Source organism: Achromobacter sp. 10T422 (genome assembly GCF_056394065.1).
In genome coordinates, this window is record NZ_JBFTHD010000016.1 from 1 (window position 1) to 56,447 (window position 56,447).

General features: G+C 65.5%; 43 protein-coding genes and 1 pseudogene. 23 read left to right on the plus strand and 21 right to left on the minus strand.

Annotated features, from left to right (window positions below; all coding sequences use genetic code 11):
- On the minus strand, positions 1-1,229 hold a 1,229-nt coding region (locus AC1DB0_RS29320), incomplete at its 3' end, for a type VI secretion system Vgr family protein (RefSeq protein WP_476758811.1).
- 199 nt (positions 1,230-1,428) lie between these two features.
- Between AC1DB0_RS29320 and AC1DB0_RS29325 the strand changes: the two genes are divergently transcribed.
- Both AC1DB0_RS29325 and AC1DB0_RS29330 read left to right on the plus strand, forming a co-directional pair.
- Entirely contained in the window at positions 1,429-3,636 is a 2,208-nt protein-coding gene (locus AC1DB0_RS29325) for a rhodanese-like domain-containing protein (RefSeq protein ID WP_476758487.1), read from the plus strand.
- A 140-nt stretch (positions 3,637-3,776) separates the two neighbouring features.
- Complete coding sequence (locus tag AC1DB0_RS29330; RefSeq protein ID WP_175168618.1) at positions 3,777-4,652, plus strand: aldo/keto reductase family oxidoreductase; 876 nt, start codon at positions 3,777-3,779, stop codon at positions 4,650-4,652.
- 172 nt (positions 4,653-4,824) lie between these two features.
- On the opposite strand, the gene AC1DB0_RS29335 is transcribed toward AC1DB0_RS29330, so the two are convergent.
- Together AC1DB0_RS29335 and AC1DB0_RS29340 are read right to left on the minus strand one after the other, a co-directional pair.
- Positions 4,825-5,973: a GGDEF domain-containing protein gene (locus AC1DB0_RS29335; protein WP_476758488.1), complete on the minus strand. Its 1,149-nt coding sequence runs from the start codon at positions 5,971-5,973 to the stop codon at positions 4,825-4,827.
- A gap of 75 nt (positions 5,974-6,048) precedes the next feature.
- Entirely contained in the window at positions 6,049-7,593 is a 1,545-nt protein-coding gene (locus tag AC1DB0_RS29340) for a 3-deoxy-D-arabino-heptulosonate 7-phosphate synthase (RefSeq protein WP_476758489.1), read from the minus strand.
- Positions 7,594-7,785: 192 nt separating this feature from the next.
- Between AC1DB0_RS29340 and AC1DB0_RS29345 the strand changes: the two genes are divergently transcribed.
- Both AC1DB0_RS29345 and AC1DB0_RS29350 read left to right on the plus strand, forming a co-directional pair.
- On the plus strand, positions 7,786-8,712 hold the full coding sequence (locus tag AC1DB0_RS29345) for a sulfurtransferase (RefSeq protein ID WP_342065618.1): 927 nt from the start codon (positions 7,786-7,788) through the stop codon (positions 8,710-8,712).
- A gap of 1 nt (position 8,713) precedes the next feature.
- Positions 8,714-9,901 carry a YeeE/YedE family protein gene (locus AC1DB0_RS29350; protein WP_476758490.1) on the plus strand — a complete coding sequence of 396 codons (1,188 nt, stop codon included), beginning with the start codon at positions 8,714-8,716 and terminating at the stop codon, positions 9,899-9,901.
- Here the strand turns inward: AC1DB0_RS29350 and AC1DB0_RS29355 are convergent.
- The 6 genes from AC1DB0_RS29355 to AC1DB0_RS29380 all read right to left on the minus strand — a co-directional run bounded on the left by AC1DB0_RS29355 (position 9,894) and on the right by AC1DB0_RS29380 (position 15,406).
- Positions 9,894-10,382 (minus strand): GlcG/HbpS family heme-binding protein, encoded by a 489-nt coding sequence (locus tag AC1DB0_RS29355; RefSeq protein WP_476758491.1) that lies wholly within the window; start codon positions 10,380-10,382, stop codon positions 9,894-9,896. The two genes, AC1DB0_RS29350 and AC1DB0_RS29355, sit on opposite strands and share 8 nt — an antisense overlap.
- Before the next feature lie 179 nt (positions 10,383-10,561).
- Positions 10,562-11,191, minus strand: coding sequence for a response regulator transcription factor (locus tag AC1DB0_RS29360; RefSeq protein WP_054422938.1), 630 nt, complete (start codon positions 11,189-11,191; stop codon positions 10,562-10,564).
- Positions 11,188-12,624, minus strand: coding sequence for a sensor histidine kinase (locus AC1DB0_RS29365; RefSeq protein WP_476758492.1), 1,437 nt, complete (start codon positions 12,622-12,624; stop codon positions 11,188-11,190). The genes AC1DB0_RS29360 and AC1DB0_RS29365 overlap by 4 nt, the downstream gene beginning before the upstream one ends.
- 57 nt (positions 12,625-12,681) lie before the next feature.
- Complete coding sequence (locus tag AC1DB0_RS29370; protein ID WP_346551874.1) at positions 12,682-13,869, minus strand: HPP family protein; 1,188 nt, start codon at positions 13,867-13,869, stop codon at positions 12,682-12,684.
- A 103-nt stretch (positions 13,870-13,972) separates the two neighbouring features.
- Positions 13,973-14,419: a MarR family winged helix-turn-helix transcriptional regulator gene (locus AC1DB0_RS29375; RefSeq protein ID WP_175168626.1), complete on the minus strand. Its 447-nt coding sequence runs from the start codon at positions 14,417-14,419 to the stop codon at positions 13,973-13,975.
- Between the two features lie 81 nt (positions 14,420-14,500).
- Entirely contained in the window at positions 14,501-15,406 is a 906-nt protein-coding gene (locus AC1DB0_RS29380; RefSeq protein ID WP_054422944.1) for a LysR family transcriptional regulator, read from the minus strand.
- Positions 15,407-15,562: 156 nt separating this feature from the next.
- On the opposite strand from AC1DB0_RS29380, the gene argC reads away from it, so the two are divergent.
- Complete coding sequence (gene argC / locus AC1DB0_RS29385; RefSeq protein WP_054422948.1) at positions 15,563-16,495, plus strand: N-acetyl-gamma-glutamyl-phosphate reductase; 933 nt, start codon at positions 15,563-15,565, stop codon at positions 16,493-16,495.
- Between the two features lie 76 nt (positions 16,496-16,571).
- Here the strand turns inward: argC and AC1DB0_RS29390 are convergent, their stop codons facing one another.
- The gene (locus AC1DB0_RS29390; protein ID WP_476758494.1) at positions 16,572-18,674 is read right to left on the minus strand and encodes a TerD family protein; all 2,103 of its coding nucleotides are present in this window, start codon (positions 18,672-18,674) and stop codon (positions 16,572-16,574) included.
- Positions 18,675-18,792: 118 nt separating this feature from the next.
- Entirely contained in the window at positions 18,793-19,677 is an 885-nt protein-coding gene (locus tag AC1DB0_RS29395; protein WP_175168629.1) for a LysR family transcriptional regulator, read from the minus strand.
- Positions 19,678-19,834: 157 nt separating this feature from the next.
- Here AC1DB0_RS29395 and AC1DB0_RS29400 point away from each other — a divergent pair, with 157 nt between their 5' ends.
- Genes AC1DB0_RS29400 through AC1DB0_RS29415 form a run of 4 tightly spaced genes read left to right on the plus strand, consistent with a single transcriptional unit; the run spans position 19,835 to position 24,423 of the window.
- The gene (locus AC1DB0_RS29400) at positions 19,835-21,469 is read left to right on the plus strand and encodes an ATP-dependent acyl-CoA ligase (RefSeq protein WP_476758496.1); all 1,635 of its coding nucleotides are present in this window, start codon (positions 19,835-19,837) and stop codon (positions 21,467-21,469) included.
- Between the two features lie 37 nt (positions 21,470-21,506).
- On the plus strand, positions 21,507-22,820 hold the full coding sequence (locus AC1DB0_RS29405; RefSeq protein WP_054422957.1) for an MFS transporter: 1,314 nt from the start codon (positions 21,507-21,509) through the stop codon (positions 22,818-22,820).
- A complete protein-coding gene (locus AC1DB0_RS29410; protein ID WP_476758497.1) occupies positions 22,817-23,977 on the plus strand; it encodes a thiolase family protein in 1,161 nt (386 codons plus the stop codon). The genes AC1DB0_RS29405 and AC1DB0_RS29410 overlap by 4 nt, the downstream gene beginning before the upstream one ends.
- A complete protein-coding gene (locus AC1DB0_RS29415) occupies positions 23,974-24,423 on the plus strand; it encodes a zinc ribbon domain-containing protein (RefSeq protein ID WP_476758498.1) in 450 nt (149 codons plus the stop codon). The genes AC1DB0_RS29410 and AC1DB0_RS29415 overlap by 4 nt, the downstream gene beginning before the upstream one ends.
- A gap of 82 nt (positions 24,424-24,505) precedes the next feature.
- Here AC1DB0_RS29415 and AC1DB0_RS29420 read toward each other — a convergent pair whose 3' ends face one another.
- Positions 24,506-25,336, minus strand: coding sequence for a TlpA disulfide reductase family protein (locus tag AC1DB0_RS29420; protein WP_054422963.1), 831 nt, complete (start codon positions 25,334-25,336; stop codon positions 24,506-24,508).
- Positions 25,333-25,770 carry a hypothetical protein gene (locus AC1DB0_RS29425; protein ID WP_476758499.1) on the minus strand — a complete coding sequence of 146 codons (438 nt, stop codon included), beginning with the start codon at positions 25,768-25,770 and terminating at the stop codon, positions 25,333-25,335. Before AC1DB0_RS29425 ends, AC1DB0_RS29420 begins: the two co-directional genes overlap by 4 nt.
- 168 nt (positions 25,771-25,938) lie before the next feature.
- On the opposite strand from AC1DB0_RS29425, the gene AC1DB0_RS29430 reads away from it, so the two are divergent.
- From AC1DB0_RS29430 to AC1DB0_RS29455, 6 genes are all read left to right on the plus strand, one after another.
- Positions 25,939-26,721 (plus strand): amino acid ABC transporter substrate-binding protein, encoded by a 783-nt coding sequence (locus tag AC1DB0_RS29430; protein ID WP_054422967.1) that lies wholly within the window; start codon positions 25,939-25,941, stop codon positions 26,719-26,721.
- Between the two features lie 20 nt (positions 26,722-26,741).
- Entirely contained in the window at positions 26,742-27,395 is a 654-nt protein-coding gene (locus AC1DB0_RS29435; protein ID WP_476758500.1) for an amino acid ABC transporter permease, read from the plus strand.
- Positions 27,396-27,525: 130 nt separating this feature from the next.
- Entirely contained in the window at positions 27,526-28,278 is a 753-nt protein-coding gene (locus tag AC1DB0_RS29440; RefSeq protein WP_175169471.1) for an amino acid ABC transporter ATP-binding protein, read from the plus strand.
- 93 nt (positions 28,279-28,371) lie between these two features.
- Positions 28,372-28,989 (plus strand): ABC transporter ATP-binding protein, encoded by a 618-nt coding sequence (locus tag AC1DB0_RS29445; RefSeq protein WP_447981623.1) that lies wholly within the window; start codon positions 28,372-28,374, stop codon positions 28,987-28,989.
- Positions 28,980-29,780, plus strand: a complete 801-nt coding sequence (locus AC1DB0_RS29450; protein ID WP_342065607.1) for an ABC transporter permease — start codon at positions 28,980-28,982, stop codon at positions 29,778-29,780. Before AC1DB0_RS29445 ends, AC1DB0_RS29450 begins: the two co-directional genes overlap by 10 nt.
- Positions 29,781-29,992: 212 nt before the next feature.
- Entirely contained in the window at positions 29,993-31,585 is a 1,593-nt protein-coding gene (locus AC1DB0_RS29455; protein WP_476758501.1) for an ArnT family glycosyltransferase, read from the plus strand.
- A gap of 124 nt (positions 31,586-31,709) precedes the next feature.
- Here the strand turns inward: AC1DB0_RS29455 and AC1DB0_RS29460 are convergent, their stop codons facing one another.
- Positions 31,710-33,938 (minus strand): NADP-dependent isocitrate dehydrogenase, encoded by a 2,229-nt coding sequence (locus AC1DB0_RS29460; protein ID WP_476758502.1) that lies wholly within the window; start codon positions 33,936-33,938, stop codon positions 31,710-31,712.
- A gap of 542 nt (positions 33,939-34,480) precedes the next feature.
- Between AC1DB0_RS29460 and ilvA the strand changes: the two genes are divergently transcribed.
- The gene (gene ilvA, locus AC1DB0_RS29465; RefSeq protein WP_342065605.1) at positions 34,481-36,046 is read left to right on the plus strand and encodes a threonine ammonia-lyase, biosynthetic; all 1,566 of its coding nucleotides are present in this window, start codon (positions 34,481-34,483) and stop codon (positions 36,044-36,046) included.
- 52 nt (positions 36,047-36,098) lie between these two features.
- Here the strand turns inward: ilvA and AC1DB0_RS29470 are convergent, their stop codons facing one another.
- The 5 genes from AC1DB0_RS29470 to AC1DB0_RS29490 form a co-directional block, all read right to left on the minus strand.
- The gene (locus AC1DB0_RS29470) at positions 36,099-37,028 is read right to left on the minus strand and encodes a hypothetical protein (RefSeq protein ID WP_476758812.1); all 930 of its coding nucleotides are present in this window, start codon (positions 37,026-37,028) and stop codon (positions 36,099-36,101) included.
- Between the two features lie 94 nt (positions 37,029-37,122).
- Entirely contained in the window at positions 37,123-38,055 is a 933-nt protein-coding gene (locus AC1DB0_RS29475) for an ABC transporter ATP-binding protein (protein WP_476758505.1), read from the minus strand.
- 2 nt (positions 38,056-38,057) lie between these two features.
- Positions 38,058-38,609: an azurin gene (gene azu / locus AC1DB0_RS29480; RefSeq protein WP_476758506.1), complete on the minus strand. Its 552-nt coding sequence runs from the start codon at positions 38,607-38,609 to the stop codon at positions 38,058-38,060.
- 39 nt (positions 38,610-38,648) lie between these two features.
- The gene (locus AC1DB0_RS29485) at positions 38,649-39,731 is read right to left on the minus strand and encodes a FecCD family ABC transporter permease (protein WP_476758507.1); all 1,083 of its coding nucleotides are present in this window, start codon (positions 39,729-39,731) and stop codon (positions 38,649-38,651) included.
- 7 nt (positions 39,732-39,738) lie between these two features.
- Entirely contained in the window at positions 39,739-41,019 is a 1,281-nt protein-coding gene (locus AC1DB0_RS29490) for an ABC transporter substrate-binding protein (protein WP_476758508.1), read from the minus strand.
- A gap of 243 nt (positions 41,020-41,262) precedes the next feature.
- Here AC1DB0_RS29490 and AC1DB0_RS29495 point away from each other — a divergent pair, with 243 nt between their 5' ends.
- Entirely contained in the window at positions 41,263-42,453 is a 1,191-nt protein-coding gene (locus tag AC1DB0_RS29495) for a M24 family metallopeptidase (protein WP_476758509.1), read from the plus strand.
- Here the strand turns inward: AC1DB0_RS29495 and AC1DB0_RS29500 are convergent.
- Entirely contained in the window at positions 42,446-43,414 is a 969-nt protein-coding gene (locus AC1DB0_RS29500; RefSeq protein ID WP_054422987.1) for a LysR substrate-binding domain-containing protein, read from the minus strand. The two genes, AC1DB0_RS29495 and AC1DB0_RS29500, sit on opposite strands and share 8 nt — an antisense overlap.
- Before the next feature lie 92 nt (positions 43,415-43,506).
- Here AC1DB0_RS29500 and AC1DB0_RS29505 point away from each other — a divergent pair, with 92 nt between their 5' ends.
- The 4 genes from AC1DB0_RS29505 to AC1DB0_RS29520 all read left to right on the plus strand — a co-directional run bounded on the left by AC1DB0_RS29505 (position 43,507) and on the right by AC1DB0_RS29520 (position 47,081).
- A complete protein-coding gene (locus tag AC1DB0_RS29505; RefSeq protein WP_476758510.1) occupies positions 43,507-44,022 on the plus strand; it encodes a GAF domain-containing protein in 516 nt (171 codons plus the stop codon).
- A 17-nt stretch (positions 44,023-44,039) separates the two neighbouring features.
- Entirely contained in the window at positions 44,040-45,008 is a 969-nt protein-coding gene (locus tag AC1DB0_RS29510) for a Bug family tripartite tricarboxylate transporter substrate binding protein (protein WP_054422989.1), read from the plus strand.
- 113 nt (positions 45,009-45,121) lie between these two features.
- On the plus strand, positions 45,122-45,805 hold the full coding sequence (locus tag AC1DB0_RS29515; protein WP_175168647.1) for a response regulator transcription factor: 684 nt from the start codon (positions 45,122-45,124) through the stop codon (positions 45,803-45,805).
- Complete coding sequence (locus tag AC1DB0_RS29520; RefSeq protein ID WP_476758813.1) at positions 45,795-47,081, plus strand: ATP-binding protein; 1,287 nt, start codon at positions 45,795-45,797, stop codon at positions 47,079-47,081. The genes AC1DB0_RS29515 and AC1DB0_RS29520 overlap by 11 nt, the downstream gene beginning before the upstream one ends.
- 11 nt (positions 47,082-47,092) lie before the next feature.
- Here AC1DB0_RS29520 and AC1DB0_RS29525 read toward each other — a convergent pair whose 3' ends face one another.
- Positions 47,093-49,396 (minus strand): TonB-dependent receptor, encoded by a 2,304-nt coding sequence (locus AC1DB0_RS29525; protein ID WP_476758512.1) that lies wholly within the window; start codon positions 49,394-49,396, stop codon positions 47,093-47,095.
- 116 nt (positions 49,397-49,512) lie between these two features.
- On the opposite strand from AC1DB0_RS29525, the pseudogene AC1DB0_RS29530 reads away from it, so the two are divergent.
- Both AC1DB0_RS29530 and AC1DB0_RS29535 read left to right on the plus strand, forming a co-directional pair.
- A pseudogene (locus AC1DB0_RS29530) lies at positions 49,513-49,599 on the plus strand (ESPR domain-containing protein); the annotation flags it as partial.
- 84 nt (positions 49,600-49,683) lie between these two features.
- On the plus strand, positions 49,684-56,447 hold a 6,764-nt coding region (locus tag AC1DB0_RS29535), incomplete at its 3' end, for an autotransporter-associated beta strand repeat-containing protein (protein WP_476758814.1).

A 56,447-nucleotide genomic window follows, 5' to 3' on the forward strand; every position in this document is an offset into this window, starting at 1 on the left:
CCCAGCCGGTCCCACGGAAACTGCACCTTGACCCGGCCCCACTCGTCGCAAAAGATCTCTTCGTTTGGCGGGCCGACGACGGTGGCCATTTGCGGGCCGTCAATGCGGGGTTTAGGGCAGGGCTCGGGCTTCCAGTCGACTTTGTCCGGGACGAGTTCGGCGGTGTAGCCATACTGCGTGCCTTGCTCCGCACCAAAACCATCTTCTTCCTGGCTCGCGTGATGCACGCCGTGGTGCCGCATGCGTACGGGGCGCCAGCCTTGGTTCCAGTCTTCGCGCGGGTGGCCGGTCAGGTCGAAAGCCACGCCGGGGATCAGCCGCGCGTCGTCGCCTTCGACGATGGCGATGCGTGCATCGCGGCGGCGGCCAAGCAAACGGGTTTGCGTGAAGGGTTTGCCCGCTTCATCCCGTTTATAGCGGCCAGGATAGTCATAGCGTTCGTAGCGGCGGTCTTGATTTGCCAAGTCCGTGGCGACCGGAGAATGTTCCTGGCTGTAGCGTGGATGCGTGTAGGTGTAGTCGCGCTGCGTTTGGACCGCGGTGCGCACGCGTTCGGCGTAGGTGAAGCGATGCAGCGCGGGCTCGGGTTGATCGCCGCCCGGCATGGGGTTGTACAGAACCGGGCCGCCCGCAATCTCGCCATGAATGTAGATGCGGTCGCCGTGAATCAAGCGATGGCTTTTCTCGGTATGTTCGTAGCGGTAGAAATAGCCTTCTTCGGCGGCAAGCCGGTTCAGAAACTCCAGATCGGTATCACCCGCCTGCACGCAGTATTCGCGTGGCAGATGCTCGTTCGTGGTGACCTGTTCGTAGTCCGTAATGCGCTGGCGTTTGAGGACATCCGCCATGATCTCCGGCACGGACAGCTGCTGGTAGATGCGCCAGTCGGAACAAAGCGCTGCCCTGGAAAGTGAGGGTTCAAGCACTGCCCGATAGCGCGTGCGGCGAAAGCCGGTTCCCGCTTGTTCGAACTCGGTGACGATGCCATGCACATGGCGCACSGCCWSRTCRCCGCGCCAGATYGTGAACAGGGCGGCTTGATCCAACAGCAAACCAAAGTCCACCGCCGAATCGAAGCTGGAAAGGTCGACGCTTAGCCGATAGGTCTCAGACAGCGCCTCGTCCAGCGTGAACTCGATGACATCAAATGCCGCACCGTTGACGGGCGTGAACGTGAAACGATAGCGCTTCGCTTGCGGATACACCGGCGGCCCCCCGACTATGTCCATTTGAGCGACGATCTTCGGCAATCGTCGACAGCGCCGTCTATAGAAGGAGTCTGATATTGCGGCCGCCCTGGCAGAATCCGCCGCTCTGCACCCCAAATCCGCCATTGCGCGCATATCCATAGACGCATTTCTACGTTGTCCGCCGCCCAGCGCGCACGTAGCCTGAAGGTCTCTTCAATCCGGACGTTCAGGTCATCTCATGAGCACTTCTTCCCCCGCGGCCGCGCCGGCCCACAGCACGCATACCGCACGCGCAGAAGCGGTTCGCGCGTTCATCGCGCAGGTGCGCGAACTTGTTCCAAAATCTGCGCACGCTACGCCGGAACAGCTGGCGCGGGTGGCGGCGCTGTTGGAGGCCTTGGGCCAGCGGCGCGACCTCTTTCCCGCAGACGCGTTTGCCGCGGTGCCGGGTCGCCCCACATCCATTTATCGGTTGGCCGAAGATGTCGACGGCGGCTACGCGCTCTACCTGTCGCTCGGTGAACCGGGCAAGGCGCAGCCGCCGCATGATCACACGACCTGGGCCATCATTGCGGGCGTGCGTGGCAACGAGCGCAACGAGGTGTATGCGCGTGCGGGCACCGCAGACCCATTGCGCGATGCGCTGACTCCCGTGCGCCGCGTGGACGTGGGGCCGGGCAACTCCATCGTGTTGGGGTCGGACGACGTGCACACCATTGAATTGGTGGGCGACGAACCCGGCGCGCATCTGCATTTCTACGGCTTGGCGCTGGACCGGCTGCATGGCCGCGTGGTGTTCGAAAGCACCGAGGGCGGCACGTATCGCACGTTCTCGCCGCCTGCCGCCATCTACCATGCGCGCGTGTCTGCCCAGGCCTTGCAAGAGGAACTGCGGGGCGACGCCGAAATCGCCGTGCTGGACGTGCGCGAGGCGGGCCGCTACGCGCGCCGCCATTTGCTGGTGGCGGTGCCTGCGCCGCTGTGGCGTCTGGAAGTACTGGCCGACCGGTTGGTGCCAAGACGCGACACGCGCATCGTGCTGGTGGACGACGACGAATCGCAGGCCCATCAGGCTGCGGCCAAGCTGACGCGGCTGGGGTGGACGGACGTGTCCGTGCTGGAAGGCGGCACGGATGGCTGGGAGCGTGCGGGGCTGGAACTGTTCTCGGGCACCAACGTGCCAAGCAAGGCGTTTGGGGAAGTGATCGAGCACGAGAAGCACACGCCGTGGATTGATGTGGAGGAACTGCACGAACGCGTGGCGCGCGGCGACGACATCGTGGTGGTGGACAGCCGCACGCCGGAGGAATTCCACAATTTCACGTTGCCGTTCTCGCATAGCCTGCCGGGCGCGGAGCTGGTTTATCGCATCCGCGAACTGGCGCCTGACCCGAAGACGTTTGTGGTGGTGAACTGCGCCGGCCGCACGCGCAGCATTGTGGGCGCGCAGACGCTGATTGATGCGGGCATTCCGAACCGCGTGGCGTCCTTGCGCAACGGCACGATGGAATGGTTGCTGTCGGGCCGGGAGCTTGCCTATGGCCGGCACGCCGCGCTGCCGGAACCGGGCGCGCCGGCATTGGCGGCCGCGCGGGAACAAGCGCGCGATGTGGCGCAGCGGGCAGGCATTGGGTATATCGACACCGCGACGCTGCACGCCTTTGAAGCCGAGCACGCGACGCGCACCTTGTTCAAGTTCGACGTGCGTACGCGTGAAGAGTACGAGACCGGTCACCTGGAAGGATGGCGTTGGGCGCCGGGCGGGCAGTTGGTGCAAGCCACTGACGAGTATCTGGCCACGCGCCGCGCGCGCGTGGTGCTGGCGGATTGGGATGGCGTGCGCGCGTTGACGACGGGCGCATGGCTCGCGCAGTTGGGCGCGGTCGAGGTCTATCTGTATCAGCCCCCCGCGTTGGCGCCGTTGCAAAGCGGTGTTGAGCCGCGCCGCGTATTGCGTCATCGTCCGGATGCGGCAGGCGTGCGTGCGCAGGCGCTGCATGCGGCGTTGAACGCGGACGAGGCCATTGTGTTTGATGTGGAATCGCGCGTGGCGTATGAACGCGGGCATGTGCCCGGCACGCGTTTTGCGGCGCCGGATCGGCTGGCGGAATTCCTGTCGCCGGATGATCCGCGCGTGATTGTGCTGACGTCGTCCGATGGCGTATTGGCCAGCGTGGTGGCGGCCGAACTGGCTTGGCGCAGCAAGCGGCCGGTGCAATATCTGCTGGGCGGCACGCGCGCCTGGAAGGCAGAGGGCCTGCCGCTGGCCACGGGCGCAGCGGGGGTCTTGACGGGTGACGACGATCAGAGCATCAGCCCGTATCTGTTTGATGATCTGGCGGCGCGGGATGACGGCTTTCGGGAATACCTGGACTGGGAGCTGGGGCTGGTGGCGCAATTGGAACGCGATGGCAGCCAGGACATCAGCTTGATTCCAGTGAAGTAGGGCGGCTGGGTATGCGCGCCCCGGGCATCGGCATCAGCCGTAGGAAGGCTGGGCGCCGCTGCCCCGGGGCAACGAAATCTGCCTGATTATCCAAGGCGACGAAAAGGTTTACGCTTTCCGTTTCCTTCAGGAGATCCGACATGCAGCCCACATCGAACGAAGCCACCTATGCCCTGGGTACCAAGCGGGTCAAACGCCTGGGTTACGGCGCGATGCAGTTGGCCGGCCCCGGCGTGTTCGGCCCGCCGCGCAACCGCGATGCGGCGCTGACGGTACTGCGTGAGGCCGTGGCCAGTGGTGTGAACCATATCGACACCAGCGATTTCTACGGCCCGCACATCACGAACCAGCTGATCCGCGAAGCGTTGTCGCCGTATCCCGATGACCTGGTGCTGGTCACAAAGATTGGGGCGCGGCGCGGCGAGGATGCGTCATGGATTCGTGCCGACAAGGCCGACGAACTGACGCGCGCGGTGGAAGACAACTTGCGCAATCTGGGGCTGGACGTGCTGGATGTCGTGAACCTGCGCATCATGTTCGGCGTGCACGGGCCGGAAGAAGGCTCGATTGCCGAACCGCTGTCGGCGTTGCGGGCGTTGCAGCAGCGCGGCTTGGTGCGCCACATCGGGTTGAGCAATGTGACGGCCGCCCAGGTGCAGGAAGGCCGAGGCATCTGCGACATCGTTTGCGTGCAGAACCAGTACAACCTGGCGCACCGCGACGATGATGCACTGATCGACGCGCTGGCGCAGGACGGCATCGCCTATGTGCCGTACTTTCCGCTGGGTGGCTTCAGCCCGCTGCAATCGGCCACGCTGACCGTGGTTGCGCAGCGCGTGAACGCCACGCCGATGCAGGTGGCGATTGCATGGCTGCTTCAGCGGTCGCCGAACATCCTGGTCATTCCGGGAACTTCATCGGTTGCGCATCTGCGCGAAAACCTGACGGCGGGGGATCTGGTGCTGCCTGAGGATGAGGTGCGCGCGTTGGACAACATCATCAACGAAGCGGAGTGACTGCATCCTGGCACACTCAGCCGGCATCAGCCAGGTGTGGGCCGGCTGATGCCGGCTGAGTTTGCCGCCTGAGTTTGCCGCCTGAGTGTGCCCGCTCAGTGTGCCCGCTCAGTGTGCCCGCTCAGTGTGCCCGCTACGTGTGGCGGTTAAGTGTGGCGGTCAGGTGTGCCCGCTACGCGAGTTCCAGCCGGTTTCCGCCCAGGGACTTGGCGCGATACAAGGCGCGGTCGGCAGCGGCCAGCGCTTCGCTTAATGGCGGCGCGTCTTGTTCGAATTTTGCCAGACCGATACTGACCGTGGCCTGCACGTCGCCTCGGTGGATGTGTTCGGCAAGCGTGGCGGCAAAGTGTGCCGCCATCGTTTCGCCCAACGCTTGCGCGCGGCGTGCGGGGTCGCCCGTCAGCAGCGCGGCGAACTCTTCGCCGCCCAGCCGGGCCAGCATGACGCCGGGGCCTGCGACCCGTTGGGCGATGTCAGCGAAGGCCCTTAGAACTTTGTCGCCCGTCTCGTGGCCGTGGCGGTCGTTGATGGATTTGAAGTGGTCCAGGTCAAAGGCCAGCACGGCGATGGGCGCGCGGCCGGCGCTGTCGCGGATGAGGCGCGCGCCTTCCTCGAAAAACCAGCGGCGGTTGCCCAAGCGTGTCAGATAATCCGTTTGCGATTCGTGCAGCAGCTGCCCATGCGCTTCTTCACGAACAAGCTTGAGCAGCGCCATGGGCAGTAGCACCGAATACAGCACGCCTTCGTACATGGTGATGTTGCTGGCCATTACCTGTGCGTCCGGGCCGTACGTGGCAACCAGCCAAGGCAGGATGAACGCGCGAAAGGCGTAGAACAGCGCGTGGATGACGGTGACGACGATGACGAAATAGCGCGACGACAACGCCTTCATTGGCGCGCATCGCCACATTTCCCACGCGGTCATCGCCGCGATGGCGGCAATGGGCGCCGCGCTGACATAGGCCCACATCACGCCTCGCCACTGCGCGCCGGCAACCGCCCACAGGACGGCCATCACGATCAGCAATCCGATGGACGCCGCGCGGTACTGCCGCCCATTGAACGACGCCACGCCGTGCAGCACGAGCAGATAACCGCTAAGAATGATGAGGTTGCTAAGACCCGGCCCGATCGACGCGGGCAGGTAGCCGCGCAGCAGCACGACGGTGCAACCGGCGGCAAGCGTGGCGAAGCCTGCGGCGAACATCCCTAACGCCTTGCTGCGTGTGGAGTGGGTCCGGTGTTCCCAGTAGGTCATCCCAGCGCTGGCAAGCAGCGTACCGATGACAAGGAGATAAAGGGTGAAGAGATCGACGTGCATCCCGGCGGGTATAGGCAGTGCGCCGATACAGGCGTCGGCTGCGGGATTTTACGTGGAAAACTTGACAGCGGCGTGTTACAGGTGTGCGGTGTGCGCGGCGTCCAACAGGTCGTCGGTGTGCACCATTAATGCACGAACCTGGTGCAGCTGCGGGTACTGATTGAGCACGCCTGCCCATTGCGGAGAGGTCAGTAACGAATGCCAGACGGGGTGCAGCGTTTCGATGTCCGCGGGCAGCCCTTGGGCGAGCTGGCTGGCGAACGCGATGCTGGCAGGGGCAGACAACAATTGCATGCGGCTGGCGGCATTGAGCAGGCGGGGCGAGGAGTCGGCCGGCGCGTCGCAGCAGTACAGGACCGTGTCCGCCAAGCCAGGCCCGTCTGCCGGCAACGCGCGCAAGGACTCGCCGCGTAGCGGCACGATGCCTTGCTGCGTCTTGAACGGGTACGTGGTGTTGCTGTCCGCATGCGCCAGCAGTTGCAGGCCGCGCAACAATCGGGGCAAGTCCGTGCTGGCGGCGTCAACGGAGGCTTTGGCTTCGACCAGCAGGCAGAGATCCCAAGCGGGCGTGGCAGTCGCGGCATCGATCGCGTCGGACTGGCGCAACAATGCGGCGTCCCATTCGCTTTTCGCGCGATCGGCGCTGGCGGGTAGCGAAGGCGGCACGCGCATCGACGTCACCACGCGATAGGGCGCGGTGACGTTGGCGGCGCGTTCGTCGGCGGCGCGCTCATCAGTGGCATGCTCATCAGTGGCATGCTCATCAGGGGCATGCTCATCAGGGGCACGCTCATCGATGGCACCCTCGTCGATGGCACCCTCGTCGATGGCGCGTGCGTTCGTGGCGTGGGTCTCGCTTGCATTCAGGCGCTGCGCCAAGACTTCCAGCGCTTGCGCCGCCAACGCCTCGACGGCCGCGCCGCGTTGTTGGGCGTCGGTACCCTGCCGTAACGCTGTCGCGCTGCCCGGCCGCGGGCCGTTGCGATCCCACAGTGATTGGTAATGGCGCACCCGCGCGTCCGCCGCCAGCGCGTCCAGCCGTTGCAGGCGGGTCAGGGCAGCGCTATCCAGCAGGCGGGCGCAGCCCCGGGCGAGCGCATCGTCGCCCATCGTTTCGGGCATGTCGCGCAGCTGTTGCACGGCATCCGCCAACACCGTCCATGACCCGGAGGATGCGGCCGCCTGCACGTCGGCCAAGGCGTCCGCCTGCAAGCCGCGTGGCATGCGCGCGAGTTTGGCGGGGTGTGCGATGGCATTGGCGGCGGCCAGGATTTCGCGGCGGTCCGCGTCGGCGCCTGCGCTAAGCGATGCGTACTCGCGCACGGGCGCCACGCGATGGCGCAGTTCCATGGCCTGGATGGCGGGGTCGCCCTGGCCTTCACGCATGGCGCCGCGGATCAGTTGCGCCAAGGCGTCAATGAAGGCGCGTTCAATTTCAGGGTGGGGCGTGTCGCCGTGGGCCAGCGCTTGCCGCGCCTGGTCGATCGCCAACGCCAGCGCGGTGGCGCTATGCCCGTTCTGCGCATCCGGGGTGACGGCGGGTGTGGGCGGCACGCGATAGCGGCGCGCGACGATGCGCAACGTTTCATCCAGCAGAGCGGGGCGCGGGGGCAGGGGCATGTGGGTGGGGGACAGAATAGGACGTGAGCGGCGTAAGCCTAGCGTGCCGCGCGAAAACATGCAGCGTTTTCATTGCTGACAACACTCTGAACGAGTAATCAGAATATGAAAACAATGTCGTTCGTGCCAGGCAGGCAAGCCGATATTGTCCGGTTTGAACGGCGCATCAGCCGCCGCAAACAGGAGAATCCGATGTCCCTACGCAAGATGCTCGCCGGCGCGGTCGCCGTGCTGGCCACCTTTGCCGCCGTGCCGGCGGCGGCGCAACACGCCAAATTTCTGGTCACGACAGAGTGGCTGGAAAAGAACTTGAACGATCCCAAGGTGCGCGTCGTAGAGGTCAGCGTGAACCCGGGCCTGTTCGAACGCGGCCACATCCCGGGCGCGGCCAATGTGAACTGGCACACCGATCTGGTCGATACCGTGAACCGCGATATCGCACCGCCCAAGCAATTCCAGGCGCTGCTGGCGCGCTCCGGCATCAATGCCGACACCACGACCGTGCTGTACGGCGACAACAACAATTGGTTCGCAGCCTGGGGCGCGTGGATTTTTGATATCTACGGCATCGACAACGTGAAGATTCTGGATGGCGGCCGCAAGAAGTGGGAAGCCGAAGGGCGGCCGCTGGCCAATACCGCGAAGATTCAGCCGGCTGGCACGGCGCAGATCAAGACGCCTAACGCGGCGCTGCGCGCGCATCTGCAAGACGTGCTGGCCGTGGCGCGCAAGGAAAAGCAGGGCGTGCTGGTCGATATCCGGTCGGCGGATGAATACAACGGCAAGATCTTCGCGCCCAATGGTGTGCCGGAACTGGCCGTACGCGCGGGCCACGTGCCGGGCGCGGTCAACGTCACGTGGAGCAAGCTGGTGGCGGATGACGGTACCTTCAAGTCGGCAGACGAACTCAAGGCCATCTACCAGGCGGCCGGCGTGGACGGCAGCCAGCCCATCATCACGTATTGCCGCATTGGCGAACGGTCGAGCCATTCGTGGTTTGCGCTGAAGAAACTGCTGGGCTATGACGTGCGCAACTACGACGGCTCGTGGACGGAATACGGCAACAGCGTCGGCTCGCCCATCACGAACCCCGCCGGCACCGTGTGGGGCAAGACCTGACGTGACGACGTTGCGCTATGGGTCGGCCGCCGCCGTGCTGGCGGCCGTTGTTGCGGCGGCGTGGCTGCTGGCGCCCTTGCCGGATGGCGGGCGCAGCCTGGCCTTGTCTGTGCTGCTGGGGGCGGTGTTTGGCATCGTGCTGCAACGCACGCGCTTCTGTTTCTACTGCATTGCCCGCGACTTCATCGACAAGAAGGAAACCGCCGGCATGTTCGCCGTGTTGCTGGCGCTGGGCGTGGGCATGCTGGGGTATCACGCGGTGTTCGGCGCGTTTCTGCCGATTCCGTCGGCAGACCGCCTGCCGCCCGGCGCGCACATCGGGCCGGTCAGCGTGGCGCTGGTGGCGGGCGCGTTCGTCTTCGGGATTGGCATGCGGGTGTCGGGCTCGTGCATCAGCGCGCATTTCTACCGGCTGGGCGAAGGGGCGCTGGCCTCGCCCTTTGCGCTGTTGGGCGCGGGCGTGGGTTTTGTGCTGGGCTTTGCAACGTGGAACGCGCTGTACCTGGCGGTGATTCAGCAGGCGCCTGTCGTCTGGCTGCCGCAGCAATTGGGGTATGGCGGCACGGTGCTGTTGCAGGGCGCGGTGCTGCTGGCGCTGGCGTGGGCGGTGGTTCGTCGTGGCGGCGCGCAGACGGCGTTGCCACAGCGGGCGGTATCGCCCTGGTATGCGGTCTTGCACGAGCGCTGGCCGCCTGCGGTGGGGGGCATTCTGGTCGGGGCAATCGGGGTGATGGCGTACTTGCGGATTGCGCCGCTGGGCGTGACAGCGGAACTTGGCAGCGTGGCGCGCACGCTGGCTCAGCGTGCGGGCGGATTGCCCGATCGGCTCGAAGGCCTGGATACGTTTGCGGGGTGCGCCACGGCGGTCAAGCACGTGCTGCTGTCGAACAACGGTGCGTTCGTGCTGGCGTTGGTGGCGGGCGCGTGGGCGGCGGCCTTGGCGGCGGGCGCATTCCGGCCGCGGCTGCCCTCGCTGAAAGACGTGCTGCGTAACTTCGCGGGCGGCGTCTTGATGGGCTGGGGGGGCATGACGGCGCTGGGGTGCACCGTGGGCACGCTGCTGTCCGGCGTGATGGCCGGCGCGTTGTCGGGCTGGGTGTTTGGCGCCGCCTGCTTTGCGGGGATCTGGGCGGCGCTGCGGGTGGTGAGAGCCCCCGCCGCCGCCAGCCCCCAACCGCGTCTTACTTGAACAGGGCGGCGTTCTCTTCCAGCACCGTGTCGGCGCACTGGGCGTCCAGGTTGCCGCCCGGGGCGCCGGCCACGCCGATCGCGCCGATGACATTGGCGCCGGCCTTGACCGGCACGCCGCCGCCCAGCAGCAGGAAGCCCGGGATGTCGGTCAGGTTGGCCGCGCCCGGATTCTTTTGCGCGTTCTCCATCATGCCAAGCGTCGGGGTCTTGGCGGACACGGCGGTGAAGGCCTTGGCGCGGCTGGCTTCGATGGTGTGCGGGCCGGCGTTGTCGGCGCGGGCAAAGGCCTTGAGCAGACCGGCGCGGTCAACGACGGACGCGCTGACGTTGTAGCCCTTGGCCTGGCAGGCGGCGACGGTGGCGGTGGCGAGCTTTTGCGCGTCAGCCATCGACAGATTGCTTTCGTTCAGCACGGCGGCGTTGGCGGCGCCGGCAAACGCCAGCGTAGACATCAGGGTGGCGAGCGTGATCCGGTTCATGGTCTGCATCCTAGTTTTTGAAGGGGTTCGGTAGGAGCAGTCAGTGTGGCCAAAACGCGCCGCGGGCGGTATACGCCCGATTACGCCCAAACCTCCGTAGGGATACGGAGGCGACCTAATACGGAGGCGACCTAATACGAAGGCGACCTAATACGAAGGCGACCTAATACAGAGGCGACCTAATCCAGCAACGTCGCGTACTGGCGGATCAATTGCGCCAGGGAATCCGCTTCCAGCTTCGCAAAGACATTCGCCCGATACGTTTCCACTGTGCGCGGCGATAAATCAAATTCGCGCGCGATTTCCTTGTTGCTCATGCCTTGCACAATGCGTTCCAGCACCTCGTGTTCACGGCCGGATAAACGCGCCAGCCGCTCGGTGGCGGCCTGCGTCACGGCCAGCCGTTCGCGGCTGGCGATGTGGGTGCGTACGGCCGCTTGCACGGCGTCCAGGAACACATCGTCGTCCACCGGCTTTTGCAGGAATTCCATGGCGCCGCCCTTGAAGGCGCGGCGGCACAGGTCCACGTTGGCATGGCCGGTCAGCATGACGACAGGCAGGTCGGATTGATCGGCCAGACGGGTCAGCACGTCCAGCCCGCTGATGCCGGGCATGCGGATGTCGAGCACGACGCAGCCGATGGCGCTGGGCGTCAGCTGCGCCAGAAAGGCCAGCGGGTCGCCAAAGCCCGCGCTGCGCAACCCCACGCTACGCAGCAGCAGGGCAAGGCCGTCGCGCACGGCGTCGTCGTCATCCACCAGATACACCAGGGGCGAATGTTCCAGCGTTCGGGGATCTTGAGCGGTCATGCGGGGGCTCCCGAGCGCGGCAGGCTCACGGTAAAGCAGGCGCCCGATGGGCTGATGTTGCGGACGGCGATGCGGCCGTCCATGGAGCCGGCCAGCGTCTCGCACAGCGCCAGCCCCAGGCCCATGCCGTGCGGGCGCGTGGTGTAGAACGGCGCGAACAGCTTGGGCAGCGCGTCGGGCGGGATGCCGGGGCCGGTGTCGGTGACGGTGAACAGATAGTCGCCGCCTTGCGCGTGGCCTTCCAGCCGGATGTGACGCGGGCCGTCGCTGGCCGCCAGCGCGTCAGCGGCGTTCTGCACCAGGTTGTGCAAAATCTGCTCCAGCGCCACACGGTCGCCCAGCGGACGCGCGCCGGGGCTGGTGTTGTGCCAGCTCAGGCGGATGCCCTGACGGGCCAGTTCCGGTTCGCGCAGAAAGCGCAGCGATGCCACCAGCGCATCCGGGTCCAGCGCTTCCCGGCGGGCGGGCGAGCTGGGTTGGACGAGTGCGCGCATGCGGCTGATGATGTCGGCGGCGCGCTTGGCCTGTTCGGCGCTGGCCAAGAGGGCATGGCGCACGGCGGGGCGTTCTTCCTCGTCGTCCAGCAGGCGTTCGGCGGCGCGCGTATGCGCCAGGATGGCGGTCAGCGGCTGGTTCAATTCATGTGCGATGCCCGCCGCCATTTCGCCTAGCGTGCTCAGGCGCGCCATGGCGGCCAGGCGCACTTGTTCCTGTTGCCGGCGCGCGTCGGCGTGCGACCGCTGCCAGGCGGCGGCGCCCGCCACCAGCAAGGCGCTGGCCACGGCCCACAGCAGCCACGCGGTCCATGGCCAGAAGCCAGGCGTTAGCGTGCGCGTGCTGCGCATCGGGAAGGGCTGGCTGGCCGCACCCAGCGGCTTTTGCAGCGTCATCGTCAGGCCAAAAGCGTCGGCAGGCTGCTTGTCCAACAGCGTCAACGGGGTTTGATCCACGGTCAGCGTCAGGTTGGCCAGCCCCGGCGGAAAGTCGGCGGCGGGGACCAGTTGGCGGGCGTCCACCAGCAGGCTCCAGCTGGACGGCGCGATCAGCCAGTAGTGCGCGGCGTCCACGGGCAGCGTCACCGGCCGGCCCAGTTGGCGGGCGCGTTCCAGCGCGGCGGACAGGCCCAGCGGCTGGGCCAGGCTGCCTGCCCACGCGCCATCGGCCAGATAGCCCAGCCCCTGCAACTGCGGCATCGCGGGATGCAAGCTGGGGTACAGGCGTTCGGGGGTGGGCGGGTGCGACAGCGCCGCCAGCGTGGCCAGCACGGCTTCATGCTGCACGGTCTTCTGGCTCAGCATGCGTTGGGCCACGCTGGTGCTCTGGAAGAAACGGTCGTACTGGTCGACGTATTCCTGACGGGCGATCCAGGCGGCGCCCAGGCAGAACAGGGCCAGCCAGCAGAGGAGGGCGCGGGGGCGCGATAAGGGATTCACGCGTGAAATTATGCCTTGCGGCCGCCGCGGACCGGAATCCGTAGGGCTACGGAGGAATCAGGCGGCACGCCGGGTGGGGTGCGGCTGGGTGCGTGGGTTGGCATCTTTGTTGGCGTCCGTGTCGGCGCCGGACTGCGAACTTGCCGACACCGCCATCTGGTAAAGCGCCGCCACCAGATCCGACTGCGTGACCAGGCCCTGCAAGCCGCGTGCCGCGTCCAGCACTGGCACGCAGTGCAAGCTGTCCGACATGGGCCGCGCCAGCTCGATCACGGGCAGGCCCGGCGTGGCGAAGGGGACTTCGCTGCGCATGCAGTCGGCCACCAGCAGGTCGGGCGCGGGGGCGCCATCCAGCGTCTTGGCCGCCAGCCGGCCTTTGCGCGCCAGCACATCGCCCTGGGCCACCATGCCGGCGTACCGACCCGCGGCATCCAGCACGGGCAGCGCTTGCAGGCGGTGCTTGTCGAACAGGCGGATGGCGTAATCCAGCGGGTCTTGCTCGTGTACGGTGACGACATCGCGCGACATGATGTCCGCGCAGGTCACGTCACCAAAACGCCGCAGGCTGGCGCGCAGTTCGGCAGCCAGCACGATGTCTTCCAGGTCTTCCTTGCTGATGTCCAATAGTTCGCCGCGTTGGGCCAGGGCCTCGTCCAGGTCGGCGCGGCTGAAGCCCAGGCGGGCGCTGGGGGCGGCGTCGCGCGTGTGGTGGCCGGGCGCGGGGTCGGCGTGGCGGCGCGGATAGTTGCGGCGCAGCGCGCCGTTGAACGCCACGGCAATGCACAGCAGGATCAGGGAGTTCAGCCCCACGGGCCACAGCGCGAAGCCGTAACCCAGGCTGGCCACGGATGGGCCGCCTAGCACCGCCGTCAACGCCACCGCGCCGCCAGGCGGGTGCAGGCAGCGCAGGCTGAACATGGCGCCGATGGCCAGGGCCGCCGCCGCAGCAGCCGCCACACCCGGTTCGGGAATCATCTGTGCGCAGAACACGCCAACCAGCGCTGACACCAGATTGCCCGCCATGATGGACCAGGGCTGGGCCAAGGGACTGGCGGGGGCGGCGAACAGCAGCACGGCAGACGCGCCCATCGGCGCGATAAACCAGGGGTTTGCGCCGCCCAGCGCATGGCGGCCGACCCATTCCGTGCAGAACAATCCGACCAGCGCACCCAATACGCCAAAGAGCTTTTCGCGCCCATTGACGCCTACCGGCGCTGGCGCGAACGAGCTCAGCCAGCGCTTCATTGCCACACCCAAAACGGTCTCCTCGCGTGCTTGAAATATGTCGCGGGACGACAATTTATCACGCGGCAGCTGACGGCCAGCTATCGGAGGACGGGCCCAGGCGTCAGGCGGCGTCGCCGTCAATGCGGGCCAGCAAGCGGCCCAGCAGCGGGCGCATGGCGCGCAATTCTTCCAGATGCGAGGCCGACAGGCCTTCCAGCACGCGTTCGGCTTTTGGGGTCAGCACGACCTCAACGCGGCGGCCGTCTTCGGCGTCGTCCTCGCGGCTGACGAGTTCAAGGCGGGCCAGGCGGCCGACCAGCTCGGCCGCGGTGTGGGGACGGATCAGCAGGCGTTCGGCAATTTCGCCCACATACAGGCCGCGCCGGCCCGGCGGATGCTTGCGCGTGCCTTTGATCGCCAGCAGGGTCTGATGCTGTTGGGGCGTTAGATCGAACTCGGCCGCCGCGCCCTCGCTGAAAGCGGCGAAGGTGCGCAGTGCGTATCGGAAGTCGGCCAGCAGTTCGTAGTCCGCTGGCGACAAAGTGGTGGGGGACGGATCATTGTTCACCCGGCGATTCTAATAGATCATCGGCGCGGCGTGGCCTGTCCGTTTGTCCTACTTCTTGTTGGCGGGTTGCCAGGTTTTGGCCTAAGACGCCGCCGCCGCGCCGCTTGCCGCGCGCAAGTCCCACAACACATCCAGCACATGCTGCGTGGCGCGTTCGACCTTTTCGGCACGGTGCGCGATGCCCAACGGACGCCACAGCGCCGGCCGCAGGGGGCGCATGATGATGCGCGGGTCGGCCTGCGGCGCGGTGGTTTCGTGCGGCAGCAGGGTCGCGCCGTAACCCGCCGCCACCAAGCTTTTGATGGCGTCGTTGTAGTTCAGCTGGATGCGGGCACGCGGGTTCAGCCCGGCGCTGGCGAACCATTCGCCGGTTTGGCGCGACAGGCGGGTGGTGGCGTCGTTCAGGATGAGCGGGCGCGCCGCGAGCCAGGCGGGCGTGACGCGTGCGGGCGCGGGCCAGCCAGCGGGCAGAAAGGCCATGACCGGGTCACGCCGCCAGGGTTTGATCAGCAAGCCATCAATGGGCGGTTGCGGCAGGGCCACCAGCCCCACGTCCAGCGTGCCGTCGTTTAAGCGCTGCAACGTTTCCTGGGACGTCAGCACCGCCACCTGCACGTCAATACCCGCATGGCGCTGGCCCAACGTTTCCAGCGCCTGCGGCAGCAGATGGGCAATGGCGCCGGTGGATGCGCCCAAGCGCACGCGTCCGGACAAGCCCTGCACCTGCCGCTGCACGTCGTCCAACGCCTGATCGGCTTCAGCCAGGAGCCGGCGCGCGCGCTCCAGCAGCGTGTCGCCAATGGTGGTGGGCCGGACCTGGCCGCGCTTGCGCGTCAGCAGCGGTGCGCCGATGCGCGCTTCCAGGTCGGCCACATGCAGGCTGACGGTGGGCGGCGCCAGATGCAAGGCGCGCGCGGCGTCCGCAAACGAACCCAGGTCGGCAATGGCGACCAGCGTGCGCAGGCGATCAAGGCTGATTTCACGCATGGAAGTATCGTTCAGAAAAGATGAAGTTGACGGTCATGATATTCGACTTTTCTTATGTTGAGCGCAGGCCGATGATACCGGCTGGCTTCTCTGATTTCCTTTCCTTTTTCCCTTTCCTTTTTCCTTTACCCCATCCCTTACGCGACGGAGCACGTCATGACGCACCCCCTGGTTTTTATCGACGGCGACCAAGGCACGACCGGCCTGCAAATTCACGAGCGGCTGCACGGCCGGCCCGATTTGCAGCTGCTGACGCTGCCCGATGCCGAGCGCAAAGACCCGCAGCGCCGCGCCCAGGCGATCAACGCCTGCGACGTGGCTATTCTGTGTTTGCCCGACGAACCGGCACGCCAGGCGGCGGCATCGGTGGTGAACCCGGCGGTGCGCGTCATCGACGCCAGCTCGGCGCATCGCACCACGCCGGGCTGGGTGTACGGCTTTCCGGAAATGAGCGCGGGGCAGGCCGAGCGCATCGCCCACGCCAAGCGCGTCAGCAACCCCGGCTGCTACCCGACGGGCGCCATCGCCTTGCTGCGTCCCTTGATTCAGGCGGGTCTGGTGCCGGCGGATTATCCGGCGGTGGTGCACGCGGTGTCGGGCTATTCGGGCGGCGGCCGCGCCAGCGTGGACGCCTACGAAGGCGCGGGCGGCGTGCAAGGTCCGGCGTTTCAGCTGTATGGCTTGGGCCTTGCGCACAAGCACACGCCGGAAATCGAAGCGCACGCCGGGCTGACGCAACGCCCCGTGTTCGTGCCGGCCTACGGCGCGTTCCGGCAGGGCATTGTGCTGACGATTCCGCTGCACCTGCGTTTGCTGCCGTCGGGCGTCACCAGCCAGCAATTGCACGATTGCCTGCAACAGCACTATGCAGGCACGACGCATGTGCAGGTGGTGGGCCGGCAGGAAGCCGCCGAGCAGTCGCACCTGGACCCGCAGGCGCTGAACGGCACCAACGATTTGCGGCTGGCGGTGTATGGCAATGAGCAGCATGGCCAGGTGTTGCTGACGGCCGTGTTCGACAACCTGGGCAAGGGCGCGTCGGGTGCGGCCGTTCAAAATCTGGACTTGATGCTGGCCGCGATGGGGTAGATCGAGCCGCAACGCCGCGATGCGTCATGCATCGCGGCAGGCTCCGTTCAAGCACAGGCGGTTGGCACGCGCGCCGCTATAGAAACTCGGCGCGTATCCGGTCGGTATCAAACGGCGTGATGCCGTCGCGCACGCCAAACACCGTCTGCGCGGCATCGGCGTTGTCGACCTGCCGCCCTCGTGCTTCGGCATGCAGCGTAAACAGCGTGTGCAGATCCGGCTGCACGCGCGACAGTAGCGCGCGCAGCATCAGCGACACGCCCGACAGGTTGTTCGCCACATTATTCAGACGGGGTTGCGCACGCAGCGCCACGTCCATCCAGCGCATGCGCTGGTCTTGCAAATCCAGCGCCAAAGGCAGGCAGATCAGCGTGTTGGAGGCCAGGTCTACGCGGTCCATCACCGTGCGCGGCTCGAACGGTTCGCCGGAATTTGCGTCTTCACGCGCCATCCATCCGGCAAAGCATTCCGGCAGATCGCAATAGGGTTGCAGCGTGTAGCTGTTCAGAATCATCACCACAAAGCGCACGCCGCGTTCGCGTAAACGGGCCACGTCCAGGTCGATGAACTCCGCCGCGCCTTGGGGCGCATCCACGATGTCGCCGCTGTGATACGCGCCATAGCTTTGCAGCCGGTAATAGGTCAGCGCGTCGACGAAGTTGCAGTCGGCATCGAACAGCGCGGCCGACAAGTCCACGTCGGCGCGGCCGCTACCGTTCATCCACCATAGAAACAGGCGCACGACGGCGGCGTCCGGCAGCGGCAGACTGCTGCCGCGCCCCAGCGTGCGCAGGCTGCGCGATGCCGAGCGCTGGGAAAACGGCGCCGTGTGGTCGCGCAACGCGGGGTCAATATAGCAGTCGCCCAGCGGCTGCAGAGCGGCAAAGCGCGTCAGTAAGGCGGTCTTGCAAAGACGAGCCACTGCATCGGCGACGCCCGCGGGTAACGGCGCGCGCGTGTCGCCCGCCGCAAACAGCTTGGCCACATCGCCCTTGGGATAGAAGACGCGCAGTGCGGCCGGCGCATCGCGGTGTTGCGCATGCGTGTACAGCTGCAACAGCACGGGCGTTGCCACTTGGTCTACGACGCGCGCAAAGCCGGCCAACACGGGCGCGGGGTCGGCGGCAGTACGCAGAAAGTGATCCAGCCGGCGGGCGAATTCACCCGGCCGGCTTTCCAGGCGATGCGCGGCGCTGGCGCTTTGGCCGGATTCCAGCATCGCTTCGATGGCGCTGTTGAAGGTGGGGGCGGGCTTGCCGCTGCGCAGCAAGGCGAAGGCGGCGGCCGTGCGCGGATAGCGGCAGGCGAATTCGCCGGGGTGCAGATATTCGCCCAGGCGCTTCCAGCGTTCGGGCCAGCGCTGCATGTCTTCGGCCGCGTTCGGATGGCGTTCGATCAAGCCCAGCAGCTGCTTGCGGCGGGCGCGCGGCATGGACGCGAAGCGCGTGGGCAGGGCCAGTGATGCGTCACCGCCTGCTATCGCCACCGCCAGCCGCAGCACGTCGGTGGCGGTGTCCAGCCGCTGTTGCAAGAAGCCGTCGGTGGCTGCGCCCGGGACATGTACCAGCAGGTTCGCGGCCAGATGCGCCAGGTTTTCCTTGAACGGAATGGCCTCGGGGATCAGCCGGAAAATGTTCGCGCGGTATTGCTTCACATACCAGGCCAGGTCCGTGCGGTCTTCTTCCGACAACGACGTGGCTGACGCCGCCAGCTGCGTGAAGATGGCCTCGCATTCTTCGGTGCTGCCCAGTTCAATGATGCGGGGCGTGCGGCCATGGAACAGCGGCGCACGCTCGGAGCCGTCGCCCGGCATGCGGCGCAGCGTCAGGTAATGGTGAACGGCGTCCAGATACCGCGTGGCGTCGTCCAGGTCTTGCACCTGCTTCGGAAAGTCCGGGTACAGCGGGCGGTGCGGCCGGTGCGCACCGGTCATCTGGCGCAGCGTCTTCAACAGCAGGCGCCCCGTTTGCGTGACGGCTGGCAGCGGCCATGTGGCCAGGCGCTGGATCACAGCGTCTGACATCACGTAGCCCAACTCTTCGGCTTGCGCCTGAATGGCGGCCAGCTCGACAGCGGTGACTTGGCCGTCTGCGCCAGTAGCGTCTTCGGGGTCAGCGCTTGCGCGCGGGATTTTGTCCAGAAGCAGGCAGCAGCGCCGCCGCAGATAGATGGGGTTCATGATGCAGCCCGAATGGAAAACGCCTGCCAGGGGCAGGCGCGGTGCGGAAAGCGGGAACCCTAGGTTTTCAGGGGTAGAAGGAAGGACTCCCATAGCCACGCGCGCACTTTATCACTATTCAGGTTGCGCTGCGGTCCGCCAAAGTGGCTTCAACCAAGCGGCGCAGCCACATCGTGCCCGGGTCGCTCTCAAAGCGCGCATGCCAATGCACGGTGACGCACAAGGGCGGCAATGTGATGGGCAGCGGGCGGATGTCGAACGCGTTATCGCGGTTGAACCAGATGGCGGCGCGGTAGGGCAGCGTCACGGTCAGATCGGTGCGGCGCACGATTTCGGCGGCGGCCGAAAAGTGCGGCAGCGTCAGATAGGGCTGACGATGCAGGCCGGCTTCGCCCAGCACGTCGTCCAGCAGGCGGTGCGCACTGGCGCGCGAGGCCACCAGAATATGGTCCAGGCGTTTGAACTGGCTGCGCGTCAGGCCGGCCGACAGCACCGGGTGCCCGCGCCGGCCCATGCACGCATAGCGCTCGCTGAAGAGATCGGCGTGACACGTGTGGCGGCCCAGGCCGGCCAGGTTGCCGATGGCCAGATCCACTTCACCATCTTTCAACGCGTGCGGCAGATGCTCCAGCGCCACCTCCAGCACTTCAATCTGCAAACGCGGGGCCAGGGCATGCACGCGTTCCATCAGCGGGGGCAGGAACACCATTTCGCCAATGTCCGACATCGACAGCCGGAAGCGCCGCGTGCTGGTGGCCGGGTCGAATTGCTGGCGCAGGCTGACGGCTTCGGCAAAGCTGTTCATGCCGCGTTCGATAGGGTCGGCCAACGCAAACGCGACGGGCGTGGGCTGCATGCCGGTGGCCGTGCGCACAAAAAGCGGATCGTTGAATTGTTCGCGCAACCGGCCTAACGCGTAGCTGACGGCAGGCTGGGTCAGGTTCAGCCGCTGCGCCGCGCGCGTCACGCTGCGTTCATGCAGCACCGTCAGGAAAACCCGCATGAGATTCAGATCAAAGTCCACGCACGCCCTTGGTATCAGTCTGATTTATAAGATAAATAATACCCATAAATTTGACACATAAATAGTTGATTCCTAGACTAATTCCACAGAGTCGCGCGATGCCACGCAGCGGCCGAACCTCTGGGGAAGCGTTGTCATGCATGCGTTGACATTGCCGTCGTTATTGGTGGAGCAGGGCGCCCGCTTGGGCGATCGTCTGTGGGTTCAAGCGCCCGGTGGCGCGCTGCGTTTCGGCGACGCGCCGGCCCACGCCGCAAGCTGGGCCGCGCGTTTGGCGGCGGCAGGTGTAATGCGGGGCGACCGCGTGGGTCTCATGGCCGGCAACCGGCACGAATTCCTGTCCATCGTGCTGGGTTGCGGCTGGCTGGGCGCGGTGGTGGTGCCCATCAACACCGCGTCGCGCGGCATGCAGCTGCGGCACATCCTGGCCAATAGCGGCTGCGTGCTGCTGGTGGCCGACGCAGCGTCCTGTCCCGCGTTGGCGGCGCTTGCGTCCATGCCCGCCATGCAGGATGGCAATCACGACAATCACGCAACGCAACACGACGCGTTGGCGCTGCGCCAGATCTGGCTGCTGGACGAGGTGGCCGACGTGGCGGGATTGCCTGCGCCCGCGAGCGCGCCACCCGCGCCGCCCGCGCAGCATGCCGCCGCCGCCCCGTTGCCTGCTGCGGCCGACATCGGCCCCGGCGACATGCTGGCCATCTTGTACACGTCAGGCACATCGGGCTTGTCCAAAGGCGTGTGCTGTCCGCACGCGCAGTTCTATTGGTGGGGCAAGATCGCCGCGCGCAATCTTGAAATCTCCGACGCTGATGTGCTCTACACGAGCTTGCCGCTGTTCCACACCAATGCCTTGAACGCGTGCTTTCAGGCGCTGGTGACGGGGGCGTCCATCATCTGCGACGAACGCTTTTCCGCAAGCCGCTATTTCGACCGGCTGGAAGCCACAGGCGCCACCGTCACCTATCTGCTGGGCGCGATGGTGCCGATGCTGCTGGCGCATGAACCCGCCGCGTCCGAACGCCGGCATCGCACCCGCATCGCCCTGGCGCCCGGCGTGCCCGAGCGCTTTCACGCGGTCTTCACCGAGCGCACCGGTATCTCGCTGCTGGAAGGCTACGGCTCCACCGAAACCAACTTCGCGCTGGGCGGCACCTTGGCCCAGCAGCGGCCCGGCACGATGGGCCGCGTGGCGCCGGAGTTCGACGCCATCGTGGCTGACGAACACGACGCGCCCGTGCCGGATGGTGAGCCGGGTGAATTGCTGCTGCGCGCTACGCCGCCGTTTGCGGTTGCCACCGGCTACTTCGGCATGGATGACAAGACGGTCGAGGCCTGGCGCAACCTGTGGTTCCACACGGGCGACCGCGTGGTGCGCGACGCCGACGGCTACTTCCGTTTCCTGGACCGCATGAAAGACGCCATCCGCCGGCGCGGCGAGAACATTTCGTCGTACGAGGTGGAACAGGTGCTGCTGGCGCATCCGGCGGTGGCCGTGGTGGCGGTCTACGCCGTGCGCTCTGAATTGGCCGAAGACGAGGTCATGGCCGCGCTGGTCTACAAGCCCGGGCAAACCTTGACGCCCGCGGCCCTGCTTGATTTCTGCCAGCCCCGCATGCCGTATTTCGCCGTGCCGCGCTATCTGCGCGTGCTGGACGATCTGCCGCGCACCGAGAACGGCAAGGTTCGCAAGTTTCGCTTGCGCGAAGAAGGTATCACCGGCGACACCTGGGACCGGGACGCCGCCGGCTATCGCGTGGCGCGCTAACGCGCCATTGATCCATTCAAAAATCCAAGGGGCGGCAATGACGATGGCATACAAGGGGGCGGCGTTATCCGCCGCCGACGAAGCAAAAAGAAAGCGCACGCGGCGCGTGGTGACGGCCTCCGTCGCGGGCAACGCGATGGAGTGGTACGACTTCTTCATCTACGGCACGGCGGCGGCGCTGGTGTTTGGCGAGCTGTTCTTTCCCAAAGGCACCGACCCCTTGCTGGGCACGATGGGCGCCTTTGCCGGCTTTGCCGTGGGCTTTTTGGCGCGGCCCTTGGGCGGCGTGATCTTCGGTCACATCGGCGACCGCTACGGCCGCAAGCTGGCATTGGAATGGACGCTGGGGCTGATGGGCGTGGCGACCTTCCTGATCGGCCTGCTGCCCACATACGAGCAGATTGGGTTCTGGGCGCCGGTGGCGATGGTGGTGCTGCGCATTGTGCAAGGCGCGGCCGCGGGCGGGGAGTGGGGCGGCGGCGTGCTGCTGATCAGTGAAGCCGTGGGCGGCAAGCGGCGCGGCTACTTCTCGTCATTCAGCCAGTTGGGCGTGGCGGGCGGCTTCGTGCTGTCGTCCGGCGTCTTCATGCTGGCGCAGCAATTGCCGCAAGATTCCTTCATGAGCTGGGGCTGGCGCCTGCCGTTCCTGCTGAGCGTGCTGATCTTTGGCGTAGGCCTGTATATCCGCAAGCACATCCCCGAAAGCGATGAGTTCGTGCAAGCCAAGAAGACGGCCAAGCGCGGCATGCCGGCGGTGGAAGTGTTCCGGCGCTATCCGCGTCAGGTGCTGACGGCGATGGGGCTGCGCGTGGCCGAGAACGGCGGCTCGTATATTTTTCTGGCCTTTGCGCTGGCCTATGGCAAGTTCCTGGGGATTCCCAACGACGTCATGCTGGGCGGGGTGCTGGCGTCGATGTTCATCGAGCTGGGCACGTTGGTGTGGTTCGGCCATTTGTCTGACCGCATCGGGCGGCGCGCCGTGTATCTGATTGGCTCGGTGGGCTTGGTGCTGGTGGCGTTTCCGTTCTTCTGGATGGTGCAGACGAAGGAGCCGCTGTGGATTTTCCTGGCCTTCTTCCTGGGCAACACCGTGTGCCACGCCGCCATGATCGGCACGCAGCCTGCCTACTTTGCAGAGTTGTTCCCCGCCGAAGTCCGCTACACGGGGCTGGCGCTGGGGCATGAGCTGGCGTCGGTATTCGCAGGGGGCTTGTCGCCGCTGATCGCCATGGCGCTGCTGCGTGAATATGAATCGGCCACGCCGGTTGCGTGGTTCCTGGTGGGCATGGCGGCCATCACCGTCATCACCTTGCTGCTGACGCGCGAGCCGCCCCGGCAGGACACGGAATGACGGTGATGGTCAGCCCCAGCCCCGGCCCCGGCATCGTCAGCGTCGGTGACACCCCCGCGTTGCGCCACCCGGATGCGTCGTGCTCCACGGCCGGCTTGATGGCGCAGGCGGTGGGCCAGGCCCTGCGCCACGCCGGACTCAGCCCCGCGCATGTGGACGGCCTGGGTGTGGCGTCGTTCACGTTGCGGCCCGACCGCGCCATTGACCTGGCGTGGCAGCTGGGGCTGCGCTTGAACTGGTGCATGCAGGACGAGATGGGGGGCGCCAGCGCCATCAACCTGCTGCGTCAGGCGTGGCTGGCGCTTGCGGCCGGGCAGGCGGAGACCATTGTGCTGGTGTCAGGCGACCACTTCACCGGTGCGGATTTCGCCGGGCTGGTCCGCGGCTACAACCGGACCGCGCAAGACTACCTGAGCCCGCTGGGCTGCGAAGGGCCGAACCCCATGTTCGCCATGCTGACGCAGCGGCAGATGGCCGTAACGGGGCTGCGCCGCGAAGATTACGGCGCGCTGTGCGTGGCGCAACGTCAGTGGGCGGCCGGCAACCCCAACGCGGCCTATCGCCAGCCGCTGACGCTGGCGCAATACCTGGACGCGCCCATCGTCGCGCCGCCCTTGAGCCGGCTGGACTGCGTGCCGGTGGTCAGTGGCGCCAGCGCCCTGGTGCTGCGCGCCCGCCCGCAAGGCGTTCACGTGCGGCTGGTGGCAAGCGAGGCCCGCTACAACCACGATCAGCAGGAAGGCGATGGCCTGGAAACCGGCATTGCCGCCTTCGCGCCCGCGCTATGGCGGGCGGCAGGCATGGGGCCAGACGAGATGGATGTGGTTAGTGTGTACGACGATTACCCGGCGATGGCGCTGGCGCAGCTATGCGACCTGGGCTTTGCCAGCGCGGGCGACTTGCCCGGCTTCATCGCCCGGCGCATCGCCACCCGCGACCTGCCCGTGAATACCGCGGGCGGCCAGTTGTCAGCAGGCCAGGCGGGAACGGCGGGCGGCATGCACGGGCTGGTCGAGGTGACCCGGCAGTTGTTGGGGCTGGCGGGCGACCGCCAGTTGCGCGGCGTGCGCCATGGCGTCGTCACCGGTTACGGCATGGTCCAGGTGCGTTACGGCATGTGCGCGAACGCGGCGGTGCTGACGCGGGAGGGCGCATGAGCCTGCTCATTGATCAATGCCGCGCTTGCGCGCACCGGTTCTATCCCTCGCGGCTGTGGTGCCCGGCTTGCGGCCATGACCAGGTGCAGCCGGTGGCGGCCGACTATGCCGAGCTGCTGGCGTGGACCGTCATGCCGGCTAAAAAGGACGAGTCAAAAAGGGACGAGTCAGGAAGCAACGAGTCAGGAAACAACGAGTCAGGAAGCAACGAGTCAGGAAGCAACGAGTCAGGAAGCAACGAGTCAGGAAACAACGAGTCAAAAGTCGGCGACCCGGACAACACCCTCGACCTCGTCGTCATCGCCACCGTGCGCGCCTTGCCCGATGGCCCCGTGCTTGTAGCGCGGCTGGAAGACATGCCCACGCATATCGGCCAGCGTCTGCGGCTGTTCGGACGCAAGACGCAGGGGCGGGTGTTGCCGTGGGCATGGACGCTGCCTGGGTAAATGCCGTCAGGTGAGTGTCGTCAGGGTGAGTGCCGCTGCGGGTGGCGGCCGCTTGCGCGAAGACCGCTAGGGTGAAGCCCCCCTAGTCGCCGCTATCCGCCGCCCTTATCGATTCAAGCCGCTGCGCGAGCGACGCCGTGGACAATTCACCCACCCGCAAATCCACCAACCGCCCCTCAGCATCCAGGAACAAAGTGGCCGGCAAGCCCCGATTGCTGAACTTGCGCGACGCCTCGCCGGCCGGGTCGATCAGCACGTTGCGTAACGCGGGCGCGTGCTTGTCCAGAAACTGTGCCACGTCTTGCGCGGCTTCCGCCTGATTCAGAAACACGAAGTTGACGTCCGGATTGGCCGCCTGTGCTGCCGCGAAGGCCGGCATTTCCCGCCGGCACGGCGGGCACCAACTGGCCCACAGGTTGATCACGGTGGGTTTGCCGTGAAAGGCCGACATCGTGGCGGGCGCCCCATCCATGTTGTTGACCGCCAGCGCGGCCAGTTCAGGTTGCGCCTGGGGCGTCGGGGCCAGCCAGCGCCCGCCGCCCAGCCACGCGGCGCTGGCCAACGCCAACGCACCCAACAAGGCTACGCGCGGTGCATGGCGCCGCAGTACGGCGATGGCGGCATACGCCCACGCGGCCGCGAGCCCCGCCAAGCCAATCCAGCCGCCGTCGCGCAAGTCCAGCATCTTGATCGGATCGGGCAGGTAGTGGTCGCGGTAGCGCCAGACAAAACTCAGGCGGGCGACCAGCAGGCCGATGATCAGCGCCCGCCACAAGACGGTGCTCAAGTGCGCGGCGCGATCGCGGTCGCGATTCAACAGCTTGGCCGCCAGCAGGCCGACCACCCCGGCGGCGATCAACAGCGCAAGTTCAGTTGGCAATACCAGGGGGCCGAGCCGAATGGCGGGCGTCATGCGTCCGCCGGGGCGTTGGCCGTCGTGGGCGGCGGAAAGCGGAAGCAGATGCGCAAGTTCGTCCCGGAGCCAGAAATGCGCAGGTCGTGGATACGCGCGCTGCCGGGCAGGGGCAGGGGGCCTTCAGCGGTGAAGCCGTGCCCGTCGATATCGTCCTGCAACGTGCGGCTATCGTGCCTTGATGAGGCATCCTTCGCCGGGTCGTCTGCCAATTCGTCTGCCAATTCGTCCGCCGATTCGGCCTCTGGATCGTCCGCCGATTCGGCCGCTGGTTCGTTGGCCCGTCTGGCAGCTTCGTGCGCCTGAAATAGCGCCGCGTAGGTCTCAAAATGCGGGGACGGGGAAAAACTCCCTTCCATCAGCACGCTGCCAGACGTGCGCACCTGCGCCACGCCAATGCGCTTGCCCCCGCCGTCCTTGATGTTGAATTCCATGCTCGGCTCCCGAATGAAGCGGACTAGCCTAGCATGGTGTGCGCCCCGCAGCGCCCCGCCACGCCGTCGCAACCGGCATGGTCCGGCAGTAACGCTAAAATGGCGGCTCGCGGCTGCCTGTCCAGCCTTTCCGGCATTCTTATTCTTGCGCCTGGCGCACCCATAACTATGAAAAAACTGACCGCTGTTCTCCTCGTGTCCGCTACCACGCTGCTGACCGCCTGCGGCCCGAGCGACAACGCGACCACCGCCGGCGCGGCAGCTCCGAAGAAGGTCGTCGTGGGCCTGGATGACAACTTCCCGCCCATGGGTTTCCGTGACGCGAGCAACCAGATCGTCGGTTTTGACGTCGACATGGCCAAGGAAGCCAGCAAGCGCCTGGGCATGGAAGTGGAATTCAAGCCGATCGACTGGAGCGCCAAGGAAGCCGAACTCAACGGCAAGCGCGTCGACGTGCTCTGGAATGGCCTGACCATCACCGAAGAGCGCAAGAAGAACATCAGCTTCACCGCGCCGTACATGGCCAACCACCAGATCATCATCGTCGGCACGCAGTCGCCCGTGAAGGTCAAGAACGACCTGGCGGGCAAGGTGGTCGGCGCGCAGGATGGCAGCAGCGCCACCGACGCCATCGCCAAGGACCCGGTCGCCGCCCAGATCAAGGAAGTGAAGAAGTTCGGCGACAACGTCACCGCGCTGATGGATCTGGCCGCTGGCCGTCTGGACGCCATCGTCGTGGACGAAGTGGTGGGCCGTTACCTGATCAGCAAGCGCGCGGGCGAATACCGCGTGCTGGACGAGAACTTCGGCACCGAAGACTACGGCGTCGGCGTGCGCAAGGACGATGCCGAACTGCTGGGCAAGCTGGACAAGACGCTGGATTCGATGAAGCAGGACGGCACCGCCGGCCGCATCGCCACCCAGTGGTTTGGCGCGAACATCATCAAGTAAGCGGCGCGCGAACCCACTGAATGGACTACGTACTCTCTTTGCTGGGGCCCATGGCGGAAGGCGCGAAAGTGACCTTGACGCTGTTTTTCATCACCCTGGCCCTGGCGGTGCCTTTGGGGTTGGTGCTGGCCCTGGCGCGCATTTCGAAGTGGCCGCTGCTGAGCAATCTGGTGAACGGCTATATCTGGCTCATGCGCGGCACGCCGCTCATGCTCCAGATGTTGTTCATCTATTTTGCGCTGCCGTTTGTGCCGGTCATTGGCGTGCGGCTGCCGGATTTTCCGGCGGCCGTGGTGGCGTTCGCGCTGAACTACGCGGCGTATTTCGCCGAGATCTTCCGCGCGGGTATTCAGTCGGTGGATCGTGGCCAGTACGAAGGCAGCAAGGTGCTGGGCATGACCTATCTGCAAACGCTGCGCCGCATCGTGCTGCCCCAGATGGTGCAGCGCGTGCTGCCGCCGATGAGCAACGAAACCATCACGCTGGTGAAGGACACGTCGCTGATCTACGTACTGGCGCTGAACGACATCCTGCGGACGGCGCGCGGCATCGTGCAGCGTGATTTCACGACCACGCCTTTCCTGGTCGCCGCCGCCTTCTATCTCCTCATGACGCTGGTTCTGACGTGGTTCTTCCAGCACATGGAAAAGCGCTATGCCAAATATGACCAGTAACCCCCAGGCAGGCGCCGACATGCCTTCTGAGCGACCCGGTATGGACCGGCCCGCTATTGATCGGCCCGGTATGGACCGCCCTGGTATTGACCGACCCGGTACGGACCGACCTGGTATGGACCGACCCGTCATGATCCAGGCCAGCGGCATCATCAAATCGTTCGGCGCCAATCGCGTGCTGGACCAGGTGTCGCTGACCCTGGGGCAGGGCGAAGTGGTGGCGGTGATTGGCCCGTCGGGCTCGGGCAAAAGCACGTTCCTGCGCTGCCTGAATCACCTTGAGACCATCGACGAAGGCAGCATCGACGTCGAAGGCGAATCGATGGCGCGCGCGGTTCCGGGCGGGCGCAGCCAGTACGCCAGCGACGCCGAAGTGCGCCGCATCTGCCGCAAGATGGGCATGGTGTTTCAGTCGTTCAACCTGTTCCCGCACATGACGGTGTTGCAGAACATCATCGAAGCGCCGATCACGGTCAAGGGCATGACGAAGGCGCAGATCATCCCCAAGGCGGAAGAACTGCTGCGCAAGGTCGGCCTGCTGAACAAGCGCGACAACTATCCGACGCGCCTGTCTGGCGGCCAGAAGCAGCGCGTGGCGATTGCCCGCGCGCTGGCGATGGAACCCGACATCATGCTGTTCGACGAGCCCACCTCGGCGCTTGACCCCGAACTGACGGGCGAAGTGCTGCGCACCATGAAGCAGCTGGCGGACGAACGCATGACCATGCTGGTCGTCACCCACGAAATGGGCTTTGCCCGCGAAGTGGCGCACCGCGTCATCTTCATGGACGACGGCCGCATTGTGGAAGAAGCCCCATCCGCTACATTCTTCAGCGCGCCGCAACACGCGCGCAGCCGGGAATTCCTGGCGCATATGCTTTAGGCCAGGCCAAGACAAGCCAAGCCAAGCCAGGCCAAGCCAAGCCAAGTCAAGCCGGGTGCGGGCCAGCCCCTCGCACCCTCTCCGGAGGTGGGCATGCACCCTGACAAGATTCCCGTCCTGCGGCTGCGCGGCGTGTACAGTCAGCGCCTTGCCCCCGTCAGCCTGGATCTATCCGCCGGCGAGTGCGGCGCGATTGTCGGCCCGTCCGGGTCGGGCAAATCATTGCTGCTGCGCCAAGTAGCGGACCTGGACCCCGGCCATGGCGAGGTCGAGCTTGATGGCAAACCGCGTTCGGGCATGCGGGGCTACGAATGGCGGCGCCAGGTGGTGTATTGCCAGGCGGAAGCAGGGTGGTGGGACGATCACGTCGCACCCCATTTCCCTGACCGCACGCAGGCAGAAGCCCTGATGCAAACGCTTGGCGTGTCCCCTGAAAAGCTGGACACCCTGGTGCACGAGCTATCCACCGGCGAGCGCCAGCGTCTGGGACTCGCGCGCGCATTGGCGCAGCAACCGCGCGTGCTGGTGCTGGATGAACCCACGGCGGCGCTGGATCAGGCGGCCACCGCCCGCGTCGAAACCGCGTTGCAGCATTTCCTGAATGGCGGCGCGGCCATCCTGATGGTGACGCACAACCCGGAGCAGGCGAACCGGCTGGCGCGCCGGACCTGGCGCATGGCGCACGGCCAACTGGAGCCGCTATGGACGTGATCAAGCTGCAAGCGCTGGACCTTGTCATCGCCTCGCTGCTGGTGTTGCTGTGCGCGGCGATCTCGTTTGCGCTGCGGCTGAATTTGCAGCGCCAGGTGTTGTGGGCGGCGATCCGCACCGTCGTGCAATTGCTGCTGGTCGGCCATATTCTGCGCGTGGTGTTTGCGCATGCCACGCCCTGGCTGACGGCGCTGGTGGTGGCGGTGATGATGGCGCTGGCCGCGCGCGAAGTAGCGGCCCGCCCCAAGGCGCGGCTGGCCGGGCATGGCAATGGCTGGGTCGGCACGCTGGCAGTCGCGGCCACCACTTTGATCACGGCCATGTTCATTCTGAACACTGCGCTGCGCCCCGACCCCTGGTTCGACCCGCGCTACGCCATTGCGCTGGTGGGCATCGTGCTGGGCAGCGTGTTGAACGCCGCCAGTCTGGCGCTGGACGGCGTGCTGTCGGGCGTGCGCCGCGAAAAACTGGCGATTGAAGCGCAGTTGGCGTTGGGCGCCACCCCGCATCAGGCGTTTTCCACCCTGCTGCGCGAATCCGTCCGGCGCGGCATCGTGCCCAGCGTCAACCAGATGTCGGCGGCGGGCATCATCACCTTGCCCGGCATCATGACGGGCCAGATCATCGCCGGCATGGACCCCATCGACGCCGCCAAGTACCAGATTTTGCTGATGTTTCTGCTGTGCGGCGCAAGCGGCATGGCGGCCATGGCGGCGGCCTATGGCGCCATGCGCAGGCTGACGGACGAGCGTGGGCGCTTGCGTCTGGACCGCTTGTCGGCGCCGAAATAGGGAAGCCAGCACCGCTCCGGCGCCTTAATAAATCTAAGACCGTTGTAAGAAATTTCATGAGAACTCAACGCGGCCCTTTCCATAATGGGTGCCACGTTGTGTCTTTTTGAACGTTTCTTCCCTCGGACTTTCATGCCTTTTGTGTCTTGCTTGCCTCCATTGACCGGCCTCTTCCGCCCGGCCAACGCCCTGCTGTTGCAGGAGCGCCGGGCATGAGCGCCGTGCTAAGCCCCACTGCGCAGGCCTCTCGTAGCATTGCGGTTCAGAAGTCCATCCCCGGCTGGCAGGTATTGCTGGCGCTGGCTGTCTGGCTGGCGGCGTTGGCGTGGGCGCGCTGGCTGACCCTGCCCGACGAAGGCCGCTATGCCGGCGTGGCTTGGGAGATGTTGCGCAGCCAGTCGCCCATGGTGCCGCTGCTGGACGGGATGCCGTATTTTCACAAGCCGCCCTTGTATTACTGGCTGGCGCAAATCAGCTACGCCTTGTTTGGCGTGCATGAATTCAGTGCGCGCGTGCCGTCGCTGCTGGGCGCGTGGGGCGCGGGCGCGGGGCTGTATGCGTTCGTGTCGCGCTACCGCAATGTGGCGCAGGCGCGCTGGGCCGTCGTCATCCTGGGCCTTACGCCCTTGTTCTTCGGCGCGGCGCAGTTCGCGAATATGGACATGCTGGTTGCCAGCATGATCACGCTATGCGTGCTGGCCGCCGCAGACACCGCCTTGCGGCGCGGGGAAGGGCGCCCGTTTCGTGCGATGTCGTTGGCAACCGGTGTGCTGGCGGCCTTGGCCGTGCTGGCCAAGGGCCTGATCGGCCTGGCGTTGCCCGGCGCCATCGTACTGGCCTGGCTGCTGCTGCGGCGCGACTGGCGCGGCATGCGCGCCTTGCTGTGGGTGCCGGCATTGCTGGCGTTCGCCGTGGTGGCCGTGCCGTGGTTCGCGTTGATGCAGATGAAGTTTCCGGGCTTCTACCATTACTTTTTCGTCTACCAGCACTTCGAGCGCTTTGCGCAAAGTGGCTTCAACAACGCGCAGCCGTTCTGGTTCTATGTGCCGATTGTGGTGGGTCTGGCCTTGCCGTGGTCGATCTGGGGGGCGGCAATTTTCACGCGCGGCTTCTGGCGTGACGCCGATCCGCACGGCCTGCGCCGGCTGATGGCGATCTGGATCGCGGTGGTGGTGGTGTTCTTTTCAATCCCGCAATCGAAGTTGATTGGCTACGTGCTGCCGGTGTTTCCGCCGCTGGCGTTCCTGCTCAGTGAACGAATCGCGCCCGTCTGGGCGGCAGGCAAGCGGCGGGCCTTAAGCATTGCAATCGGCGTGGCGGTGGTTATCTGTCTGGGGGCGATTGTGGCGGCGTCATCCAACCCGCGCGGCAGCGCCGGGCCGACCATGAAGGAACTGCGTAGTGAAATCCGGCCGCAAGATACGCAGGTCGCCCTGCATGCGTTGCCGTTTGATCTGGGGTTCTACACGCAGGCGTCTGAACCCGCCTGGATTGTGGATGACTGGCTGGACCCCGCCATTCCCACCCGCGACAACTGGCGCAAGGAACTGTATGACGCGGCCGAGTTCGACCCCATCGTCGGCAAGCGCGTGCTGGTACAAAACGGAGATTTGACCGCGCGGCTTTGCGCGTCCGCCGACGGCGCACGGTTTTGGATCTGGGGCCGGGACGATGACGCCGGGCGTTATCCCGCCATCAACGGCGTGGCGCCGCGTTTGCCGGGCGACAAGCGTGCGGTGTGGCGGCTGGATATCGACAACGCGTTCCGCCAACGGATGTGCGGGAGCCAAGCACCGGCGCAGTAAGCGTGCAAGCCAGATTGCGGGCCGGATCGCAAGCCAGATCGCAAGCCCGATAAAAAAGCCGGCAGCCCTTTGAAAGGCTGCCGGCTTTTTTGTGCTGGCGGCAAACGCCGCCAGACGGTGACGCTTAGCCGATGGAGGCCAGCACCTGGTTCAGCGTGGCGCTGGGGCGCATGGCTTGGCTGGCCTTGTCTTCGTTCGGCTGGTAGTAGCCGCCGATGTCAACCGGCTTGCCTTGGGCCGCCTTCAGTTCTTCCACGATCTTGGTTTCGTTTTCAGCGAACGCGCCCGCAGCGCCGGCGAACTGCGCAGCCAGGGCGCGGTCGTCGGTTTGCGCGGCCACGGCCTGGGCCCAGTACATGGCCAGGTAGAAGTGGCTGCCACGGTTGTCCAGGCCACCGACCTTGCGGTCCGGCGACTTGTTTTCGTCCAGGAACTTGGCGGTTGCCTGATCCAGCGTCTTGGCCAGGATCTGAGCGGTCGGGTTCTTGTACGTGCGGCCCAGGTGATCCAGGGATTCAGCCAGCGCCATGAATTCGCCCAGCGAATCCCAGCGCAGGAAGCCTTCTTCCAGGAACTGTTGCACGTGCTTCGGCGCCGAACCACCCGCGCCCGTTTCGAACAGGCCGCCACCGGCAACCAGCGGAACGATCGACAGCATCTTGGCGCTGGTGCCCAGCTCCATGATGGGGAACAGGTCGGTCAGGTAGTCGCGCAGCACGTTGCCGGTGACCGAAATCGTGTCCAGGCCTTCGCGGATGCGCTTGACCGAGAACTTGGTGGCTTCAACCGGGTCCAGAATGCGCAGGTCCAGACCGCTGGTGTCGTGGTCGTTCAGGTACTGCTTGACCTTGGCGATGATCTGGGCGTCGTGAGCGCGCTTTTCGTCCAGCCAGAAGACGGCGGGCGTCTTGCTGGCGCGGGCGCGGTTGACGGCCAGCTTGACCCAGTCCTGGATCGCGGCGTCCTTGGTCTGGCACATGCGCCAGAGGTCGCCGGCTTCCACGGCTTGTTCCAGCAGAACCTTGCCCGAGGCGTCGGTGACGCGCACGGTGCCCGATGCCGGGACGACGAAGGTCTTGTTGTGCGAACCGTATTCTTCGGCAGCTTGCGCCATCAGGCCCACGTTGGGCACGCTGCCCATCGTGACCGGATTGAAGGCGCCATGCTTCTTGCAGTCGTCGATGACGGCCTGGTAGACGCCGGCGTAGCTGCGGTCGGGAATGACGGCCTTGGTGTCTTGCAGCTGGCCTTCGGCGTTCCACATCTTGCCGGAGTCGCGGATCATGGCGGGCATGGACGCGTCGACGATGACGTCGCTGGGCACATGCAGGTTGGTGATGCCCTTGTCGGAATTCACCATCGCCAGTTGCGGCAGGGTCTTGTAGGCGGCGTCGATGTCGGCGGTGATCGCGGCTTGCTGGTCAGCCGGCAGCGATTGGATTTTGGCGTACAGGTCGCCAATGCCGTTGTTGGGGTCGAAACCGGCTTGCTTGAGCACGGCGGCGTGGCGGGCCAGCACGTCCTTGTAGAACACGGACACGACGTGGCCGAAGATGACCGGGTCAGAGACCTTCATCATCGTGGCCTTCAGGTGCACCGAGAACAGCACGCCGGTGGTCTTGGCGTCGTCGATCTGGGCTTGCAGGAAGGACTTCAGCTTGGCGGTCGACAGCACGGCGGCGTCGATGATCTCGCCGGCCTTGACCGGGGTCTTTTCCTTCAGGACCGTCTTCGTGCCGTCAGCGGCGGTCAGTTCGATCTTGACGTCGCCGGCATCGGCGATCAGGGCCGACTTTTCGGTGCCGTAGAAATCGCCTTCGGACATATGCGCCACGTGCGACTTCGAATCCGCCGACCAGGCGCCCATCTTGTGCGGGTGCTTGCGGGCGTAATTCTTCACCGACAGCGGCGCGCGGCGGTCGGAGTTGCCTTCACGCAGAACCGGGTTCACGGCGCTGCCCTTGACCTTGTCGTAGCGCGCCTTGACGTCGCGTTCGGTGTCGTTGGCGGGGGCGTCCGGATAGTCGGGCAGCTTGTAGCCTTGTTCTTGCAGTTCCTTGATGGCCGCCTTCAGTTGGGGCATCGAGGCGCTGATGTTCGGCAGCTTGATGATGTTGGCTTCGGGCTTGACGGCCAGCGCGCCCAGCTCGGCCAGGGCGTCGGACAGCTTCTGGCTGTCTTCCAGGTAATCCGGGAACAGCGCGATGATGCGGCCGGCCAGAGAGATGTCGCGCGTCTCAACCGTAATGCCTGCGGGCTTGGCGAATGCCTGGACGATGGGCAGCAGCGAACGGGTTGCAAGCGCCGGCGCTTCATCGGTGAGGGTATAGATAATCTTCGGAGTAAGAGACATGATCCTTGAATCTGTTCGGCGCATAGCGCTTTCGGCGCAAACCCGAACATGCTAAGCGGCGTACGCCGGTAGATGTTGTCGAGAGTGGGTTCGTATGGGCAGAGGCGGGGCGGACCCCGGATTTGCTCAATCCGGCAGGCGCCTGCCCTTTATTTGTTGGCTCGATGACTCGGCCAATCTGGGAAGTACGACTGCCACGAAGGCGACATTGTAAACCCGTGACAAGGGCGCCGCGCATGGAAATAGCTGCAAAATGCCGTCTTATGAGCAGGATATCGCGGCTATATGCGTGGGATATGGCGGATGGCGTTCGCGGATTCACGCTTGGCGCCGTTTCCGCCTGGTGTGATTTGACAAAATCCCGAGCCAAGCGCATTCTTTGCGCCATGAATTTCCGCGCCGTCCGCATTTCGCTGATTATTACCATCATTCCAAGAATGGTGGGTTAGCGCGCGACCGCAATAGTCACAAGCCACCCGCCCCACGAGGCGGGTTTTTTGTGGCCGCCTCTGCCGGGCACGTTTCCTAAAGCAGAGAACCGCATGCAAGCCTCCCCGACCGACACCGCTTTCCAGTACGGCAACGCCTCGCCCATGGAATACCTGCGGCAGATTCTGACCGCACGTGTTTACGACATTGCCCGCGAAACCGAGCTGGACCCGGCACGCGGCCTGTCGGTCCGGCTGAACAACACGGTGTTTTTGAAGCGCGAAGACAATCAGCCGGTGTTTTCCTTCAAGGTGCGCGGCGCCTACAACAAGATGCGCAACACGCCGCAGGCGGCGCTGGACCGGGGCGTGATCACCGCGTCCGCTGGCAACCACGCCCAAGGCGTGGCCATTTCCGCCGCCAAGCTGGGCGTGCGCGCCATCATCGTCGTGCCGCAGACCGCGCCGCAGGTGAAGGTGGACGCGGTGCGCGCCCACGGCGGCCCGACCGTCACGGTGGTGCAGGCGGGCGATTCCTACAGCGACGCCTACGCCCACGCGCAAACGCTGGCGCAGCAGCACGAGATGACCTTCGTGCCCGCCTTTGACGACCCCTATGTCATCGCCGGCCAAGGCACCGTAGGCATGGAAATCCTGCGCCAGCACGCCGGCCCGCTGCACGCGATTTTCGTGCCCATCGGCGGCGGCAGCCTGGCCGCTGGCGTGTCGGCCTATGTGAAATCGGTGGACCCGTCGGTGAAAGTGATCGGCGTGCAAACCGAAGATTCCTGCGCAATGGCGCAATCGCTGAAGGCGGGCGAACGCGTGAACCTGGCGGAAGTGGGGCTGTTTTCAGACGGCACCGCCGTGAAGCTGGTGGGCGAGGAAACCTTCCGCCTGTGCCGCGAATACCTGGATGAGGTGATCCTGGTGGACACCGACGCCGTGTGCGCAGCAATCAAGGACGTGTTCCTGGATACGCGCAGCGTGCTGGAACCGGCGGGCGCGCTGGCGGTGGCGGGCTTGAAGAAATACGTTGAACGGGAAAACGCCCAAGGCTTGTCGATGGTGGCCATCACGTCGGGCGCCAACATGAATTTTGACCGCATGCGTTTCGTAGCGGACCGCGCCGAAGTGGGCGAGGCGCGCGAGGCCGTCTTCGCAGTCACCGTGCCCGAAGAACGCGGCAGCTTCCGCCGGTTCTGCCGCGTGATCGGCCAGCGCAGCGTGACCGAATTCAACTACCGCATTGCCGACGCGCACACCGCGCACATCTTCGTCAGCATGCAGATTGCGCGCCGGGGCGACGCGGCCGACATCATGGCGGCGTTGCAGGAACAGGGCTTTTCCGCCAGCGACCTGACGAACAACGAGGTCTCGAAGCAGCACATCCGCTACATGGTGGGCGGGCGTTCGCCACTGGCGGGCGGTGAACGGCTGTTCCGCTTTGAATTCCCCGAGCGTCCCGGCGCGCTGATGAAGTTCCTGTCAGAGATGGCGCCCAACTGGAACATCAGCCTGTTCCACTACCGCAACCAGGGCGCGGATTTCAGTTCGGCGTTGGTCGGCATCCAGGCGCCGCTGGCCGATAGCGCGGCGCTGGACGCCTTCTTGCAGCAACTGGGTTATGCGCATTTTGAAGAGACCCACAACGAGGCCTACCGCCAGTTTCTGATCTGACCCGACCCGACCAGACCTGATCTGGTCGGGTCTGGACTGAACCCGTTCCGGGTCAGCCTGGCTTGCAGTTCGCCTTGGCGGCTGACTTCGCGGTGGGCAATGCGACGCCCGGTTTGAGCTGCAACGTGGCGCGGCCCTGCGTTTGCGCCAATTGCAGCGTGGCCGCGCGCCAGGCGGGCACATCGTCAAACAAGACTTCCGGCCGGGACGACGACGGGTACAGCGGATCGGGCCGGTTGAATTCGATGGCGGGAAGCGCCAGGCACGTGTCTTTGAAGTTCAGCCGCGCCAGTTCACGCCCGTCGCTGACGCGCACCGCGCGAAACGCCAGCGGCGCGTCCACGAACTTCGTGACTTCCGGCACGATCCGCATGTCGCCCTGCGTGTCCTTGATGCGCGTGGCGGGCTGCACCACCACCACATCCCGGCCCGGCGGAATGGCCAGATACGCTACATCGCCGTCCACATCCAGCAGTTTTCCCTGGCCCAGATTCATGGCCTTGAGCGGCGCGTGGCGGATCAGCACCGTTTCTTGCCAGGCGGTTTCCACGCGCGTCCAGCCAGGCAGGCGGGCGTCTTCGAAGCGGGTGCCGCTGGGTTTGTCGCGGTCGCGCTGGTTCGATAGCGCCAGCCGGTTCACGCGCAACGCGCCGTTGGCGACCTGCAAGTGGGCCAGGACCGGATCGGTGGTGGAACTGGTGAAGTAGGCCAGCACGGCATCGGTTTCAAGCGCCTTTGCGTTGGCGGCGCAGAAAAACGCGTTTGAGGCCATGTCGCGGCCGTCGGGGTAGAGCAGCTTGCCGACGTCCCGGCCGCAGAGCTTGTTGCCCTGGAACGTAATGGTGGTGCTGCGGGTGTTTTGACGCTGGCCGGTGTTCCAGTCCTGACGCCCGCCGGTGGTGATCTCGACAACGAGGCCGTGGTTGTCGTAGATGATTGATGCGCCTGCGGGCGCGGCAAGCAGGCTGAGAAAAAACGCCATGATGCGGCTTCTCGTCATTTCCGCGGACTCCCTGGGATGGCTGGACCGGTAAATATATACCGCCGCCATGATGTGCCGCCGCCGTCCTGTGGCTTCAGATCCCGGCCAGCCCATCCACGTGCACCTGCGCCTGCCCCTGTGGGCAGCGTTCCACGCGGGCTTGCACGCGATAAACCTCGCGCAGCGAATGCGGCGTGACGACATCGGCGGGCAGGCCCTGGGCCTGGATCGCGCCGCGATGCAGCAGCAGCGCGTGGTCGGCGTGGCGCAGCGCGATGTTCAAGTCATGCAGCACCACCAAGGTGATCAGCCGGTGCTGCCGCGTCTGGCGGCGCAGCACGTCCATCACATGAAATTGATAGTTCAGGTCCAGCGCGGACAGCGGTTCGTCCAGCAACAGCAGGCGAGGGCGGCGCACCAGCGCCTGCGCCAGCGAAGCCAGTTGCTTCTGGCCGCCCGACAATTCGTCCAGATAGCGGCTGGCCAAGGTGGAGATACCCAGGTCGTTGATGACGGCCAACGCGTCCTGCATCAGCGCCTGACCGGTCATGCTATTGCGCCCTACGCTGTTGCCTCCCGCGCCGTGTTCAGGCGCACCGTTGCCAGACATGCCCTTGCCAGACATGCCCATGCAAGATGCACCCATGCCCGACGCACCCTTGCCCGACGCACCCATGCCCGACGCACCCTTGCCAAATCCGCCCTGGCGGCCGGAGCGCGCAGCGACCAGCACGGATTCGAAGACCGTCATGTGTACGCCTTTGGGCAAGGCCTGCGGCATGTACATGGCGCGCTCGGCCCGGCGCGCGGGCGTGGCGCGCGCCAGGTCTTCGTCGTCCAACAGGATCGCGCCGCGCATCACGGGGTTCAGCCCGGCCAGCGTTTTCAGCAGCGTGGATTTGCCGCTGCCGTTCGGCCCAAGCAGCGCAGTGACCGTGCCTTCGGCCAGCGGCCCGGCGCTAAGGTTCTGTAGCACCGGCTTGCCGCCGTAGCCAGCGTCCAGCCCGCGAATGTGCAGCGCTGTCATCGTCAGGGTTGCAGCACCAGCGTGCCGCGCATGTGTTGGGCATGCGCGGGGAACGAGCAGTAGTAGGTGTACGACTGCCCGGCGCGCAGGCGGCTTACCGGGAAGGTCACGGTGGCGGTTTCGCCGCCGCCCAGCATCGGGGTCTTGGCCAGGATGCGCGCGTCGCCGGGCGCCAGGAATTCATGTTGCACGCCGGCTTTGATGCCGTTGACCATCACGGCGTCAATGTCTTCCGTCTTCGTCAGCACCCAGTTGTGGCCGGCCTTTTCCTTGCTGTTCTTGCCGGTGTGAATCAGCCGCACGGTGAACTCGGTGCACGTGGACGGCACGACGATATGGTCGGGCCCAAACTGTTTTCCGGGGCGGCCTTCGACGTCGATGGCGCAAGCCGCGGGGGTCACTGCGGGGATGGCGGCGGCCGTATTGGCGGATGCATGGGTGGACGCGTTGGCGGATGCGTTGGCGTCGCTATGGGAGGCCAATCCAGCGGGGGCGGCTTGCGCGGCGCCAGCGAACAGCAAGCTGGCCAACGCCAGGGTCAGGCGGGAATGCATCAGGGGAGTCTCCTTATGGGATGCAGGCTTAGGGGGACGTCAGGCGCGCTTTAACGCACGCACGACGATGGTGAGAAAAAACGGAATGCCAACCAGCGACGTCACAATGCCCACCGGAATCAGCGCGCCGGGCAACACCGTCTTGGACGCGACCGACGCCAGCGACAGGATCAGCGCTCCCGCCAGCGCACTGCCGGGCAGGTAATAGCGGTGGTCTTCGCCCAGCAGCAGGCGCGCGATGTGCGGGGCGACCAGGCCAACAAAACCAATCGTGCCGACGAACGACACCGCCAGCGCCGCCAGCGCGCTGACGCGCAACAGGCTGACCAGGCGCAGCCGTTTGACGTCAATGCCGAAACTGGCGGCGCGCTCTTCACCCAGCCGCACGGCGGTCAGCTTCCAGGCGTCGCGCATCGAAAAGGGCAGGGCCAGCGCCACGGCCGCCGCCATGACGGACACCGTCGTCCAGTTGGCGCGCGCCAGGCTGCCCATCGTCCAGAACACAATGCCCTGCAAGGCCTCTTCGCTGGCCACGAATTGCAGCAGCATCACCAGCGCCTGAAAGGAATAGACCAGCGCAATGCCGAACAACACCACGCCCAAGGTCGAACCCCCGCGCCAGCGCGCCACGCGTTCCAGGATCAGCACCGACACCAGCGTGCAGGCAAAGGCCGAGACCGATACCACCATGCCGGGCGGCAATGCCGGCACATGCCAATCCAGCGTGATCGCCAGCGACGCGCCGAAGGCGGCCGCAGCGGACACGCCCAGTGTGTAGGGGCTGGCCAGCGGGTTGTCGAGCATCGTCTGCATCTCGGCCCCGCCCAGCCCCAGCGCCACGCCGACCAGCAACGCCATCAGCGCGTAAGGCAGCCGGAACTGCCAGACGATGACGCGCGTGCCAGCGCTGGCCGCGTCCGGATGTAGCAGCGTGTGCATCAGATCGGCCAGCGATAGCGACGCCGGGCCACTGGCGATGTCGGCGAGCAGGCTGGCGAGGATGGCCAGCGCCAACACCGCCGTCAGGAACAAACGCTTGCGCACCGTGCGGCGGTACGCGGCGATGGCATCGTCTGCGCTTGCCGCAAAGGTCGGCGCGGCCGCCGTGGTCGGGCTGATCATGGTGCGATTAGCGGATGGATGGGGCGGCAGCGGCGGAAGTGCCGGCAGCGGCGGAAGTTGCGGCAGCGGGGGAAGTGGGAGAAGCGCCGGAAGTTGCGGCAGCGCCGGAAGTGGGAGAAGCGGCGGAAGTGGAAGAAGCGCCGGAAGATCCAGCAGGCGCCGTCCAGTACGTTCCCGCGTTGTCCACGTTCAGAAACTGGCGGTACAGCGTGTCCAACGTGTCTTGCGGGTTCAGCGCGGCGGCGCGTTCGGGGTAGAACCACTTGGCCATGGCTTCGATGGCCGCCACGTTGTAGGGCGAGTTGTAGAAGGCATGCCAGATACCGTAGGCGCGGTGCTGCGTCACGGCGCTCAAGTCGCGTATGCCATCGCGCGCCAGCAGCGTGGCGAGGCTGTCGGCGGACACTTGCGCGGTGGCGCCGGGGCCAACCAGCAGGCCCGGGCGGCCGGGTTCGGAGCGGCTGCCGGTGGCAATGTAGACGTCGAGTTTGGCGTCCAGCAGAAATTCCAGACTGACGTCGCCGATTGCGCCGGGCAAGACGGGGGCCGCCACATTGACGCCGCCCGCCGTCTCCAGCAAGTCACCAAAGCTGCCATTACCGGTGGTATGGCAGCAGGCAGGCCACACGCCCGCCAACATTTCCACAAACACGCGCGGGCGCTGCGCCTGCGGCACGGGCTCCACAATCTTGCGCACGCGCGCCAGCCGTTCTTCATAGAAGGCAATGTAGGCGTCGGCTTCGGCCTGGCGGTCCAGCGCCTGCCCCAGAATCCGCATGCTGGGCACGGTGTTCTGCACGGGGTGCTGGCGGAAATCGATGAACACAATCGGAATGCCGGCATCTTGCAGCGCCGTGATCATCGGGTTGTTGCGCCCCGGCCCGTGGCCGCTCAGGCTGAACACCGCCACATCGGGCGCCAGCGACACGATCTTCTCGGGGCTGACGCTGGCTTCCGACGTCTTGCCGATCAGCGGCACGCGGGCTGCTTTCGGATAGCGCGTGACGAGCTGGTTCCAGGAGTACGGGTCTTGCTGTTTCAGCTCGCCTTGCCAGCCCACCACGCGGGCAACCGGGTCCTTCTGGTCCAGCAGCGCCATTGCGAAGACAAAGCGGCCTTCACCGAGCAGCACGCGTTTGGGGTGGTCAGGCACGGTGACGGTACGGCCGGCCAGGTCGGTGACCTGACGCGCGTGGGCAGCGGGCGCGACGCCAAACACGGCGCCAAATCCTGCGCCGAGCAGGGTGGTAGCGGCCAAGGCCGCGCGAAGCAAAGAGAGCGTACGCATCGAAACATCCAGGGTTGCGCCGTTGGCCGCGGGCTTGCGGGTAACGCGAACCATTCTTATCGACACGCAGTGTCCGCCAAGCCGTCTCAAGAAATCGTTAAGACGTGGCGGCGGTGCGGTGGGCACCGCACCGGCATGCAATAACGCTTATGGAACCCTCAGGTTTATTCATTGGGCGCTAATGCGTCGCCTGCCCATAATCCAACAGGCCTACGCGAGACACCTCACCCATAAGGAAACGCCATGCCTAAACTCACCCACGCCGTCTGGCATTACCGGCGCGACAAGATGATCGCCCTGATGGACGATCTGGCGGTTGACGCCATCATCTTTACGTCAGCCGACTTCTTCCAGTTTGCGACCAATTTCCACACCGACGTCTTGCCCTGGGAACGCCCGATCTTTGCCGTTGTGCCGCGTAACGGCACGCCGTTCCTGGTGATGAATGAGCTGTCCACGCACCATATGCAGTTTTCCCAGGAGCAGGGAAAAGTCTGGATCACGGACATCACCTACTACGCGGAACATCCGCGCGTGTCGAACCGGTTGCCCTTGATTACGCAGTTGCCTGAAGTCTTGGCGGCAAGGCTTGCGGCGGCGGGGTTGGCGCGGTCGCGCATTGCCGTTGAAGGTGGCAGCCCAGTGCTGGCGCACGTGGGCCGCATCCTGCCCGAAATGGTGCTGCGTCCCGCCACGCCGGAATGCCGGTCACTGCGCTGGCAAAAGCATGAAGAGGAACTGGCGGTGATGGCCGCCGCGGCCTCCATTTCGGATTGGATTCAGGATCGCTACCGCGAAAACATCCAGCCCGGCCGCTTGGTGCAAGAGCTGGACTTTGCGATGGCGTCGCTATTCGTCCAAGAAGCCGCCACGCGGTTTCCTGGCGAGCATTTCGAAGTGATCCGCTGCTGGACCTTGAGCGGCCCGGCGTCTGCGTCGCCTCATGGCGATGGCGCGTCTTGCGGCGCACGCATCAACAAGGGCGATGTGCTGGTCAACATCGTCATCCCGCGCCTGAACGGCCTGACGATTGAAAACGAACGCACCTGGTTCTGCGGCGCACCCTCGGCCGAACAGACCCGGCTCTGGTCCGCCGCCCGAGCCGCCAATGAAGCCGCCATTGCCGCCGCGCGCACGGGCAACCCGGTCTGCATGATGGATGCGGCGGCACAGGCCGAGATCGAAAAGGCCGGCTACGCGGACTTTATCCGCCATCGAACCGGGCATGCGGTAGGCATCATCCACCATGAATACCCGGAAGACATGGCGTTTTGCCAGCGCCCCTTGCTGGACAACGAGGTCTATTCCGCCGAACCCGGCATTTACGCCTATGGCATTGGCGGCTTCCGGCTGGATGACACCGTGGTCGTGGGCGACACGCCGCGCGTGTTGACGAACACGCCCAAGAGCCTGGAATACGCGACGGTCAAGTAGCCGCAGCAGGGCCAGCGCCGCCGACTTCGAGCAGGCGCTTGGCTTCTTCACGCAACGTCTCGCACAGGTCTGGCAGCACGATGCTGGGCGAGTTCGCTGCCCACAGCATGCCAATGGGGCCGAACTCCAGGCGCGACGGCATGCGCACGATGCTGATCAGGTTCCAGCGCTCGTACATCTGCGCAACGGAACTGGCCAGCGTGGCGATGTAGTCGCGGTCTTGCAGCATGGACAACAGCGCCACCAGCGAGCTCGTTTCCACGGCCGGGCGGGGCGGCGGCATGCCCGCATCCGACACGGCCTGGTCCAGCCGCACCCGCGACAACGTGCCGGGCGGCGGCAAAATCCACGGATAGCCGTCCGTGTCTTCCCAGCGCGGGGCCGCCAATTCCGCCAAGGGGTGGCCGCGCCGCGCCACCACGCTGAACGTATCGGTCATCAGCCATTCGGTGCACAGGCCGGAGCGGCTGGCGCGCACATCCAGCGGGCCGATGATCAGATCAATTTCACGGCGCTCCACGCGTTCCACCAAGGGCTCAAGCAATCCCTCGACCAGTTCGATCTGCACCTTGGGTGAACGCTGATGCAGCGCGGCAATGGCGCGCGGCAGCAAGACGGGGGCGGCGGACAGGATCGTACCGATATGCAGATGCCCGGCCACGCCGCCTTTGACCGCTTCGATCTCTTCGCCGGTGCGCGCGGTGTCGCCCAGAACGCGGCAGGCGTAACGCCACAGCGCGCGCCCGGCCTCGGTCAGCGCCAGCGTGCGGCCGCGCACAAATAATGGCGTGCCGACCAGGTCTTCCATATCGCTTAGCCAATGGGACAGCGCGGGCTGCGTCATGTGCATCGCCTTGGCGGCGGCCGTCACGGTGCCGGCGCTTTCCAGCGCGGCCAGCACTTGCAGGTGACGCAGCTTCAGGCGGCGAGTCCAGGAGAGTTCAGTCGGGGTGGCATCCATGCGGAAATGGTAATGGATATCTCAGCTTTATTCATTGGCCGGATATGGGTGTTGAACCCCAAAATGCTTCATCCCTTTCATGAGGCAGACCCGTGACGAGTTCAAACGATTTCACGCCGCAAGCGCTGGCGTTGGGCTGTGTGGCGCAGGCGTTGACGCAAGATTCGCAGCCAGAACGCGGCTTGCAGGCGCTGGCCGACGCGCTGTCGGATCGCATCGGATATCGGCTCTTCACCGTCCTGGTGCTGGACCGGCAGGCAGGCTTAAGCCGGCGGTATTTTTCGAGCCAGCCCGTGGCCTACCCGACGGATGGCGCCAAACCCATCCGCGAAGACAGCGACTTCTACGCCCGCGTGGTCCAAGATGGAACGCCGCGGATCTGCAACGACCGCCACGACTGCCAACAGGCGTTTCCGGATCACGATCTGATTTTCTCGCTGGGCTGCGAAAGCGCGGTCAACGTGCCGGTGCGTTGGAACGGGCAAACCATTGCGTCGTTGAACCTGCTGCATGAAGCGGGCTGGTACCGGCAAGACATGCTGCCCGAACTGGCCTGGTATTCGGCGCTGGCCATTCCGGTCATACAAAAAATCAACCACACAACCTGAACTCCAGGGGGAAAACCATGAAACGTCTTAGCGCAGGAATCGCTGCATTGTTGATGTCGTTGGGGCTGGCGCCGGCCTACGCGGCGGATGCGTATCCCACCAAACCCATCACGATTGTCTATCCGTATGCGCCGGGCTCGGCGTCGGACACCATGACGCGGCTGCTGGCCGATGCCATGTCCAAAAAGCTGGGCCAGCCCGTCATCGTGGAAAGCAAGTCGGGGGCGGGCGGGTCAATCGCTACCGAACACGTCGTTCGAGCCGCGCCCGACGGCTATACCCTGTTGCTCAGCGCAAGCGGCACCATCGCCGTCAATCCGCATATCTATAAGCTGCGCTACAACCCCGTCGAAGATCTGGCGCAGATTTCCATCGCAGTGGAAGTGCCGTTCGTGTTTGTCGTCAGCAAGGATTTCCCGGCGCAAGACTACGCGTCGTTCAAGGCGCTTAGCAAGCAGAAATCAGGCGGCCTGACGTCTGCTAACGCGGGGCTGGGCACGCAGGCCCATTTGACGCAGGCCGCCTTCGCGAGATTGGCCGGCGTCAACCTGAACATCATTGGCTACAAGGGCGCGGCGCCCGCCGTCAACGACATTCTGGGCGGGCATGTGGACTCGATGATGGACAACGCCGCGTCGCAGATTCCGTATGTCACGTCGGGCAAGACGACGGCGCTGTTCGTCACCAGCGACTACCGCTTCGACGGCTACCCCAAGGTGCCCACGGCCAAAGAGCTGGGCATCACGGGGCTGGTGCCCGCCGGCTGGTTCGGCCTGGCCGCACCCAAGGGCACGCCGCCCGCCGCCATCGACAAGGTGCAGACCGCGTTGACGGCGTCGCTGAAGGAACCCGACATCCAACGCAAGCTCAAGGAACTGGGCTGGGTGATCGTGGGCAATACCCCCGAGCAGGCCTTGGAACGCGCGCGAGCCGACTACACGCTGCTGGGGCAAGTGGTTCGCGACATTGACTTGAAGCCCAACTGAGGCGGCTGGCGGGGCGGGGCGCAGGCGCATACAGAAAGAGAAAGGCCATCGGTCAAGGCGACCGATAAAGGCCCCTACAATATGCGATTGATTTCCATTCCCCGCCTTGCTCCATGCGCGTTCTAGTCATCGAAGACGACCCCGATATTCTGGCCAACATCACCCATCACCTGACGCGGCGCGGCTATATCGTGGACTGCGCGGAAGACGGGCAGCGGGGCTACGCGATGGCGGCCGAAGGCGGGTTCGACCTGATCGTGCTGGACCTGATGCTGCCGCGCCTGGACGGCTACGAGCTTTGCCGCCGTCTGCGCACTGAGGCCGCGTGCGACACGCCGGTGATCATGGTTACCGCGCGCGACACGCTGGACAACCGCCTGACCGGCTTTGACGCCGGCGCGGACGATTACCTGGTCAAGCCCTTTGCGCTGGCCGAGCTGGCGGCGCGCGTCAAGGCGCTGCTGCATCGCGCAAGCGGGGCGAGCGCGGCGCGCGTGTTGCGCGTGGGCGATCTGACGCTGGACACCCGTACCTTGGCGCTGGCGCGCGCGGGCCAAGCTTTGCGCCTGCCGCCATCTCCGCTGCAACTGCTGACTTTGCTGATGCGCGCAAGCCCGGCAGTGGTGCATCGGGGCCGGTTGGAAGAAGCGCTGTGGCGCGACTCGCCGCCCGACAGCGACAGCCTGCGCACGCACATCCACCAGATCCGCCAGGTGGTCGACAAGCCGTATGACACGCCGCTGTTGCACACCGTGCACGGCATTGGCTACCAGCTGCGGGCCGCGGATGGGACGTAAGCACGCGGCGCGGCGCGGGCTGGCGCGGCATCTGGTGCTGACCTATGTGGCGCTGGCCTTGCTGGTGGCAGGCTTGCTTACGTGGCTGTCGGTCTGGAGCGTGGGCAAGCTGGAAGCGCACCTGCAACGCATCGACATGGGCATGGCGGTGGAGCGGGTGCGCGGTGATTTTCTGGCGGGCATAGACCCGGGGCGGCCCAACCGGTTCTTTCACGGCGCGCCGGGTAGCGACGCGTTTCCGGATTGGTTGCGACGGCTATCGCCGGGCTTTCACAAGATTGAACGTGCGGGCCGCATCTGGCATGTGATGGTGGACGACCAGAACGGCCAGCGCTACATGCTGCTGCGCGACTACACCGACTATGAACAGAGCCAGGTGGCGTCGCACTGGGCAGCGGTGAGTGGGCTGGCGGGCAGTTTGGCGCTGGCGTTTGTGCTGGGTATTCTGGCCACGCGGCGGCTGTTGCGGCCCTTGTCGCGATTGGCTGCGCAAGTCAACACGCGCGGCGCGCAGCCCCCGCAGACACGGCTGGCCGAAGACTATCCGCCGGACGAAATCGGCCAGTTGGCCGCCGCGTTCGACGCCACCTACAACCAGCTTGAGCAGGCGCTGCGGCGCGAACAGCTCTTCACCGCCGATGTCGGCCATGAATTGCGCACGCCGCTGATGGTGATCTCCAGTTCGTGCGAGCTGTTGCGTGAAGAACAGACCCTGGATGCAGACGGGCAAGCGCGGCTGGCGCGCATCGAAGCGGCCGCGTCCGACATGAGCGACCGGCTCGACACCTACCTGATGCTGGCTCGCGGGGGGGATGCCGCCGAACGCTTCGCCCGCGAAAGCGCGGTGAGCACGGCACGCAGTCAACTCGCGGCCTGGGCCGCCGTCGCGCAACGCCGGGGCATGGACCTGACGCTGGAAGAGGTCGCCGCCCACACCAAACCGCTGCAATTTCCCGCGCCGCTGTTGCGCGCGGTCTTGTCCAACCTGATCCGCAACTCCCTACAGTATGCGGGTCCCCAAGCGCAGGTCGTCATCACGGCGGGGGCAGATTTCATGCAGGTGGCCGACAACGGGCCGGGCATTCCGCTTGAACGCCAAGAGGCGATCTTCAGTCCCTTCGTGCGTGGCGAACAGGCGGATGCCGGCAACCTGGGGCTGGGCCTGTCGTTGGTGCAGCGTATCTGCACACACCAGGGTTGGCAGGTGTCGTTGCAGTCAGCGCCGGGGCGCGGCAGCGTGTTCCGGGTGGAKCTTGCCGCGCCTGCCAGCGTCTAGAACGCAGGAACCTAGAACGACAGGTCTGCCGTGAACGTGAGCGTGCGGCCCGCGCCCGGCACGCCGTACAACTGGAAGCCGTCCAGCGATGCACCCACCCGGCTGTAATAGAACTTGTTGAACAGGTTGTCCACGTTCATGCCCAGCGTCACGTTCTTGTTCAGGCGATAGCGCGCCGCCGCCGAATGCAGCCAATACGACGGTGCTTTTTCGTTGTCGCGCACCCAGATCGGATGCGTGCCAGACGGCCCCGACACCGTGGAACTGTTGTTGTTCTTGCCGCCCACGTACTTGTTGTCGGTATAGCGCCGCTTGCCCACGTAATTCACGCCGTAGCTCAGCGACAATTCGTCGGTGGCCGCATAGGTCGTCCATAGGTTGAGCGTCCAGTCGGGAACGTTCTTGGCTTCCTCGCCCTGATTCGCGCCCTTGGTGATGCGGCTTTTCATGGCGCTTACGCCCGCAAACGCGGACCAGCGCGGCGTGATGTTGCCGGACAGGCCCAGCTCAATGCCATCCACGCGCTTGGCGGGCAGGGCGCGCACGACATCGGTGGCGTCGTCGCCGTATTCCCAGGAATCGGTCAGCTCGGTGCGAAAGAGGGCGCCGGTCACGGACAAGTCGCTACCCGCAAGATCCCACTTGGTGCCCAGCTCCCACGTCTTGGATACTGCGGGCTTGTAGGTCTCGGTGCTGGTCGCGCCGTAGATGTTGTTGTTGGTCGATGCGCCCAAGGCCGACGGCTGCGCCGCCTGGCTGTATGACACATACACACTGCCGATCTCTACCGGCTTGTAGGTCAAGCCGACGCGGCCGCTCCACGCGCCGTCCGTCACGCGCTGCGTGCTGGTGCCCGTCTTCTGCGTGACGCGATAGCGGTCATAGCGCAGCGCGCCTTGCAGCATCCATTGCGGGTTGAACGTCAAGGTGTCGCCCACGTACAGGCCCGTGTTGAAGATCTCGGCCTTGTTGCCGCCATTGCCCTTGACCGTGCCGACGCCGCCCATGTCTACCCCGCCCGTATCGCGCAGGTCGATCACCGGGTTGATCGACGGCGCGCGAATGCTGCGTTCGTGGTCGCCATAGGTTTCCTTGTAGAACTCAACGCCCGTCACCACCGCGTGCTTGATGGCGCCCGTGTGGAAGTCCAGGTTCAGGTTGGTCTGGTTGGCCAGGATGGTGTAGCGCTTGGACGTGCCGAAGTCGTTGCCGCGCAGTTGCGCATACGGCGACGGATCGTTCAGCGAGGCATAGCCGCTGTAAGACGGGATGCCGTCCGCGCTGTTGACCAGCGGCCCCGTGCCCACGTAGCCGTAAGACGTGCGCGACGTGGAATTGAAGCGCGCCGGAGCCAGCACGCCGATGCGGTCGGTCTGCTGCCAGCGGCTGATGTTCGACAGCCGTGCCTGTTTCGTGAAATCGTGCTCGACCTTCAGCGTGGCCTGATCGGTGCGGGTCTGTTCGGTGTACAGGTCGGGGTCGCCGTACCAGGCGTTGCGCGACACGTTAGGCATGCGCTTGCCGCTCGTGCCGCGCTGTATCGGCACGCCGCCATCGGGGATGTTGTCGTCTTCCTGATGCAGATAATTCAGCGTCACGCGGGTGGGCGTGCCCAAGCCCATCGCCAACGACGCCGCCATGCCCGAGCGGTCGAACTCGGTCACCTCGCGTTCGGCCACGCCATTGTGGTGGCGCATCAGGTTGATGCGCAGCGCCGAGCTGTCCGTGAGTTCCTGGTTCAAATCCGCGGTGATGCGCCGGTAGTGGTCGGCGCCCAGCCCGCCCGACAGCTTGTAGAACGAGCCCAGCCGCGCTTCCTTGCTGGCGAGGTTGACGCTGCCGCCCACGGCCGACACGCCGGATTCGATGGAGCCGGTGCCCTTGAAGACTTCGGCTTCTTCCAGGTTGAAGATGTCAGTGCGGCTGGACAGGCCCGCGTCACGGATGCCGTCCACTGTGATGCTCTGCTCGGCCGAGAAGCCGCGAATGGTGAACATGTCGCCCCAGCCCAGGTTGCCTTCACCCGAGCTGAACGTGATGCCCGGCACGTTGCGCAACACGTCCTGCAAGCTTTTGGCCTGCTGTTCTTCCAACACGGCGCGCGGCACCACGGTGATGCTTTGCGGCGTGTCCAGCAAGGGTTCGGTGAACTTGCCGGATTGCACGCGATCGGCCTTGTAGGGTGGGGCGTCCGCCTGCACGGTGACCGGCGCCAGCACGGTGGTGTTGTCGGCGGGCGCGGTTTGCGCATGCGCGTGGCTGGTGGCGACGCTGCTCTTCTGCGCACGTAAATACCAAAAACCAGGGGTATGCAAGGCGAAAGGCAATCTTTCTAATTGAAACTTCGGCGTTGGCCATCGTGCGCCAGCGTGAATTTCAAATATTGCCTGCGGGATATTTCCCTGCGCGCGACCACCCTATAGAACAGCCCATGAACCGTACGTTTCGCATTGTCTTCAACCGTCGCGTGGGTGTATGGCAGGTGGCAAGTGAGCATGCAAGAGGTCAGGGCAAAGGCGGCAGTCCGTCCCGGTGCGTGAATGACACGAGGGCGTTCATACCCAGAGTCCTTGCGGCGGCCACGCTGTTTGCGGCTTGCGGAATGCCTCCGGCAGCAATGGCGCAGGTCATCTCCGGCTCGGGCGATATTTTTCCCGGCAGCCCGGCGGACTGGGGAATCGCTACCGACTTTATCGTCGGCAACACCGCGACCGGTACATTGCGGATAGAGGGTGGCGCGTGGCTGAACAACACTAATGGCGTTCTCGGCAACGGGGCGGGCGCGACCGGCACGGTCTATGTTTCGGGGTTAGGCAGCGGCTGGGTGCTGGGCGAGTCACTGTCCGTTGGCCGCGAAGGTACCGGCACGTTGAACGTAGTTAACTATGGTCGCGTGCAGGTCTTGGGCGCCGGTATTGTGTCGCTGGCTGAAGCGGCAACCGCTCGCGGCACCATCAACATCGGCGCAATTCCTGGCGCAGCGCCGGCGACGGTTGGCGAGTTCCTGGCGAAAGAGGTCCACTTCGGCGCAGGCACAGCCAAGCTGAACTTCAATACCAATGGGGGTGTTGATTTCGCTGCCAGCCTGAGTAGTGACAGCGCAGGCATCCACGAACTTAATCACTACAGCGGCACCACGACCCTGCGTGCCGACAGCAGCGGCTTTCTAGGGCAAATCAATGTAATCGGCGGCGAACTACAGATTCGGAACAAGCTGGGTTCCAGCAATACCACCATCGACAATTTGTCGGGCGCCGCCATCTCCGCGGCCATCCGGGTGGATGGCTCGAATGCCGTCTGGGCCAACGATGGCAATTTGTTTGTCGGCAGCACTAGCAAGGGTGCGTTGACGGTGAGCAATGGCGCTCAGGTCAATAACCTGTTTGGCACGGTCTCTGCGCAGCAGAACGGCGTTTCCGAAGTGACGGTATCGGGCTCAGGCTCCGTCTGGCGCAATAGTCATGCGCTTAGCGTCGGCGGGCAGGGCGGCCAGAGCGGGCAGGGCAAGGTATTCGTAGATGCGGGCGGCAGTTTGTTCAGCTCCGACGCCTATATCGGCAGCAGCGCAAACACCGTAGGCGCCGTGACGGTGTCTGGTTTTCGCTCGTCCTGGCGTAACGACGGCAATCTGCGCGTGGGCGACATCTCGGGTCAGGGCAGCCTGTCTGTTTTAGCGGGCGCCATGGTGAGCAACCAGATCGCCTTGATTGGAAGCATGGGGGGCACCGGCAAGGTGACCGTCTCCGGAGCAGGTTCCGAATGGTTCAACAGCGGTAGCGTGGCCATCGGCTATGGCGTGGGCGTAGCGAACGGCACGTTGACCATCGCGAATTTGGGCACGGCCACCGTTGGCGCGTCAGGCACACAGGCCGTGGAGTTGGTGAGCAGCGGCATCGCGTTCCTGCCCAGCACCGCCACCATCAATATCGGAGGCGAAGTCGGATCAGTTGCGGTTTTAGGTGGCACGCTCAATGCCTCGGAGATCAAATTTGGCGCAGGCTTCGCCAGCCTGAACTTCAACCATACCGACACCGGACTCAACTTCGCTACCCCCCTGCGGAGCCTGGGCTCGGGTTCTGGTTCTGGCTTAGTCCAGCATCGTCTGAATCAAGTGGCCGGCACAACGGTATTGACGGGGAACAGCGCCGCTTTCACGGGCAAAACGACCGTGTCGGGCGGCAAGTTGGTTGTGTTGGACAAGCTGGGCGGGACGGCCGATGTGTCAGGCGGCACCTTGCAGTATGGCGACGGCACCACCGGCGCGGCCAACCTCCTTTCCGGCAACCTGAACGTCGCCGGCAACCTTGGCACGCTGTCCATCCAGGGGCCTGCGACGCTGCAGGTGGCGGGCGACGTCGTGATGGCCGACAACACCACATTGGCCTTGGGGGCGGGCACAGGCGGCCCCGCTTTGCAGGCCGCCGCGGTGTCGCTAGGCAACGGCACGGTGCTTAACCTGAGCGGCATTACTGGCCCGATTCAGCAAGAGATGGTGTTGATGGATACCCAAGGTGGTATCCAGGGCGACTTTGCCGCGGTGAACATCAGCGGCTTCACGAGCGTGGTGGACTACCTGACCTTGCACACAGGCAAGTCGGCCGACAGCCTGAAGTACCTGGCCAGCTACGACCTGAGCTGGACCGCTAAGAACAGCTTTCGCCACGGCACTTTCACGCTGACTCAGCCCACGGACTCATATACGGTGGGCGTAGCACTTAACGATCAGGTGGCTAATGCGTCGACGGGCTGGAACGGCACGACGTTGACCAAGGCCGGCGAGGGCACGCTGGTACTGACCGGCAACAACACCTACACCGGCGGCACTGAGATCCGCCTGGGTACGCTGTCGGTGTCGAAAGACGCCAACCTGGGCGCGGCGGGCACCGCGGTGTCCATGATGGGCGGGACCTTGGCGACGACGGCGGACTTCAGCTCGAACCGGCAGCTCAACCTATTGCAGAACAGCACGCTTGATGTCGCCAGTGGCACGCAACTGGATTGGACCGGTGCGGTCACGGGCAGCGGCACCCTGACCAAAGACGGCGCCGGCACGGTCACCCTGTGGGGCGTAAACAACCAGACCAACACGGTGGTGCAAGCAGGCACCCTGATTGGCAACAGCGCCTCGATCCGGGGCAACCTGTTGAACCACGGCTCAGTCGTCTTCAACCAGCTCACCGACGGCACCATCACGGGTCTGCTGCTTGGCACCGGCAGTGCCACCAAGCTCGGCGCGGGCAGCCTGACCTTGGGCGCTAGGAATGTGTTGGATTGGGACATCCAAGCCGGCACCTTGATCAGCGACGCGTCGCGCTATGCCGCCGACGCCAAGCTGGGCGCCGCCGGCACGCTACGCTTCGATCAGAAGACCGACAACGCGTACGCCGGCACGCTATCCGGCAGCGGCACTTTCGAGAAGACGGGCGCGGGCGCACTGCAATTAAGTGCTGACAACAGCGCATTCTCCGGCACGACGCGGGTGCGCGACGGCGTCCTGACCGTGTCGGACAAACTCGGCGGCAACGCCGATATCACCGGCGGCCATTTGCAGGTGATGGGCACGCTGAACGGCAACGCCTTGATCCGCTCAGGCGGCGTGTTGTCCGGGTCTGGCACGATCGGCCAAGATGCCACGCTGGTGGGCGGGGTGCTGCAAGGTGCTCAGGGCCTAACCCTGACGATCGGCGGCAACCTTACCCTGAACAACGCCAGCCAGATCAACGTGGCGCTGGGTACTGCCTCGTCTACCGCGCTGTTCGACGTGGGCGGCGACCTGGCGTTGGCGGGCACGCTGAACGTGACGGACCAAGGTGCGTTCGGCCCGGGCGTCTACCGCCTGTTCGACTATGGCGGTGCGCTTACCGCCCAGACGCTGGCCCTGGGCACCACGCCCGCAGGCATCTCCAACGGCGACTTGCGCCTTCAAACGGCCGTGGCCGGTCAGGTCAACCTGATGTCCACGGCAGGCGCCACCTTGAGCTTCTGGGACGGCGACAATGCCGCGCAGCGAGATAACGGCGTGATTAACGGCGGCTCGGGACTCTGGCGTACCGATGGGCTGAACTGGACCAACCAGGACGGCACGCTGAACGGCCGCTTCCAGCCCAATCCGACGTTCGCCGTGTTCCAAGGCGCATCCGGCATCGTGTCGGTGGATGCGGGGGCGGGCGCCGTAGGCGTGACGGGCATGCAGTTCACGACCAGCGGCTACCGCGTCCAGGGTGACGCGATCGCACTGTCCGGCGTGGGCGGCGAGACCATTGTGCGCGTGGGTTCGGGCCAGCCCACCAGCGCCGGCACGACCGCCACCCTGGCGTCCCGCCTGACGGGCGCCAGCAAACTCGTGAAGTCCGACTTCGGCACGCTGGTGCTGGCGGGCGCGAATAGCTATACCGGCGGCACCGAAATCCGTGGCGGGACTTTGTCTATTTCGTCTGACGACCATCTGGGCGCAAGCGCAGGCGGGCTGACGTTGAACGGCGGCGCGCTGGCCACCACGGCCAGCTTCGATTCCACGCGTGCAATGACGTTGACCCAAACCGCCGATATCAACGTCGCGGCGGGCTCCACGCTTGGCTGGCAAGGCGCCATCGGCGGCACGGGTAATCTGCAAAAGCTGGGCGCAGGCACGCTGACGCTGACCGGCGCAAACACCTACGGCAACACCCAAGTGCTGGCCGGCACGCTGGTGGGCAATGCAGGCTCGATTCGTGGCGATCTGCTGAATAACAGTGCTGCTGTGTTCAACCAAACCACCGATGCGGTCTACGCGGGCTATGTGTCGGGCACGGGCACGACGGCCAAGCAGGGCGTGGGCATGTTGACGCTGACCGGCGTCAACGCGCAAGACTGGCGCATCGACGCGGGCACCCTGGCCGTCAGCGCCGGTGGCTACACCAGCAACACCACAATCGCCTTGGGCGCTGACCTGCGCTTCAATCAAACCTCCAGCGCCTCGTTCAGTGGCGTTCTGGCGGGGGCGGGACAAGTCACGAAGACCGGCGCGGGCACGCTGGAACTGGTGGGCGACAGCAGCGCCTTTGCCGGCCAGACGCAGGTGCAATCCGGCACGCTGCGGGTTTCGAACACGCTGGGCGGTTCGGCTTCAGTCACGGGCGGGCGCCTGCAGACCGACGGCGTGCTGGCTGGCGACGTCACGGCAAGCGGCGCAGGCATTGTCTCGGGTGAGGGCCACATCAACGGCAGCGCCACGCTGTCGGGCGGTGTACTGGAAGGCGTGCAAGGCCAGACGCTGGCGATTGGCGGCGACTTATCGTTGTCCAGCACCAGCCAAGTGAATGTGGAACTGGGCAACGCGCCCAACACCGCCTTGTTCAGGGTGGCAGACAACCTGACCTTGGCCGGCAGCTTGAACATCACGGATCAGGGCGGCTTTGGCGCAGGGGTGTATCGCCTGTTCGACTACGGCGGCACCCTGACGAACAACGGCTTGGCCATCGGCGCCACGCCCAACGGCGTGGCCGCCCGAGACCTGGCGTTGCAAACGGCAGTCAGCGGCCAGGTCAATCTGGCGTCGACATCCGGCGCAACGCTCGGCTTCTGGGACGGCAGCAACACCGCCAGCCATGACAACGGCGTCATCGACGGCGGCTCGGGCACGTGGCGCGCCGATGGCCGCAACTGGGCGAACGTGGACGGCACCTTGAACGGCGTCTTCCAACCCAACCCGACGTTTGCCGTCTTCCAAGGCACGGCCGGCACGGTCACCGTGGACAATTCGGCCGGCGCCATCGGCGTCACCGGCATGCAGATTGCCGCCGACGGCTACCGCATCGAAGGGGATGCCATCGCCCTGCAAGGCGCGGGCGGCGAAAGCATCATCCGCGTGGGCTCGGGGACGACGGCAGATGTCGGCATGACCGGCACCATCGCCGCCAGCCTGACGGGCGCCAGCAAATTGGCCAAGACCGACTTCGGCACGCTGGTGCTCACAGGCAACAACACCTACACCGGCGGCACGGATGTGCGCGCGGGAACCTTGACTGTGGCCAAAGACGTGAACCTGGGCGCGGCGGCAGGCGGCTTGACGTTGAGCGGCGGCACGCTGTCCACCACCGCCAGCTTCGACACCGCGCGCAGCGTCGTGGTGACCCAATCCAGCCGTATCTCGGTCGCATCCGAAACGAACGTCGGCCTGACCGGCTCCATCACCGGCAACGGCGATCTGGCCAAGACGGGCGCGGGCACGCTGACGGTGTCGGGTGACGGCAGCGCCTACACCGGCAGCCTGCTGGTGCAGGCGGGTGCGTTGAACATCGCATCGGCGGGCAAGCTGGGCGGTGCGCTGACGATGGCCAACGGCACGATGTTGCAAGGCACGGGCCAAGTCGGTTCGACCCTGTTGCAAAGCGGCGCCATCCTGGCGCCGGGCAATGTCGCCGGCACCTTGAATGTGGCGGGCGACCTGACATTCATGCCGGGTTCGGTCTACCAAGTGGCCGCCGACCCGGCATCGTCTGCGAGCGCCCGCGTGGCCGTCAGCGGCGCCGCCAATCTGGCGGGTTCCGTCGTGCACGTGGGACCGGAAGGCGGTTTTGAAAGCACGCGTCAGTACACCATTCTGCGCGCGGGCGTGGTCAACGGCCAGTTCGACAATGTGTCGTCGAACTACGCGTATCTGGCTCCGGCTTTGCGCTACGGCGCGCAGGACGTCACGCTGCAACTGGGCCGCAAGTTGGTACCCGTGAACCCCGTCGACCCGGGCACGCGCCCCATCGCCTTTGCGGACGCCGCGCAGACCCGCAATCAGCGCGCCGTGGCCAATGCGCTGGACAGCCTGCCGTCGGGCAATGCCTTGCACGAGTTCATCCTGACCTTGCCCAATGGCGCTCCGCCTGCGGTGTTCAACAACCTGTCGGGCGAAGCACACGCCAGCGTCGCGTCCAGCCTGATGGGCTCCAGCACCACCACGCGCACGCTGCCGCTGTCGCACCTGCGCGCCAATCTCAATGAGGGCATGCGCCCCGGCGCACCGACGGCGCAAGCCGGCGGCACGCTGTCCGCGTCCGCCTTGCCCTCGTCGAATGCGCAGCCCGCCTGGGCGGAGCTCGTGGGCAACTGGCAAACGCAGAACGCCACCGACAACACTGCACAAGTTCGTCAACACACCGGCGGCGTCTTCGCCGGCGCCGACCATGCGGTGGGCAACGGCTGGCGCGTGGGCGGCGCGGTTGGCTACACCGACAGCAAAATCCGCGTTGACGACCTGGCCTCGAAGGCGGACGTGTCCGGCTACAGCGCGGCCATCTACGGCGGCAAGTCGTTTGACGCGGGCGCGGGCAAGCTGAACCTGCTGGTCGGCACGTCCTACACCTGGCACGACGTCAACACGGAACGCTACGCGAC

What these genes read in the sequence shown, in the direction of transcription:
- AC1DB0_RS29325 (WP_476758487.1), top strand. Translation starts at nt 1,429, where the DNA reads ATGAGCACTTCTTCCCCCGCGGCCGCGCCGGCCCACAGCACGCATACC.
- AC1DB0_RS29330 (WP_175168618.1), top strand. Translation starts at nt 3,777, where the DNA reads ATGCAGCCCACATCGAACGAAGCCACCTATGCCCTGGGTACCAAGCGG.
- AC1DB0_RS29335 (WP_476758488.1), bottom strand. Translation starts at nt 5,973, where the DNA reads ATGCACGTCGATCTCTTCACCCTTTATCTCCTTGTCATCGGTACGCTG.
- AC1DB0_RS29340 (WP_476758489.1), bottom strand. Translation starts at nt 7,593, where the DNA reads ATGCCCCTGCCCCCGCGCCCCGCTCTGCTGGATGAAACGTTGCGCATC.
- AC1DB0_RS29345 (WP_342065618.1), top strand. Translation starts at nt 7,786, where the DNA reads ATGTCCCTACGCAAGATGCTCGCCGGCGCGGTCGCCGTGCTGGCCACC.
- AC1DB0_RS29355 (WP_476758491.1), bottom strand. Translation starts at nt 10,382, where the DNA reads ATGAACCGGATCACGCTCGCCACCCTGATGTCTACGCTGGCGTTTGCC.
- AC1DB0_RS29360 (WP_054422938.1), bottom strand. Translation starts at nt 11,191, where the DNA reads ATGACCGCTCAAGATCCCCGAACGCTGGAACATTCGCCCCTGGTGTAT.
- AC1DB0_RS29370 (WP_346551874.1), bottom strand. Translation starts at nt 13,869, where the DNA reads ATGAAGCGCTGGCTGAGCTCGTTCGCGCCAGCGCCGGTAGGCGTCAAT.
- AC1DB0_RS29380 (WP_054422944.1), bottom strand. Translation starts at nt 15,406, where the DNA reads ATGCGTGAAATCAGCCTTGATCGCCTGCGCACGCTGGTCGCCATTGCC.
- argC (WP_054422948.1), top strand. Translation starts at nt 15,563, where the DNA reads ATGACGCACCCCCTGGTTTTTATCGACGGCGACCAAGGCACGACCGGC.
- AC1DB0_RS29390 (WP_476758494.1), bottom strand. Translation starts at nt 18,674, where the DNA reads ATGAACCCCATCTATCTGCGGCGGCGCTGCTGCCTGCTTCTGGACAAA.
- AC1DB0_RS29395 (WP_175168629.1), bottom strand. Translation starts at nt 19,677, where the DNA reads ATGCGGGTTTTCCTGACGGTGCTGCATGAACGCAGCGTGACGCGCGCG.
- AC1DB0_RS29400 (WP_476758496.1), top strand. Translation starts at nt 19,835, where the DNA reads ATGCATGCGTTGACATTGCCGTCGTTATTGGTGGAGCAGGGCGCCCGC.
- AC1DB0_RS29405 (WP_054422957.1), top strand. Translation starts at nt 21,507, where the DNA reads ATGACGATGGCATACAAGGGGGCGGCGTTATCCGCCGCCGACGAAGCA.
- AC1DB0_RS29410 (WP_476758497.1), top strand. Translation starts at nt 22,817, where the DNA reads ATGACGGTGATGGTCAGCCCCAGCCCCGGCCCCGGCATCGTCAGCGTC.
- AC1DB0_RS29415 (WP_476758498.1), top strand. Translation starts at nt 23,974, where the DNA reads ATGAGCCTGCTCATTGATCAATGCCGCGCTTGCGCGCACCGGTTCTAT.
- AC1DB0_RS29420 (WP_054422963.1), bottom strand. Translation starts at nt 25,336, where the DNA reads ATGACGCCCGCCATTCGGCTCGGCCCCCTGGTATTGCCAACTGAACTT.
- AC1DB0_RS29425 (WP_476758499.1), bottom strand. Translation starts at nt 25,770, where the DNA reads ATGGAATTCAACATCAAGGACGGCGGGGGCAAGCGCATTGGCGTGGCG.
- AC1DB0_RS29430 (WP_054422967.1), top strand. Translation starts at nt 25,939, where the DNA reads ATGAAAAAACTGACCGCTGTTCTCCTCGTGTCCGCTACCACGCTGCTG.
- AC1DB0_RS29435 (WP_476758500.1), top strand. Translation starts at nt 26,742, where the DNA reads ATGGACTACGTACTCTCTTTGCTGGGGCCCATGGCGGAAGGCGCGAAA.
- AC1DB0_RS29440 (WP_175169471.1), top strand. Translation starts at nt 27,526, where the DNA reads ATGATCCAGGCCAGCGGCATCATCAAATCGTTCGGCGCCAATCGCGTG.
- AC1DB0_RS29445 (WP_447981623.1), top strand. Translation starts at nt 28,372, where the DNA reads ATGCACCCTGACAAGATTCCCGTCCTGCGGCTGCGCGGCGTGTACAGT.
- AC1DB0_RS29450 (WP_342065607.1), top strand. Translation starts at nt 28,980, where the DNA reads ATGGACGTGATCAAGCTGCAAGCGCTGGACCTTGTCATCGCCTCGCTG.
- AC1DB0_RS29455 (WP_476758501.1), top strand. Translation starts at nt 29,993, where the DNA reads ATGAGCGCCGTGCTAAGCCCCACTGCGCAGGCCTCTCGTAGCATTGCG.
- AC1DB0_RS29460 (WP_476758502.1), bottom strand. Translation starts at nt 33,938, where the DNA reads ATGTCTCTTACTCCGAAGATTATCTATACCCTCACCGATGAAGCGCCG.
- ilvA (WP_342065605.1), top strand. Translation starts at nt 34,481, where the DNA reads ATGCAAGCCTCCCCGACCGACACCGCTTTCCAGTACGGCAACGCCTCG.
- AC1DB0_RS29470 (WP_476758812.1), bottom strand. Translation starts at nt 37,028, where the DNA reads ATGGCGTTTTTTCTCAGCCTGCTTGCCGCGCCCGCAGGCGCATCAATC.
- AC1DB0_RS29475 (WP_476758505.1), bottom strand. Translation starts at nt 38,055, where the DNA reads ATGACAGCGCTGCACATTCGCGGGCTGGACGCTGGCTACGGCGGCAAG.
- azu (WP_476758506.1), bottom strand. Translation starts at nt 38,609, where the DNA reads ATGCATTCCCGCCTGACCCTGGCGTTGGCCAGCTTGCTGTTCGCTGGC.
- AC1DB0_RS29485 (WP_476758507.1), bottom strand. Translation starts at nt 39,731, where the DNA reads ATGATCAGCCCGACCACGGCGGCCGCGCCGACCTTTGCGGCAAGCGCA.
- AC1DB0_RS29490 (WP_476758508.1), bottom strand. Translation starts at nt 41,019, where the DNA reads ATGCGTACGCTCTCTTTGCTTCGCGCGGCCTTGGCCGCTACCACCCTG.
- AC1DB0_RS29495 (WP_476758509.1), top strand. Translation starts at nt 41,263, where the DNA reads ATGCCTAAACTCACCCACGCCGTCTGGCATTACCGGCGCGACAAGATG.
- AC1DB0_RS29500 (WP_054422987.1), bottom strand. Translation starts at nt 43,414, where the DNA reads ATGGATGCCACCCCGACTGAACTCTCCTGGACTCGCCGCCTGAAGCTG.
- AC1DB0_RS29510 (WP_054422989.1), top strand. Translation starts at nt 44,040, where the DNA reads ATGAAACGTCTTAGCGCAGGAATCGCTGCATTGTTGATGTCGTTGGGG.
- AC1DB0_RS29515 (WP_175168647.1), top strand. Translation starts at nt 45,122, where the DNA reads ATGCGCGTTCTAGTCATCGAAGACGACCCCGATATTCTGGCCAACATC.